Here is a 57671-nt window from a genome sequence, read left to right as displayed (position 1 = left end):
TTTTTATGCTCAACCGACAACTTATTCCCTTCACTGCTCTGTTGGCATTTATGGGTGAGGTAGTAGTCATAGACCACGTCTTCCACTTTATGGTGATACTTGTCAGCGTACTCCTGCATGTAATCCACCACATCCCGGATCAGGCTGTAATTGACTTCTCCCTTCTCTACCAATGCGGCATGACGCTCTCTCAGCAACTGGATTAGTATTGCCAAGTTCTTATGGTCATTGTGTATTAGTTCGAGCATAGGACCTCTCCCGATGGTCTAAATGGTTGATTTATATAAGCCATGAGTTAAAAGCTGAACAACCAGTATAAGCAGCTCATCCCCACGAGGTGAGTACCTGTTATAAAATTGTGACCGACATCTGAGTCATATGTTCCCATCATAGCCCGAGGAAAGTGACACATTTTTGACCAAAACTAATAGAACTCATTGAATAGGCAGACGTTCTAGCGATCTGCTTCACAAAATATTCATTTCGGCCATGAATCCCCTATCTCTACCCCACTACACCTGCCACTGAATGGGGTCTTTACCGAGAGCGACAAGGCGGTCATTGGCCTGAGAAAAATGGCCACAACCAAAAAATCCCCGGTGAGCAGACAGTGGTGATGGATGCGGCGCCTCAAGTACGGTATGACGTTGGCGATCAATCATCCGGCCTTTCTTCTGGGCATGCGCCCCCCACAACATGAAAACGATGTCTTGCTGATGCTGATTAATTTTAGCGATCACTGCATCGGTAAATGTCTCCCAGCCGAACTTGGCATGGGAGTGAGCCTTTCCAGCTTCCACCGTCAGCACAGTATTAAGCAACAACACCCCTTGCTCAGCCCACGGGCGAAGATTGCCATGTGTTGGGATCTGAAAACCCGAAACATCATTGGCCAACTCTTTATAGATATTCTTTAACGAAGGGGGCGGAGTAACCCCTTGTTGCACAGAAAAACAGAGGCCATGAGCTTGATCTGGGCCGTGGTATGGATCCTGCCCCAAGATCACCACCTTTAATTGTTCTAGTCCAGTCGCTTGAAAGGCTTCGAAAACTTGCTCATGAGGTGGATAGACAGTAACACCAGATCGCCGAGCTTGCTCTACCGCCTCCAAGGTCTGCTGAAAATAGGCCTGCTGTTTCTCTTGTTCGATTAACTCCTGCCAGCTCGCGAAACCCACGTTAGTCATCCTAATATTTGAATTTGTGTGCCAGAGTAACCAAGCCAAAGCGATGCAACAACACCAATCAGCACCTAACAATCCCGCTGACAGCCGCTTGTTTGTCTAAGCAAGGAGGTTACACTGTCGCTCAATCATTATCAGAACCTAGAGAAGCTCGCCATGAAGTTTATTGGTGCCCATGTTAGTGCCTCTGGCGGCGTACAAAACGCCCCCCTCAACGCCGAAAAAATTGGTGCGAACGCATTCGCCCTATTTACCAAAAATCAGCGCCGCTGGGACGCCAAACCGCTAGAGCAGAAAAACATTGAGCAGTTCCAACTCAACTGCGACAAAGCCAACATCAAAAGTGATCAGATCCTGCCCCATGACAGCTATTTAATAAATCTGGGCCATCCTGAAACTGACGGGCTGGAACGAAGCCGAAATGCGTTTATTGACGAAATGCAGCGCTGTGAACAGCTTGGGCTGTCACTACTGAACTTTCATCCCGGCAGCCACTTGAAGAAGATCACCGTCTCTGAATGTCTGAGCCGCATTGCTGAATCGATCAATATCGCTCTAGATCAGACGCAAGGCGTCTGCGCCGTGATCGAAAATACCGCAGGCCAAGGCAGCAATCTTGGCCATAGCTTTGAACAGTTGGCCGAAATTATCGCGCAGGTAGAAGATAAATCTCGCGTCGGTATCTGTCTCGATACCTGCCACAGCTTTGCTGCGGGCTATGACTTAACCAGTCATGAAGCTTGTGAAAAAACATTTCAACAGTTTGAACAGGTCGTTGGCTTCCAGTACTTGCGCGCTATGCACCTCAATGACTCCAAGAACCCGCTAGGCAGCCGTGTTGACCGCCACCATAGTCTGGGCATGGGCACCATAGGTAACGCTGTATGGGAGTACATCATGCCAGATACTCGCTTTGATAATATTCCGTTAGTCTTGGAAACCATTGATGAAACGCTGTGGCCGGCAGAGATCCAGTATCTACGCAGCCTGATAAAAAAAGCTGCATAACACCCTGATCCAGCGCTTTCATTGCGCTGGATCAATTTTCAGATACCTCTTTCGTGATACAAATCAATTCAGAATTTGAAATCCTTTTTTTAACTCTTTTGAGGGTAATATTATGACTATCGGTATCCAAATCACTAAAGCCGACAACGACGCCTTGATCAACTCTTTCTGGTTGTTGGATGAAGCAGCAAGCGAAGCACGCTGCCTGTGCGTAAAAGATGACCTGTACGCCGAAGACGAAGTGGTAGCCCTATCTAAGCTAGGCAACATCGAGTACAAAGAAGTGGCGATGGAAATGGCAGCACCTAAAGTTGAAGGTGGCCAGCACTTGAACGTAAACGTACTAAGCCGTGAAACACTGGAAGATGCGATTGCAAACCCAGAGAACTACCCACAGCTGACTATCCGTGTATCTGGTTACGCAGTGCGCTTCAACTCACTGACACCTGAACAGCAGCGTGACGTGATCACTCGTACTTTTACCGAAAGCCTGTAACACCTAGGTCAACGTCCACCGACCTAAGTTACCTGTTTGAAAAAAACCGCCAGCAGGCGGTTTTTTTGTAGCTTGAAACTGCCTTAGTGCCAGTGAGGTCACTGATCAGAATGATTGTAGGCGTCAGCTATCCCCATTAAAAAAGGCAGCCTTGATTGGCTGCCTTTTGCTGAACTATCACTAAAGCGAAGTTAGCACTACAAACTCATCAGCTTTGCGCGAACCAAGCTGAAATCAGCAGCAATAGTCTCTGATAACAATGGTTTCTCTGCGGCGTCAGCCAGTGGCTTAGGTAGTGGCAAATCCATAGACAGTGCTTCATCGACACTCTCTTTGAACTTAGCTGGATGGGCAGTACACAGGAACAGGCCATATTCTCCTTCCTGCAGTTGCTCATTCAGCACATGATAAGCAATCGCGCCATGGGGCTCGCACAAATATCCTTCGGCGTTCATCGCCTGCAGGGTGCTTACCGTCGTGGCGTCATCAATAGCACCATAACCTAATTGGTCCAAGCCCCAACCTTTCACCTTGCACAGCTCTTCAATGCGTGGCCAGTTATTTGGCGCACTCACGTCCATGGCGTTGGCCAGAGTCGGGATAGTTTCTTTTGGCGCCCACTCACCCGTTTGCAGATAGCGAGGTACCGTATCGTTAACGTTGGTCGCGGCAATAAAGCGCTTCACCGGTAATCCCATCGCTTTGCCTAACAGGCCAGCAGTCAAATTACCGAAATTGCCGCTAGGCACCGAGATCACCAGATTATCTCTTGCCTCTTTTGGCATCTGCGCCACGGCTTCAAAGTAGTAACAGATCTGCGCCATCAAACGGCTGATATTGATAGAGTTGGCAGAGTTCAGGCCAACAGCTTCACGCAATTCAACATCATCAAAGGCTTGCTTCACCATCGTTTGGCAATCATCGAAAGTCCCTTCAACGGCCAAGGTATGGATGTTGTCACCTAGGGTACAGAACAGCGCTTCTTGCAGCTTACTGATCTTACCTTTCGGATACATCACCAACACATCGATATTATCGATGCCATGGAAAGCATGCGCCACAGCAGCACCAGTATCGCCTGAGGTAGCAGTTAAGATGGTGATCTTCTGGCCGCCACCGAACTCACGCAGGCACTGAGCCATAAAGCGGCCACCAAAATCTTTAAATGCTAACGTTGGGCCATGGAACAACTCCAACGCTGAGATTTTATCAGTCACTTTTTTAACTGGCGCGGGAAAATGGAACGCCCGGCCAAGCATGCCTTCTAATGCTTCATCTGACAGTTCTTCGCCAATCAATGCGCTAAGGATCACCTTACTACGGCTCACTAGGTCCATCGCCAACAGCTCATCGATATTGTCGAAGAAAGGTAAGTCAGCTGGAAAGAACAGACCTTGGTTACGGCCTAAGCCTTGTCTTACTGCTTGTTGAAAACTAACCTGCTCAGAATGGTCTTTGATGTTGTACAAGTTCATGCTGTTTCCTCCAGAACCCGGGTACCCAGGGTGTCGATCTGGCAGACATGACTGAAGCCACGATCGTTTTGAATAAAGTTAGCTTGCATCCACTGATGCATCTGTTCGGCTTTTTCTTTTGAATCGGTAATCACAAACACGCTAGGGCCTGATCCTGAGATACCCACCGCCAAAGCGCCATCTGCCATCATCTGTTCCCGCATAGCATCAAAGCCAGGGATAAGCTGTTTGCGATAAGGCTCTGCCACCACATCACGAATCGATTCGGCAGCCAGCTGGCCATCACCACGATATAACGCGTGGATAAAAGTACCCAAGTAACGGCCATGATCGATGATATCGGCACGGCTATAATGATTTGGCAAAATAGAACGAGCTTCAGCAGTCGAAATAGAAATACCAGGATAAGCAGAGACAAAATACCAATCTTCAATCACAGGTAAGCTTTCACTGATCCTGCCATCTCGTTCCAGCATCAGCTGGATGCCACCTAAGTAGCATGGCGCGACATTATCATAGTGGATAGATCCGCTAATCTGGCCTTCCAGCTCACCCATCATCGCCAGCAGCTGCGCTTCAGAAAATGGCTTACCGTAATGCTCATTCAACGCATAAAACGCTGCGACAATAGAGCTGGCACTGGAGCCTAAACCGCTGCCGATGGGCAGGTGCTTTTCCAGCACCATACTCACAGCAACTTCATCGGTACGCCCCATATCGGCCATCGCTTTACGAAAGGCCAAGTAGCAATCGTAGATAATGTTTTGCTTGGGATCCGCCGGTAGTTTGTCAACGAAGCGCCCCACGCATTGCAGAGAAAAATCTCCCGTGGTGCTGCTCTCAATGCTGACGCTGTCCCCTAGCAGGGAGCCATCTATTGGCGATAAGGCCGCCCCTAAAATGTCAAAACCAACGCTTAGATTACCGATAGAGGCCGGTGCATATACATTCAAGCCCATGGCTTAATGCTCCTGTTTCCATGGCAGCGTTCGCAGCACGTCAGAGAACACTCCGGCTGCGGTTACTGCGGCGCCTGCGCCATAGCCGCGAAGGACAAATGGCAGAGGCTGATAATACTCACTGTAAAACGCCAGGGCGTTTTCACCGTCCTTAATGCTGAATAGTGGATGTTCAGGCCCAACCGCTTCAATACCACAACGGCAATTGCCCTCTTCATCAATGGTACCGGCATAACGCAACACTTTGCCTTCATCTTTCAGCTTGGCTAACCAATCGCTAAAGAACGCATCGGCATCTTTAGTACGTGCCATAAAGCTTTCGACATCACCGCTTTGGTCAAAACCAGGCGGTAACGCAGGCTGCACATCAATATCTTCCAGATCGAGTTCCAGACCAACTTCACGCGCCAAAATAAGCAGCTTACGCGCAACATCAGTGCCGGAAAGGTCATCGCGGGCATCCGGCTCGGTAAAGCCATTCTCACGGGCGATAGCGGTGGCTTCTGAGAACGCCATGCCATCGTCCAGTTTGCCGAAGATGTAAGACAGTGAACCCGATAAGATACCGCCAAAGCTTAACAACTGGTCACCTGCATTAAGCAAGCCTTTGAGGTTATCAATCACAGGTAAACCTGCACCAACGTTAGTGTCATAGAGGAACTGACGTTTGCTTTGCAATGCAGCCTGACGCAATGCGCGGTAGTAGTTCATTCCACCCGTATTGGCTTTCTTATTCGCTGTCACCACGTGGAATCCAGCTTGCAAGTAAGCCAGATAGTCGTCGGACAAAGACTGACTGCTAGTGCAATCGATCAATACTGGATTAATCAGGTTATTTTCTTTGATGAAACGCTGCAATTCATCCAGTGTAAATGGCGTTTTCTCCTGTTCGGCAACCGCCTGCTTCCAGCTATCTAACGCCAATCCTTCAGGGGATAAGGTCAAGCCTTTGCTATTGGCGATACCACAGATACGTAAACCGATGTTTTGCTGACGTAAACGCTCCTGCTGACGCTGCACCTGGTTGAGCAGTTCACCGCCCACCGTGCCACACCCCACCAAGAAGGCGTCAATATAATGCAGCGTGTCGAAAAAGTTCTCGTGACAGGCGCGGATCGCATGATTACAGCGTTCATCATTGATGACTGCTGACACAGAACGCTCTGACGAGCCCTGAGCAATGGCTGCAACATTCACATTGGCTTGTGCTAACGCGCGGAAGAATTTAGCGGCAACACCACTGTACTTCTTCATCTCGTCACCAACCAGAGAGACGATGGCCAAGCCATCAAGCATCTCAATAGGATCCAGCAGTTTGTTTTCAAGTTCCAGATAGAACTCATCTTGCAAGACCTGCCGTGCCAGCTCCGCTTCACTGCTATGGATACAGAAGCTGATGCTGTACTCAGAGGAAGACTGGGTGATTAAGGTAATAGACACACCGGCCTGACTAATGGTTGCAAATACACGGGCGGCCATACCCACCATGCCTTTCATACCAGGACCAGAGACACTCACCATGGTCATGCCACTCAGATTCGAAATCGCCTTAACTTGCAAGCCTTCGCTGTCACTTTGCGCACTGATCAAGGTGCCTTCAGCAGCAGGGTTATGGGTGTTTTTGATTAAACAAGGGATATGGAACTGGGCAATGGGTGCGATCGTTTTAGGGTGTAGTACCTTGGCACCAAAATAGGACAGTTCCATCGCCTCTTGGTAGCTAAGGCTTTTTAACAGCTTGGCATCGGGCACCAGGCGCGGATCACAGCTGTATACGCCATCCACATCAGTCCAAATTTCACAGCATGATGCTTTCAGACAAGCAGCCAGTACAGCAGCAGAATAATCCGAACCATTACGCCCCAGCGTAACAATTTCGCCGGCATCATTACCCGCGGTAAAGCCCGGCATCACCAATACGGCATCAGTCGGTAAAGACACTTTGTCAAAACGTGCGGAAGACTGTTCAATATCAACCATCGAAGAGAGGTAGTCGCCCACGCCAACAAACTTCTGCACAGGGTCAATGCCTTCAGCGTTCAAACCCTTCGCTTTAATCAGCTCAATCATGGTGGCGACACTCATACGTTCGCCTTTCACCAAGATCTGCGCTTGAATGTTATCCGGGCACTGCTTCAATAAACTGACGCCACGCAACAGCTCCTTCATCTGCCCCATCTCCTGATGCAGCTTTTGCAGTAGCTGATCGGCAGCGAACCCAGGGAACTCCTCATTCAGGGTGTTAATCAGGTTGGTAAAGGTCGACTCAATACATTCGATGTGCTGTTGGGCATCAACGCCCTGAGATGTCGTTTGTACTGCAGCCACCAGTGCGTTAGTAACTCCTGATGGCGCCGACAACACCAATGCGACCTGCTCTGACTTGAACTTGTCGGCGACTATCGCAGCCACTTGCTGGAAGCGACTGGCTGTTGCCAGTGACGTGCCACCAAACTTAAGTACTCGCATTTCCTACCTCGCCCTTACATTCCTGAAAAATAAAAAGCCCGCGACCTTTTGGGTCCCGGGCTGTGATTCTGTTCTTAGTGCGCAAAAACTCAGCCCGTCTCCCCATGGGTGCGGGTAATGGTGATAATAATGGTGTTGCGCACTGTGCTGCTCATGTTCTGCTTTTATAGCCTTACAAAAGGTGAGTGAGTGTTTTACCAGAAAACGACCTCACATAAAAGTCAAGCATGTGATAAAAATCACCTGAACTGACCAGTGTCTAGAAAAAATGACACTCAAGCACTGTTTTTATGCTGTCACCACATCAGACGTACGCTCTGCAGGAAGTATCAATCGTTGTCGCGGTCGCAACACATTAAATCCTTCGGCCTCCATTAATGCAGCATCTTTCTCAGCGTAATAATGATAGAGATAAAGCCGTGACCAGAGCCGCGCATCATAGTCGCGCTTTATATCTTCTATTCCTGTGTGGGAGGGATTCGCAACTAAACCGACATCGTGCAGGATCGGCTCTCCGCCAGCAGCAAGGTGATGCAACACTTCAGGAATAGGTCGCGTATCGGCAGTGAAGAAAAAGCGCCCAGGCAACGACAAGCTAAAACTAAAATCCAATTGATGATGACGCGCAGGAGTCACCCTGAAGTTATGCTGCGCCAGCCAAAATCCGCTATCCACCGCGACTAACTGTAACACTTGCCAGAAGTTCGCCCCCCCTTCAGCCAGTTGCCCTGGGTGATTATCAAACATGCGGGTCAAACGCGGCACAATCGCCGCCGGCACATAGATCCGCGGGGCGGGCTTATCGTTAAAGCAAGCGGCGATAAACAACTTTTCCAGATCCGCCACATGATCCATATGCGGGTGACTGATATACACCGCTTCCGGTAGTTGCTGATACTGGCGCCGATACGCATCAAGCACACCCGCACCACAATCAATCAACAGAATTGGACGTCCCTCCTGCTCCAGCACAAAGCTGGACGGCAGCAGCTCAGTGGCCCCTGCACTGCCGGCGCCCAATACAACCATCGCCAAATCACTCAATGCATAACTCCTCTGTACCTTGCGGTACATATTGTTTATCCAATGGATAATGTTTTAACGAAAAATGTTGATAACTACCTGCAAAGCCGTTTTTAAGTGCTGCATCATAAGCCAGATTAACCCGCTTTTTGTCTCGTAACATCGTTTCGACTATGCGTTTAAACGGCTCACTGCCAAAGCCCATCGCGTCGGAAAGTAGGCGATCCAAACAGTGCTGATAAGCCATATCTGCGCGCTCAGCCGCATTATCGCTGTGGCAAATCGACTCACTGTTGACACGGTATTGATGCAGCGGCTCGCCCCACATAACACAGCCCTTGGCGCGCTCCATGGCACGAAGGTTAAACAGTGTATCCTCGCCTAACTGAACATCACGATGCCATCCCAAACCAACACAGTCACGACGGAATAAAAATATTAGTGGTGTCTTGGTCTGACTATAGCCAGCGGCCGACCATAAACGATATCCCTGATATTGCGGCAACAGAGTGGCCATCAGTTGACCATTCTGTTCATCGACAATATCAACGTTATCGCCAGCTACACCATACTTCATTGCCAGAGGCACCAACGTCGATAACCGAGTAGGATAGTAGAGGTCATCAGCATCCAACGGCGCGATCAACGCCCCTCGCGCTTTCGCTAATGCCAAATTGCGTGTGTGATTAGGGCCTGAGCCAATCTCTCCAGAGCTAATAAAGTGGATCCTGGGATCGCAGATACCATGGCTGGCAAGCAATTGTTGATAATCCACACCGTCATCAACCACAATCCACTGCTCCCAATGGCTGTAGTCTTGAGCCAACAAACTCTCAACTGCGCGTAACAGTGTGTTCTCGCCGCGAAAAACCGGCGTTATAACTGAAACCAAGGGAGGCTCTGATCGAGATGGCGTAGCGTCGTTCTGAGGATCAACCATCTATAGCAGCGCTTTTTCAATGTCGTTTAATAACGTATGCAGCATACGAATATCTCTTCCCTCTACCAATCCCAAACGGTCATGTAGCCACTCTGACAGTTTTTGATCTTCGCTGTTGAGTAGGCTTTCCTGTAACGTCGCGACACGTTGCTTAAGCGCTTGCCATTCGCCCGAGTCAGTCAGATCGTCCCGCCCTTGCCCTGCACCCGACAATAGCGTTTTTAGAGGTGATAACGCGTACGCATAAACCATCGCAGCCTGTCCCAAATTCAGCGATGGATAAGGTTGCGCAAGGGGAATGCAGCTGAGCAGGTCGGCACGATCAATCAGGGTATTGGGTAATCCCGACTCTTCACAGCCAAACAACAGCGCTACACGTTGGATCGCAGTCGCTTTGGACTCGAGCTGCTGTAGCGTTTGCTGCGGCGACCAATAGTCTCTGGCACATCCCCGTCGTCGAGCGGTGGTTGCGATGACAAAGTCACAATCACTCAACGCCAGATCGGCCGATGCAAAGCAACTTGCCTCGGCTAACAGCTCTTCAGCACCATGGGCCACCCATCCAGCTTCGGGATCTTGATGTGCCACACTGTCCACAATACGCAGCTGGGCAAATCCTTGGGTTTTCATCGCTCTAGCCACAGCCCCTACATTGGCGGGCCTCGCTGGTGAAACCAGCACAAAAATCAATTCCATGGTTCAATAACAGTGACCAAATTCATGCCCTATTCTGCCTAGATAGACCAGCTTGCGCCAGCTCGCCTGCACCGACTACACTGAAAACTACAAAACTGGTCTTACCACAAGGTGTTATCGATGGCACTGCCCGACGAATTAGCAGCTCAGATCCTGGAAAGCTTTAACCTTTGCTACGACCGTTTTTTGAGTATCACCAGGGAATCTGGCCAACGTTTTGTCAACGCCGATTGGCTAGGTGTGCAGGTCGCGTCACGAGAGCGGCTGCAGATCTATGATGGCCGTGTTGCACAGATTTCCAACAAACTGCGTAAGCAAAAAGACTGCTTAGAGGTAGAACTATGGCGTGCCATTAAACAAAGCTACCAACAGCAAACCGTCAACAGTCCTTGTCGCGAGTTAGCCGAAAGCTTCTACAACTCAACCTACGGCAAGATGTTCCATCATCAATTCTTAACTCCCCCCCATGCCTTTGTCTGGGCCGGCGGCCCACCACCAGAAAAAGATGCGCCACTACACCACTACCGACTCGTCGGGGTGCCTCTCGGCACCATCGCCGAGCAGATCCTAAGCTCCAGTGGTTTTATTGATAACTGGCACGATAAAGCCGCAGACATCGAGCAACTCGCCGTCCTCTTACGAAAACAGCTGGAACGATTCCCTGGAATTCCAACACTTGAGATACTCAAACCGATTTTTTACCGCAATAAAGGCGCATACATGGTGGGGCGTTTGTTTAGCGAACATATCAGCCACCCCTTTATTATCTGCTTAATCAATCGCGAAGGCGAGGGGGTCATGGTAGATGCCGTGTTAACTGAGCGTGACCAGGTGAGCATTCTGTTTGGCTTCGCCCGCAGCTATTTTATGGTCGATATACCAGCCCCCTCATCAGTAGTGGCCTTTCTTCGCCATCTGCTGCCACATAAAAGTGACGCAGAGCTGTACAGCGCCATCGGCTGCTTAAAACACAGCAAAACCCAATTCTATCGCCACTACCTGCACCACCTGGAACACAGTAGCGATCAGTTTGATATTGCCCCCGGGATCCCAGGGCTGGTAATGAGCGTATTTACCCTGCCCTCGTTCGATGTGGTATTCAAGGTAATACGAGACAAGTTTGGCCCCAGCAAAGGGATGAGTAGACAACAGGTAAAAGCAAAATACCGGCTGGTAAAGCAGCATGATAGGGTCGGCAGGATGGCCGACACACAGGACTTCGCTAATTTCCGCTTTCCTAAACGCCGCTTAAGTGATGCTTTATTGGCGGAACTAAGGCAAACAGCCCCCAGTAGCATCACTGAAACCCATGATCTGGTGATCATTAAACATCTGTATATCGAACGTCGAATGGTGCCACTCAACCTCTATCTGGATCAAGCCAGTGAATCACAAGCGAATGCCGCGCTAATTGATTATGGTTGGGCGATAAAAGAGATGGCTGCCGCCAATATCTTTCCTGGCGATCTGCTGCTGAAAAACTTTGGTGTCACTCGCCATGGCAGAGTGATTTTTTACGATTACGACGAAGTTTGCTATCTCATTGATTGTAACTTCCGACGCATTCCAGAACCGCTGTATCCAGAACAAGAGATGCAGGCTGAGCCCTGGTACTCGGTTGCCGAGAATGACATATTTCCTGAAGAGTTTGCGACCTTTGTAACAACCCACCTTAAGCATCGGCAGGTACTACAACAATATCATCCCAACTTGTTCGAGGCCGACTGGTGGAAACAGGTGCAATCCAAATCACTACGCGGCCACTTTGAAGAGTTTTATCCTTACCCTGAAAGTTGCTGCTTTAAAAACCATAAAAAGAGCGAACTGAGCAGCGAATAAGGCCCCCTCTATTGCAATCCCCAGTGAGCAGGTAGATTATGTGCAAACGGTTTTTTCGCGTTATTTATTGCCGTTCTAATTGACCATTAGCTTAACTAAGGGACTAGAGTGATGAGCCCCATCGCGCCGAATATTATTCTCTTTTACGATCATGATGCGCTCGCAGTGATTGTCGATGACATAGAGCGCCACTTCAGCGACAGTCCGCTATTCGATAGCGGATACAGGATCTCTCGTCTGGACAACCGTGGCCAAGGCAAAGCCAGCTTAGCCGACATCAAGGATGCTGGCATGTTTATGTTGCTAAGCATTGATCGTCAACCGGAGCAGGAAGCTGCCCCACGTAAGCGTTCGCTGACTGAATCTGCGCTCTACCAACATCTAAGTGTCTGTGCACAACGTTTAGTCGTACCGGTACTCGACGTTAAATTGCGAGCCAAAAACGCTGAGCACGACACCCTCGCGGATCCCAGCATCTCTACCAGCGCTCATTATCACCTCCGTCCACTGGTTCGCTCGGCTCATTCTGCGGATGAAATCATCCAGGATATAGAACGGATCCTCGGCAAGCACCTCGACAGCCATGAACAGGTATTGCAAAACCGCAATAGCCTACTGAACGTTGCGGGCTTAACCCCCGACACCGACGCCACAGGTAATCCATTACTTGCACGGCAGCTGGCAGTTATTTTCGGCAACGCCCCGGATCCGGCTGATGATGAACAGCTGCTGGCTTCCAGTGACGGTGCCAACCTTAAATTAAACCTTCGCTGGGCAATGCGTAACCTAGGCTTTGGTCATCGCAAAGGCGCTATCGCCAATTTGCGCCGGATCGTCAGTCTAGATGATGGCCACCTAACGGCTAACTTTTGGTTATCACGCTTACTTAGTGAAAGTAATCGCGATCAGGGGATATTAGACGAAGCCAATACACGTTCAACACTGCTGCTATCGCAACTTGAGCAATACCACAACGACTATCACCTGCTTCGCAGCCTAGGCCTTCTGCACCAGTCTCGCGCCAGTTTCCACCTGCATCAACACGATGAGTGTCAACGCCAGCTGCGCATGGCGATGAAACTGGATCCCAATCGTGATGTATTAGCCGAGACGGTTCGTCGTACGCTACAAAAAATCATTCGCGACGGCGACATCCGCCTTAGCCACAATGATGATCATGTCGAACTGGCTGTTGATGCCCTAAAGATCCTCTATGTTCAGGATCACAGCTACTACTATCGTACTGTGAGGGCACTCAGTGAAAGTTTTAGTCCTGAGCTTGTAAGTCAACTCACCCGTCAACTCGATATTCGCATTCAGAAAGAGGTATCACCGCTATTTCGCAGTGAAAACCAAGTCACCCTATTTTGCACCGATGAACTATCAAAGCCACTATTGGCAGCGAGAGAAGCCAAACCGTTGCCCAGCTGGCAACAATATGAGTTGAGTAGAGACAGTGCGTTAAATCAGTTAACGCTGCTGCAGCAGATAGCCAGACACCAGCAATCAAAATGGCAACAGCTCAAAAGCGACGAACAGCGTTTAAAGCTGGAATCACAACAAGCCACATTACTCCCTGATAAGATTGATCAAGGGTTGGCTGAGATGAAGGATTGTAAGCAATCACTGAGCTCGACACGCTTGGCGACGATTAGCTCCGTCGTTCTCGCCGTCATCTCTGTCACTCTGTTTTGGTTTCCCGCGCTCAGTACGCAACTAGCCAGTGTACCCTTCGTTATTTGTTTCATCCTGAGTGCTTTGTTTGCTATCCAGTGGCGGCGCCATAGTGAACGTAAGGCAACATACGAAGCCAAGTTACGAGATGCCGTTGCTGCCTTATCCAACCAGCTCGAAGCGGAAACCCACCCAAACCTTACTACAGATGGGCTATTTCAGCGTTTAGATTTTCTTGCCAGCCAACTGCGTGAACATGTTGCCGAAGAAAGTCGAGAATGTAATGAACGGCGACAACACCTGCATCAGCAAACCGGGCAATTTATGCTGCTGGCGGATACCTTTGAAAGCTCGCTAACTGCCTGCGACAACAAGTTTAATCCGTTTGTGCATAATCAAGAGATCCGCTGGCAACCCTTAGCGTTGATGGCTGATGCCTGCCTGATGCCACCGGAGCTGCAAGCAGTCAGAGAGAGTCATGGCACTAATGACCAGGGGCTTTGTACCCAAGGCAGTGGCGAGGGGCTTAATCGTTGGTCTGTTTACTTTGAAGCTCAAATTGATGAACAGCGGTGGCAGCGTCTGCAGAGCCAGGAAAAACTGGCTATCAGCCAGCCTAACTTACGTTCGATTATCATGCCGAGCGTGGATAATATTATTAATTTCAAAGCCAAAACCGAAGAGATCCATTAACGTTATTAACCACTAAGCCATCTGAAAAACAAAAAAGGCAGCTATCAACTAGCTGCCTTTTTAATGACAAACGTACTACACCGAGAATCGACTAAGTAGAGAGTCCTGCTCTGCCGCCATGGTATTCAACTCTTCCGTGGTGGCTGCGATCTTCTCAATCTCCTCAAAGTTCTCATGAGAAACCTCTGAAACCACATTCACATTGCGAGTGATCTCTTCAGCCGCCAACTGCTGTTGACTCGCCGCTTCGCTGATTAAATTAGCCATATCACGTACAGAAGACATGCTGCCCTGGATCTGCTCCATGGATTGGTTGGCATGTTCAATATGGTCGCGGGTGTTATTCATCTCACCGACGCTGGATGCCATGGTAGAAACAGCTTCCTTACTTTGACGTTGTAACTGACCGATGATGTTTTGGATCTCTTCGGTTGAACTGGCCGTTTGACTAGCCAACTGTCGTACTTCATCCGCAACAACGGCAAAGCCTCGTCCCTGCTCACCGGCTCGGGCCGCCTCGATCGCCGCATTGAGTGCCAATAGATTGGTTTTATCAGCCACTCCAGTGATCACTTCGACGATCTTGTTGATTTCACCACTTAAGTTATCCACTTGTTGAATAACCGAATTAGACTCATCTAAACGTTGCGACAGTGTACCTAATATAGTGATGCTCTCTGCCATCACAGTACGACCACCATCCGCTTCAGTTTCTACTTCCAGCGTCCGCTCACGGCTTGCATCGGTATTTCTGGCGATCTCAGCCACCGCGCTTTCCATCTCGGTGATCGCAGCAGCAACCCCTTGAACTTCGGCATTCTGACGCTCCAATGCCGCACGGGTACGCAAAGTGGTATCACTATTGTCAGCCGCAACTTGCGTTAAACGCGCCGAGGACTCACGCAAGCGAGCGATAACTTCGTTCATATTATCAGCCAGCTTGTTCACCCAATCTGCCACCTGAGAAAACTCATCGCCGCCACTATGTTGAATACGTTGACGGAAATCTCCCGAAGCCATCAGATCCAACACACGCATCACTTTGTTGAGTGGCACGCGGATCGCTTGTCCCATTAACCAAGCTACCACCAAGGCAACCGCCACGGCACCGATTAATGTCACCAAGGTTAATGTGATGGTAGTGGACACCGCGCTGGTCGCTTTTGCCTCTGCTCTAGCGGTGATCTCTAGACTGTAATCAACCATGTCATCATAGAGAAAAAGATCGCCAACTAACTCATCCGCCATGGTATCGAGTGCGGCAGCTACCTGCTTCGAACGATTAACATTCGCAATATGTCGAGCAATAATTCCGTTGGGATCATTAACCGCGAAAAACAGTTGTTCCATCCCATCTTTCACATCGGCATTACCATCCAAACCCTCAACTTCATCCAAAATCGAAAGATAGTAATCATCCAGCGTTACCGCATTAACCTTAATCCGATCCAACATCTCATTCATCTTGTCGATGTCGTCAGACACCAACAGATTTGTCGTAATAAACTCCATCAACTCTAACGTCGAATTGAAGGTATCCAGCAATCCTTGAATATAGCCATCATACGCGGCCATACTTGCACTGCCTGAATTAACAGCCTTCTTCGCGATAGAGGTCTTATACAGGAAGGTGCTGCGCTCTTCTGCAATCTGATCGCTCTCAATCAGCACCTTGCTGCGGTTTTCACGGATCATTTCTACACTCTGAGAATACTCATCTAGGCGACCTTTCAAGATACCCAGTTGATCTGAAACTTGAGAATGAGCGTAAACATCGGCGTGAGACGCCAAGCGATCGAGGCTAGCAAGATAACGTGACGATTCAGCTTCAATAGCTTGTATAGTAGCGCTCAAACTATCAGTGCTGTCGCTCAAAGCCACATTGTTCGCTAGCCGATTCAAGTCAAGCACATGGATCTTAGCGAGGTTGGCATCTGCAGTAAGTAGATTGGCATCATTGGTCACAGACGAAAAACTCGACTTCACACTATTCAGTTGAAGAAACGAGATGCCGCCGGCAATGGCAAACAGCAGAACCAACACAGCAAAAGCTAGATAGATGCGGTGGACTATTGATAGTTTATTCATGTTTTCACTCAGCAATAAAACAGGGCCAAAAGGGCTAGATGACTGTATTGCGACTTACTACTTCCTTATATCATTCGCTATTTTCTTAACTATTATCGACAGTTATGGATAAGAGTTTAGACGTTTCGAAAGAAGATCGCGCACTGAAATAAAATAAATGAGACAGATATGCAAACCCAATCCCAAAATATCCAGAAAAGAGCACTGCTCCTCGTAGCTCATGGCAGCCGCCGCCAAGAATCTAACCAAGAAGTGATCGCGCTAGGTCATGTCATCGCCGCGCATCAAAGTTACGCATTGTGCGAAGCGGCCTTTTTGGAGTTAGCCTCCCCATCAATAAAAGAGGGCTTTGAGCGCTTAATTGCTCTGGGAGCAACAGAGATCGATGTGATGCCCTATTTTCTGGCCGCAGGACGACACGTTGTTGAAGATATCCCTGAAGAGCTAGAAGCCTGCCAGCGAGCCCATCCTTCAGTGCCAATCAAGCTTGCTCCACACTTGGCAGCCGTTCAAGGGCAAATGGCGGAGCTAGTCATACAACTGATGGCAACAGCGAAACCCCTTGACCGACAGTGATAAAACAACGCTAAATACAGAGGTATGACCAGAAAAGGCTATCAGCGACATGACCCAAGTACTTGATCAACTCACCTCCTTACTGACATTAGAAGAGATAGAAGCCGGGCTTTATCGAGGACAAAGCCAAGACCTTGGCTTTCCTCAAGTTTTTGGTGGGCAAGTGATAGGCCAAGCTCTCGCGGCCGCTAAGCAAACAGTCGATATCAGTCGTAAAGTTCACTCTTTTCATAGTTACTTCTTATTACCAGGCGATGCGAGTCGCCCCATTGTTTACGACGTAGAGGTGATCCGTGATGGACGCAGCTACAGCACCCGTCGTATTAAAGCTATTCAATATGGCAAACCCATTTTTTATATGACGGCCAGTTTTCACCAAGAAGAAGCAGGCTTTGACCATCAAACAACAATGCCTAACGTAGCTTCGCCCGAGCAACTGGAATCCCAACAAGCCTTTGCAAAGCGACATCTGCATCTGTTGCCGGAAAAGATCCGCGATCAATATGCCTGTGAAATGCCTATAGAGATGCGCAGTGCTACGCCATTCAACCCACTGCAACCAGAAAAAATGCCAGCAGTGAGGGATGTATGGTTCCGAGCCAACGGCACGCTTCCAGATGATCCTCGCATGCACATGTACTTGCTGGCCTATGCATCTGATTTCAATTTTTTGCCAACAGCGGCACAACCTCATGGCGTGAGCTTTATGCAGCCCTCGATTCAGATGGCAACCATAGATCACTCAATGTGGTTTCATCGCGACTTCAGAATGGATGACTGGCTGCTTTATCACGTTGACAGCCCATCCAGCGGCGGTGGGCGCGCAGTCGTACGAGGCCAGTTTTTTGATACACAAGGACGACTGGTCGCCTCTACGATGCAAGAAGGGGTATTTCGCCAACGCAAGTCGACCTAAATCAACGATTGCTAACGCGATCTCGGCAATATATGCCTAAAGTTTAATTGAGATCATGCTCACCAAATAAACAATTATTTGACAAGCGTCACAATTTTTAACATGATGTCGCTCGTTTTAAGCCCTTAACCGTTTTTTGGAGTAGTTAATGAAGCGCGCAGTCATGACATTGGTTTTCGCAGCATCTATCACCACCGCAGCTCACGCGGATACCCTTGCCACCGCAAAGCAAGCGATTAGCGCAGGTAACTGTGACGCGGCGGTTAGCACATTAAATCAATTGGCTGGAAGCAAAGATGCTGCAGCAATGAATCAACTGGGCGGCATGTACCTGGTTGGTCAGTGTGTTGAAAAGAGCAACGACGAAGCAAAAGCTTGGTTCGAAAAAGCTGCAGCGGCAGGCTCACTGCGCGCACAAAAAATGCTGGATCGTTTGAACAAGTAATACATTGTTGAAAATGATTCGAAAAAAACGCCCGCTGATAAGCGGGCGTTTTTGTTTTAAGAGCGAAATAGCATCACGGTTTATATAAGACCTTTACTGTTCCGTCGACATCCGCTTCATCGATGTAACCAACGGCGCCCGTATTCGCAGCCACCTTTTGTTTCACCTGATCAATTGAGGTCATCTGCGCAGGAGCACTGGCTTTGCCGGTAAAAATCAAACGCGACCAGTAGGACTGCAACTGCGATTCGCTTTTACCCGTCACCTTGTCATGAAATTCGATACGCAATGGGTTACCATCTTGCAGCTCAACCAACACCGCCTTGCCGCCCCCAGGAACACTTTTCATCTTGCCTAAAAACAACTTTTTGGCGTCAGATTTCGACAGTTCATCAGCTGCAGGATTACCGATAAGCACGACCGCAGATTGCGCGGAAAAGCTAGCCAAACAAAGGAGAGAAACTACCCATAATTTTTTCATTACTCACTCTCCCTAAAAGACCACATCGATCAGCACGGAGTAGATGAAGCTTTCATCATACTCGCCAGTGTTTACTGGCACTGGGCCAACCCCTGGAATATCAATTGTCCCGATGTTCCCCGATAATGCACCACTGGTGTCATCAAAATCATCGGTATAAGTCAGGTCAAACTTTACCGCTAAGTTCGGCATAAAGTCCCATCTCACACCAGCACTGGTTGTTCCACGCTCTACGTTTAACGCAGAAACCACACCAGGAATAGGGATGGTACGCTCACCATCATCTTTGCTCTCAACCCATGAAATCATTACATAGGGTGAAAACTGATTGTAACGATAAGTGGCACCGATATATGCAGAGTCGGTATCTGGATACTGGCCATCGACTTCAATACGGGTAAACTCTCCCATCACCATCCAGTCGCCATTATCCCATCTAGCACCAAGGCCATAAAACTCACCGGTCTTATCATCTAACCAAGGTACCGGATCAATATCCGTTTCTGAGTGAAAATAGCTGGCACGTAACGTCAACTCATCCCAATCATAAGTGGATGCCAAGCCATAAACCTTTTTAAAGTTAGTTTCCAACCCTAAGCGACTATCATCGGCATCAACAGTAGACTCACCAAAAATAGGCTGAAATGTGAGTGCTGATTCATCGAAATCAATGACGTGAATAACATCAAAACCGGTGAAAGTAGAAACCGGGATCACGCCATACACCTCCTCCGACGGTCTTGCCCATGGATAGGCATAACCTACTTCCAAATAATCGGAAAGCATATACAAAGGCAGTCTTAATTTGCCCCCACGTATAGTGGTAGCGTCATCAAATTGGTAGGAGAGAAAAGCCCACTCAGCTTTTAGATCCCAGTCTTGGCGACCTCTTGTCACAAGTTGCAAAGTGGCAGAGATATCATCATTAACATCATAACTGGTTTGTACTGCCAATATGCTGTCATTTTCAAAGTCAAAACCGTCGTTGTCATAGTCGGCATAGCCAGCATCATTACTTGCACGCCCCATACCAACGGTAGCAAAACCATTGACATTAAAGCGATTGAGCCAGCTATGAACTTGCCCCTGAGATTCCAACTCGGCCACTTTTTGTTCAAGCTTATCAATACGCGCTTGATCATCTTCTGCAAATGCTGATGGCGCGGCCAACACCGCTGCTATCAACACGGTAAGTGCTTTTAGTTTCATTTCATTCTCCAAACGGAAATAGGATGGGCGCTCTAACGGCACCTATGGTTTATCTACACCTTGAACTGATTAACCACTTGCGACAGCTGTTCATTCACATCCACAAGTGATTGGCTAACGCCCTCCAGCTCAGAGGTGCTACTCATCGCGTCCTGCGCCATCAGTTGGATCTCCTCAACATAAGTACGTATCAGTTCTGACGTCTGATTTTGCTCTTCTGTTGCTGCCGCGATCTGGTCATTAAGACCCGAGATCGCTTCTACTTGGTTAGTAATACTGTTAAGTGATGTTCCGGTGTGCTCTGCCTGCTCAACGCTGTGGCTTGCCATATCTGTACCCCGGCTCATTGATTCAACCGCAGACTTTGACGCGTTTTGCAGCTCTTCCAGTACCTGCTGGATCTCCTGCGTTGAATCCTGAGTGCGACTCGCCAACGAACGCACCTCATCAGCAACAACGGCAAAACCTCGGCCCTGTTCACCGGCACGCGCCGCCTCAATCGCAGCATTCAATGCCAGCAGGTTGGTTTGCTCTGCGATACCGCGGATGGTATCGAGAATGCTGCCAACGTTACTGGTGTAGCTTTCCAGCCGAGATATTTCGCCAGCTGTCTTTTCAACTTCAACAGCCAACTCGTTAATAGAGCCAACACTTGCCTCCATCAATGTCAGTCCTTGACTGGAGTCACCGCTGGCTTGCGATGCGGAATTAGAGGCCTCTGCCGCATGCTCAGCAATATGACCAACACTGACAAACATTTCGTTTAATGCACCGGTTGTCTGATCTATCGCATTGGTCTGAGAAGCGATATTGGCATTCGCCTGCGCACTGACCCGAGATAACTGCTCAGCCATATCACCTAATGATGACGCGCTATCAACGGTTTGTCGGATCAACCCCTGCAATTTGTCGACAAACTGATTGAAGTAGCTCACCAGATCAGCCAACTCATCTTTGCCGTCATAGTTAACCCGGACAGTTAAGTCACCATCACCGCTGGCAATCTCCTCTAGTGAACGACTAACCTGACGGATCCCTTTAGTAATGTTGGCAGACACAGACCAGCCAATCAGTAGAATCAAAATGACCGTCGCCACCCCCAGGCTGATAGAAAAGCCCAAGGTCCATTGGCTGGCTTGATTCGCTTGTTCAACACGCTCGTCTACAGCCATTTGCGCCTGGCTGCGAAACTCGATGAGTTGATTCTGAAGTTTTTCCAGAACAGCGTTGCTGGCTGCGGCTTGGGAAGCCATCTGCTCCATCGACACTGTGCCTTCAATCATGCCAAAGGCTAATGCTCTGGCGCTATTAAAATAGCTATTCAAATTTCTGGATATATCAGCTAATGCCTTACTATCAGCGCCGTAGCCGTTCAACACCTCTAAACTTGCTTTCAGCGCAGCCATCTGTTCATCCGCGCCCTCCAACATATCTTCTTCGCCAATCATCACCGCCGTTCGCAGCCCTTCGGCCACTTGATTAACGGCAACAACGCTCGACTGAGCCTCCTGCAGGATCGGATACAAACGCTCTTTCAATTCAGACAATCTTTCTGAGTTATCACTCACATTGGTACTGATAACCGATAGCAACACCACAAAGCTTGCTACCGAGACGCCGGTGATGATGGCAATTTTTTTACCAATAGAAAGTGTTTTAAGCAGATTCATAAAGACAACCCAACCTCGTTGCGTTAACAGCAGTAACAGATTTGTTATTCAGAACTTCAAAGCTCTATCGGCAAATCACCCTAAGAATATTAGGCAATATTTCGAAAACATGATGAAAATCGAAGGAAAAGCACTAAGTTACGGGAAATAGTGTGAACCAGGACGAGCAATATCCAGTAGTGTTAAATTTTCTGACACATTTATTAACAATGCAAGACTATATAAGCTTTTTTGCAACGAGCCAGTCGTTAGTTTCGCTCAAAATCTGTGTGAGTGGCACCTGATCGTTATAACCAAATAGCTCCCTTGCTTTATGGCTATCCGCCATCACTTTTTTTGACACCATGGCAGCTTTTTCTGGCGTAATATCTGGCTCCCTGTTGGTCAGTGCTGCCAATGCCTGCTTGCAGTAACCAATCAGCAGTAAGAATGATGCAGGGATGACTTTGGCTGACAGTGGCACCCGCTGAAGCTTTGCGATCTGCTCACAGACCTCTTTCATCTGATGGTATTGCCCACCAAGAATATAGTTTTCACCTCGTCGCCCCTGCTCATAAGCCGCAATATGGGCACGAGCCACTTCTGCCACGTGGCAGAAAGGGCCGCCGCCGGGAGGGATCCCTGGCAGCCTGTTGGTTTTGATCAAGCGAAACAGTTGCATCCAATTGTGTCGATCACCCGGCCCCATAATATGGCAAGGATTGAGCACCACCGTGTCCAAACGCCCAGCGGCTTCAATCACCATTTGATCTGCACAGCATTTGGTATGTAAATAGTTAACACCGCTGTTTTTACCTAGCTTCTGGCTTTGCTCATTAATGACGCCTTGATGAAAACCATAAGCTGAAATACTCGAGGTATAGATAAAGCGGCCAATACGTTGCCGTTCAGCCAGTTTCAGTAACGCCCGCGTGCCATCAATGTTAATGCGAGTTTGCCTGTCATCATGGCGCCGCCACACACTGGTATCTGAGGCGACATGGAATAGGGCATCACAATGAGCAGGCAATGCTTCCTCAATGCTGTCGATATCCAGCAAGTCGGCTTCAATCCAAAAAACAGCAAGATCAGCAAGCGCACTGGTATCACTGCTGGCACGTTTTAATGCGTAGACAGTCCAACCCGCATCGGTCAACTGACGCACCAAGTGACCGCCGAGAAATCCGGTTGCACCAGTCACAAAGGCGATCTTGCTCTCTGTCATCTCAATTCCTCTCGCAGCCTTAAACATCAGCACAGTCAATAAAACATTCAGAAAAAAGGCCAGTCAAAACCGGCCTTCATTTACTGCTACAAACGTGGACTACTCCTCCAACGTGCTGAGATCGCCCTCATCCTGCCCCAAGGCTCGGGCGCGCAATACTCGCCGCATGATCTTGCCTGAACGTGTCTTCGGTAATGCATCAACAAAAGTGACATCTTCCGGCTGAGCAATACGACCAAGCTCTGCCGCCACATGCGCTTTTAACTCCTGCGCCAGTTCATTGGTACCGGCAACGCCCTCTTTCAGAATGGCGTAAGTATGGATAGCATTACCTTTCAGTTCGTGGGGTAAACCGATAGCAGCCGCTTCTGATACCAATGGGTGACTCACTAACGCACTCTCAATTTCTGCGGTACCTAAGCGATAACCGGAAACTTTGAGTACCTCATCCATGCGACCGATGACCCAAATGTAGCCATCATCGTCGACTTTCGCCGAATCACCGGCTTTGTAATACTCCTTGTCGCCATAATCACCCCAGTAAAGATCGGCATAGCGTTGGTCATCCCCCATGATCGTCCGTGCCATACCAGGCCAAGGGTTCTTAATCACCAGCTTACCCTCTTCCCCTGCCGGCACTTCATCACCATTGTCATCCACCACACCAATCTCATTACCAAAAAAAGGCTTGGTTGCCGAGCCCGGTTTTAACGGGGTAATAGGTAACGGACAGATCATGAAACCACCGGTTTCAGTTTGCCACCAGGTATCAATAATCGGACAACGACTGCCACCAATCACGTCGTAAAACCAACGCCATGCTTCTGGATTAATCGGCTCGCCAACACTCCCCAACAGACGCAGGCTAGAAAGGTCATGACGCTTCGGCCACTGATCGCCAAAGCGCATCAGGCCACGGATCGCGGTCGGTGAGGTATACATCACGTTGATGCCATACTTCTCCACCATCTGCCACCAGCGATTGGGGTACGGGTAGTTTGGCGCACCTTCATACATCATGATGGTCGAGCCGTTGATCAACGGTGCATAGACGATATAGCTGTGGCCAGTGATCCAGCCGGGATCAGCTGCACACCACCAACGATCGTCAGGTTTAATGTCGAATGCCATACGGTGAGTGGTCGCGGTATAAACACTGTAGCCGCCGTGGGTATGTACCATGCCTTTCGGCTTACCCGTGGTGCCCGAGGTGTAGAGCACAAACAGCATATCTTCGGAATCAAGCACTTCCGTTTCACACTTAGGTGATGCGATCGGTAAGGCTTTCAAATCGTGATACCAGAAGTCACGCTCTGACTCCATTTCCACGTCCAGTTGGTTGTATTTAACCGTGATGCACACTTCAATTGTCGGCGAGCGCTTCATCGCTTCATTGGCGATCGCTTTCAAATTGGTCGGTTTACCCCGGCGCCAGCCACCATCCGCGGTGATCAATACATGACTGTTGGCATCGGCAATCCGCGCAGCAAGGGCCTCATAACTAAAACCACCATAAACGACCGAGTGAGCGGCACCGATCTTGGCACAGGCCAACATAGCAAACACCAGCTCAGGGATCTGCGGCATATAGATAGTAACGATGTCGCCTTTCTTCACCCCCATGCTTTTCAGCGTGTTGGCCATCTGGCTCACTTCACGGTTCAATGCATAGTAGGAATAACTGCACATCTCACCGGCTTCACTTTCCCATATGATGGCTAGTTTATTGCGGGTGGCATTATGCAGGTGGCGATCAATGGCGTTGTGAACAATGTTGGTTTTAGCACCACTAAACCATTTAAAAAATGGCTTATTGCTGTCATCCAACACCTTATCCCAGGGCTCATACCATTCAAGCTCATTGGCTTGTTCCGCCCAAAAACCTTCTCGATCTTCAATCGAACGTTGATACAGGCTGTCGTAATCTTTGATTGTGGCATTCGCTATCACTTCAGCAGACGGATGAAATAGCTCCTTTTTGTCACTCATTGCGCTTCTCCCAGTGTTTGTTCGCTAGTGCGATTCTTTTCGTTATAAATTTTTGTCTGACTACCTTATGAGAAAAAAGTGAGGCCATGGCACTACCAGTATGATTATTGGTTCAAGGTGTGATCTATTTCGCTCTTTTTTTAGCCACAGCCAATAAATAGCGAAAGACAACCTAAGAGAAGCCTAATTCATTGTTCTTAAATGAGATCCGCCCTAAAGTAATGTCATCACTTCGTAACCCACTGGCATCATGGCACCCGTTTTCACCATATTACTGCCCGTCTTTCTGATGATATTGATTGGCGGCTGTCTCGGACGTTTTGCAGGTTTTGCCGAGCACCATTACAAAGGGATCGCTGCGCTCACCTTTAATCTGCTGGTGCCCGCCTTACTATTTAACGGAAGCTTGCATACCCAGTGGCCTTCGTCCATTCCATGGGGACTGTTTGCCAGCTATTACCTGCCCCAATTCATCATCTTCACCATCGCCTGGTTTGCCTGTGGCTATCGCCTAAGTCATCCACAACGCGCCTGTGTGGCGCTGGGGTCAACCTACTCCAACAACGTACTGATAGGGATCCCTGCGGTATTAGCTGTATTTGGTGAACCCGGTATGGCGCCGGCATTTATGATCATCGCCTTTCACAGTGCGTTGCTATTTACCATCAGCGGTATCGCTCTGGAGCTAGGACGAAGCAACACGGCTCATTGGCGACTGTTTTTTCGTGCTCTGAGGAAGACCCTCACCACCCCCTTAGTCGCTTCTTTGCTGTTGGGGTTTGTTGCCAACGGCATGGGGCTGATGCTACCAACACCAATTCAGCAACTTCTTAGCTGGCTTGGGGACGCCGCGATCCCCTGCTCCTTGCTGGTATTAGGGATCGCTATCAGCAAATACTCCCTAACAGGACTCGGACCACGGGTGCTAATTATGAGCTTGCTCAAAGTCGGCTTAATGCCGGTACTGGTATGGTGGTCGGTAACTTTCCTATGGCAGCTCGATTTTTTAGACGGTGCTGTTGCCGTGCTACTGGCAGCAACGCCGGTCGGAGTCAATGCTTACGCCTTCGCCCACCAGCATCAGCAAAGCGAAGCTGAAGTGGCAGCCGCTGTGCTTTTGTCTACGATAGTAGCAAGCATCAGTATGAGTGCTTGGCTGGCGTGGATGCTGTTACCAAATACCTGACAGGGGGTCAGTGCTTACTCATGGCAACGACAGATATCTACTTGGTGCGGCACGGTGAGACAACATGGAACCAAACACATCGACTGCAAGGTCACTTAGACAGCCCCTTGACTCAGCGCGGCAAACAGCAAGCAAAACAAGCTGCTGAGCTGCTGCAAACCACCTGTTTAGCTGCAGTGTATAGCAGTGACTTAGCCCGCTGCAGTCATACCGCTCAATGCATAGCTGCGCAACATAAACTGCCCTTGACCACGCTCAGCGGACTCAGAGAGCGCCATTTTGGCCCACTGCAAGGGATGCAGCTGACCGATATGGATCATCATCAGTTAGCACTATGTAATCTGCATGTGGATGGCTCTCCCGATGCTGCTCCGCTCGGCGGCGAAAGTGTCAGAGAGGTCTGGCAACGTAGCCAAAATACTCTCGCTGAAATCGTCAAGCCTCATGTGGATCAAGCCATTGTTGTCGTCACCCATGGTTCGGTTTTGGCTATTTTGTTACAAGGCCTGGCCGCTAAACCATTGCATCCGGTGCGTACCGGATATTATGAGAATGGCGCTGTCGTTGGCTTACAGTGGCAACACTGAGTCAGCACACGGTTCATACCTGTTAATAACTTGTTGTCTCCAGCAATATGCCGGATAATCTCGCCACCAATTCGTTGTGGTTAAGTAAGCGATCGATAACCACAGCGGTAACGATGGTGCCATACAGGCTTAAAAGGGAACGCGGTGCAAAACCGCGGCTGTACCCGCAACTGTAAACAGAACGCTGCACACTCGCCACTGACCTACAAGGGTTGGGAAGGCGTGCAGTCAGAAGCTGTGAGCCAGGAGACCTGCCATCCGTTAAAACTGAACCTTGTATCACGCAATAGCGTGATAACACCTGAGCGGGTTACTCAGGGCAGTGTTTACCGGAACCAGATCTATAGCTTTCAATTCCGGTCAACCCGCCTAAAAATCCGCGCTCAATAATGGAAGCAATGTGGCGCATATCCAAGCTAAACATCTGTATCGACCTCAGCATGACAGGCGATACCACTGATGGCCAATCAAGAGCAACCGCTGGTGCAGGTGGACGCCCTTGGCTGGCAAGCTGATGGTCGCGATATTCTGCAACAGATAGATTTCCAGATTAGCCGCGGCACATTTGTTGGCTTGATCGGGCCAAATGGCGCAGGCAAATCCAGCTTGCTACGATGTCTATATAGAGTAAATAAGCCTTCCAGCGGTCAAGTACGCCTTAACGGTCAGAATTTATGGCAGCACTCGGCGCGCACCGTTGCGCAGCAAGTGGCTGTCGTACTGCAAGAAACCACCGGTAACTTCGGCTTACGATTGCGTGATGTGGTACGGATGGGGTTAACTCCCCATAAAGCCGCATTTGCATTGGATAGTCACCATGATCTGCAACTGGTCGATGATGCCATTGAGCAGGTGGGTTTAACGGCATTAGCACAGCAGCCCTTTGAACATCTGTCTGGGGGCGAGAAACAGCGCGCGCTGATCGCCCGCGCTATCGTGCAGCGTCCTAAGCTGCTGCTGATGGACGAACCAACCAATCATCTCGATGTGCGTTATCAAATTCAGGTATTGGAGCTAGCCAAACACTTGGGCATCACCGTGATCGCATCTATCCACGATCTGAATTTGGCCAGCGCCTTTTGTGATCAGCTGTTGTTGATCGATCAGGGCAAACTGATTGGCCAAGGAACCCCTGACGAAATATTAACCGAACGTATGCTCGGTGAGGTATTTGGAGTCTGCAGCAGTATCGATCAACACCCGGACCATGGTCACCCGCGCATCACCTACCACTATGGCTACTTAACCGCAAACAATAAGCCACCGGGAGGTGACCATGCCTGAGCAGTTATGGCAACGGCCCGCCTTTCGCTGGTTGGTAATAATGGCGCTACTGCTATTTGCATTAGCAACACCGCTGTTCGCAGCCAGCTTCGGCGCTGCCCAGATCGATGCAGCAGATGTGTGGCATGCTCTGTGCCATCATTTGGGGGGCAGTTGTGATGTCAGCGCGATCAAACAGCGTATCGTTATCGATATTCGCTTACCTCGGGTCATTTTGGCCTTTGTTGCCGGCGCGGGGCTAGCACTGTCTGGAGCGGTATTACAAACCGTCACTCGTAACCCGTTAGCTGACCCCTACCTATTCGGCATCTCTTCTGGGGCTTCGCTAGGGGCAGTGATCGTCATTGCTGTTCTAGGTATAGGCCATGGCATCGGTCTCCCCTTGGGGGCCTTTTGTGGCAGTGCTCTGGCCGTTATCTTAGTGATGGCGATGAGCAGTCGCTCCGGTCCGGGACAAGTGGAGCGCATGCTACTGGCGGGCGTGGCCACCTCATTTATGCTCAGTGCCATGACCAGCTTGGCACTCTACACCAGCGATCCTCAGGCCACCGCATCGGTGCTGTTTTGGACCTTAGGCAGTTTTACCCGCGCCAGCTGGGATAATATATGGCTGCCGGTCGTTGTCACCAGCAGCTGCTTACTGCTTTTTATCGGCTTCAGCCGGCAGTTGAACGCCATTTTAGCGGGCGAAGAGAGCGCACGAACCTTAGGTGTCAATGTCGCCCGCCTGCGCGTGGTGATGTTGCTGCTCAGCTCCTTAATCACTGCCACACTGGTGGCCTATTGCGGTGGCATCGCCTTTGTCGGCCTGATGATCCCTCACCTGGTACGCATGTTACTAGGCGTTAATGTACTGCGCAGCCTGCTAGCCACTTGCTTGGCCGGGGGACTATTTATGGTTTGGATCGATGTGCTGGCGCGTAAACTGCTACCGGGGCAAGAACTGCCTGTCGGCGTTATCACCTCGGCACTCGGTAGCCTGTTTTTCCTGATTATTTTACGTCGCCGCAGCGCAGGCATGGGGAGTTAGGCTTTGACCACCAGACAATCCTTCTCTGCCCCAGCCCCAACACTGATGGTGCAAGGGACGACATCGGACGCAGGCAAAAGCATCACTGTCGCAGGGCTCTGTCGCCTGTTTCAGCGAGCAGGCGTCAAGGTCGCGCCATTTAAACCACAAAATATGGCACTCAACAGTGCTGTCACCGCCGATGGTGGTGAAATAGGTCGCGCGCAAGCGTTGCAAGCAGAAGCCTGTAAGCTTACTCCTCATACCGACTTTAACCCGGTGTTGCTAAAGCCCAATACGGATATCGGCGCCCAGGTGATCATTCACGGCCATCCGGTTGCAGATATGGATGCCACTGATTACCACCAATATAAAACCGTGGCTATGTCTGCGGTGCTGAGTTCATATCAGCGATTGGCCAAGCAGTATGAGTTGATCCTGGTTGAAGGGGCTGGCAGCCCTGCCGAAATCAATCTACGGGATAGAGACATCGCCAATATGGGGTTTGCCGAAGCAGTGGATTGCCCGGTGATTATTGTTGCCGATATTGACCGTGGTGGCGTATTCGCCCACCTCCACGGAACGCTGGCCCTGCTATCCCCTAGTGAACAGGCACGCGTTGTTGGTTTTGTTATCAATCGCTTTCGCGGCGATATCAGTTTGCTGCAATCGGGTCTGGATTGGCTGGAACAGGAAACAGGCAAGCCGGTACTCGGTGTCATCCCCTATCTGCATGATCTGCAACTGGATGCAGAAGACGCCATTAACGCCGCGCAGCTGAAAGAGCAAGCTCAGCTGCGAATTGTCGTTCCCGTGTTGCCCAGAATAAGTAACCATACCGATCTGGACCCCCTGCGCTTAAACCCCGCCGTCGACCTTATCTGGATAAAAATGGGGGATGTCATGCCTGCGGCAGATCTGGTGATCCTACCCGGCAGCAAATGCGTGCGTGACGATCTGGCTTTTTTACGTCAGCAAGGGTGGGATAAGGCGATCGATAAACACCTGCGTTATGGCGGTAAAGTGCTAGGGATCTGTGGTGGCTTCCAGATGTTGGGGCAACAAATTGCAGATCACAACGGCATAGAAAGTTCCCCAGGAACGAGTGCTGGCTTGGGTTACCTGAAAATGGAGACAATCCTGACGACAGCTAAAACCCTGAAAAACCGCTCAGGGCAGCTGCAACTCGACGAACATCAGGCAGCAGTAAAGGGGTATGAAATACACGCAGGCGATAGCCAAGGGGAAGCGCTTTCAAGACCACTGATGACACTCAATGGTCAACCGGAAGGGGCGATCGATGAGGATAATCAGATCATCGGCAGCTACCTGCACGGATTACTCGATCACCCAGCCGCCTGTGCCGCCGTACTCTCCTGGGTTTGTGGTCACACGCTGGCCACGGTAGATGTTGATACACTGCGCGACCAGGAACTTAATAAACTTGCCGACGCTTTCGAAACACATTTAGATTTAACCCGGTTCAACAGCTTCCTTTCCATTGACACGCCAAGCCTTCAGGGAACGAACAGATGATAAAAACAACACTGGCTCTATTGGCCATCTCCACATTTTCACTCACCGCCTATGCCGCGACACCACAGCGCATTATCGCCCTGTCTCCCCACGCAGTTGAGATGCTCTATGCCATCGGTGCCGGCGATAAGATCATCGCCACAACAGAGTATGCAGATTACCCGGAAGATGCATTATCGATCCCCCGTATTGGCGGCTATCACGGCATACAGCTCGATCGGGTGATAGAACTAAAGCCCGATCTCATCGTGGTATGGCAAGGTGGAAATCAGCCCGGTGATATCGAACAGCTCAAGCGTATGGGTTATCCCATTTACCACAGCGAACCGAGCAAGCTGGAAGAGGTTGCCAACGAAATGGAACAGCTTGGCGAGATGCTTGGCTATCAAGAGCAGGCGCATGCAGCGGCAACCGCCTACCGCCAGCGCATGCTGGGACTAAGACGAGCCTACAAAAACCAACCGCCAATCAAGGTGTTCTATCAGCTATGGGGCACCCCGTTAATGAGCGTGTCGAAACAGAGCTGGATCCATCAAATGATCGACCATTGTGGCGGTGTCAATGTAATGGCCGAGGCGAAAACAGCCTACCCGCAAGTCAGCTTAGAGCAAGTTCTACTAAGCGAAGCCCAGGTGATCGTGCACCCAGATGATCATGGCAGTAACAGCGCGACCGATTTCGATTGGCAAGCTTGGCAGGAACTGCCAGCCGTAAAACATCAACAGATCTATGGTATTGATGGCGATCTACTGCACCGTTTTTCACCCCGTGCACTCGATGGCATGCACCGACTATGTGAATCACTGATGACCGCACGTAGCCTTTACGCGGAACAGGACAACAACAGATAGACAGAACCATTCGATCGGTTAAGTAACCGGTTAAACAACAGGTTTGGGCGGCACAGTGCAAGCCACTGATGCCATTCGGGAAGCCGGTGAAAATCCGGCACTGCCCCCGCAACGGTAACTGAGATCGATGATCACAGAGTCCGGAACCGACCCAAGCTATTTTGCGGCAGGTAAGCCGTTACACATTGAACCTGACGCGGAGGGCGTCATTTATGAGGAAAACAATGCACAACACGTTTCGAACCACAACAAGCAAAACCCCTTGGTACCAGATTTGTCTGCTAACACTGGGCGGTGTTATCAGCAATCACGCGGTGGCAGATGAAGTTCTCCCCACCGATGATCCGGCGGTTGAACACATCATAGTCACAGCTAGCCGAACACCACAAAATATAGACCAGGTCATGGCCTCGGTCGAAGTGATCACCCGTGGTGAGATAGACAAGCTGCAACCAAAATCATTGGCCGATCTATTAGCCACTGTCGCCGGTTTGGACGTTGCCCGGCAAGGGGGCGCAGGTCAACAAACCTCGCTGTTTACCCGCGGTACCGGCTCTGACCAAACTCTGATCCTGATCGATGGCGTTCGCAGTGGTTCCGCGACCCTTGGCAACAAAGCGATCGAGAACTTGCCCATGGCACAGATCGAACGTGTCGAAGTGGTGAAAGGGCCAAGAGCCTCGATGTGGGGATCCGATGCGATTGGCGGCGTGATCAATATTTTTACCCGTCGCATGAGTGCAGGTGAATATCAGTTAGGTGCCGAAACCGGCAGCGACTCATACGTCAGCGGTGATGGTCAGATAGGTGTTGGCTACGATGCTGGTACCACCACCATCAGCCTGAGCGCCGAAGATAGCCGTGGCTTTGATGCCCGTGAAGATACCGAGTTTGACGACGACGGTTACGATCGCTTATCTGCCGCGATCCGCGGTGATTATCGCGTCAACGAGCAGATCGTCGTTGACTGGATAGGCCAGGTTGATGATGGCAGCAACGACTATGACAACAGCTACGGTGCCAACAAGAATGATTACGATAATTACCTTTGGCAACTGCGAGGTAATTACCAAACAGAACAATGGCTAAGTACCTTCGCCTTCTCCCAAAGTCGGGATTACAACAAGAACTATGGCAACGGTATTGCCAAAGGCGACGGCGACTTCTTTGAAACGCGTCGTAAGCAAGTGAGCTGGGTTAACCACTATCAGCTATACAACCCGTTCACGGTTTCTGCCGGTGTTGATTTTTATCGCGAAGATATCAACGCCAACACCGACTATGAGGAAGATTCCCGCGACGTATCGGCGATCTTTGGCAACGCCCTGTTTCAAGATCAAAAGTGGATCGCAGAAGCAGCCATTCGCTACGATGATGTCGAAAATATCGACTCAGAAACCACTTACAATGCCAGCATCGGCTATAACGTGACAGACAAACTGCTGGTGGCGCTCAATGCGGGGCACAGCTTCAAAGCACCGACTTTTAATGATCTTTATTATCCGGAGTCATTTGGTTCGAAAGGCAATCCAGACCTGACCTCTGAAACTGCCGACAGTTATGAACTCTTGCTGCGTTCAAGCTATGCCGGCATCAAAGTGACCGCCAGTCTCTACTACACAGAGATAGACGACCTCATCGAATGGGTCTGTGACGAGTTCTGGAACTGCAGTCCAGAGAACATCAACGAAGTGAAGATCACCGGCGGTGAGTCCACTGTTAACTTCAGTACAGTAGGACTCGATCATCGAGCTACCCTGAGTTACGTTGATGCAGAAGATCAGGCCACAGGCTCACAATTAATTCGTCGCGCTCGGAAAACAGCCAGTTATCAGGTGAGTTATGATTGGCAAGATTTTGAACTGTTAGGCCAGTATGAGTATCACGGTGAGCGTACCGATGCCGGGCAGCGTTTAGATGACTATCAGCTAGTCAATATCGCTCTAGCATATTATGTCACGCCAAGCTGGACTATACGGGCAAAAGCCAACAACCTGTTCGATGAAACCTACCAAAATGTGCTGGGCTACAACACCCCTGGCAGTGAATATTTTGTCGGCGTCTCGTATCGCGGCTTTTCACTGTAATTAGCAGTGTTCGCTATATAGCTACAGAATGAACGGGCCAGATAGTGGCCCGTTTTTTTCGCCAATATACCTGACCATAAGTTCCGCTAACCCGGTGACTCCCCCTCGTATCACCTCACCAAATACTGCTGGCTCTCACCTCCCCCTCTCCTCACTAGGGATAATCAACTTAGTTCCCCTTATGACAGCCGATTAACTATGCTTACAGCTGAATTACGACAGTCAATCTGTGGGTGGTATTCAATGTTAAAACAAATGATTAGTGTCTCAATCATCTTCTGCGCCTTGATGATAGCTGGATGTAATGAAGCGCCAACGTCTCCTTCACCCACAACCGAGAAAGCCAAACCCTTTCGGGTGCTACTGGTAATGAAGTCGTTGGTGAATCCGTTTTATATTGAGCTACAACGTGGCGCAGAGTTAGCCGCGGCAGAGAGCGGTATTGAACTGATCGTCAAATCAGGCACCAATGAGACATTGGTGCCACAACAAATTGATATTATCGAACAGCAACTGAAATTAGGTGTCGATGCCATTGTTATTGCGCCTGCTGACTCTGTTCGCATTATTCCGGTACTCAAGCAGGCGATCCAAAGCGGCATTAGCGTGGTTAACATTGATAACCGTATCGACCAGGATGCGCTGGCGCGTAGCGGTCTTGAACCGATCCCATTCGTCTCCGTGGATAACCATCAAGGGGGGTACTTGGCGGCCGAGTACCTTAGTCGTGGCGTCGAGCAAGCAACCTCGGCACTGATTATTGAAGGCCCCCGCGCCGCCGAAAACGCCCGTCAGCGGCGAGATGGCGCCCGCCAAGCATTCGACGAAGCAGAGCAGATCACCGTCGTCGCCTCGGAACAGGCAAACTGGCACCTTGATCAGGCCTACGCAGTGATAAAAAGGGTGCATGCGCTGCATCCGGATCTGTCTCTGGTGTTCTGTGCCAATGACATGATGGCTCTGGGCGCGGCTCTTTACCTGCAGGAAAACAATCTGCAACAGATAAAGATTGCTGGGTATGACAATGTGCCCGACGCCCGCTCGGCCATAGAACAAGGGTTAATGGTTGCCACCATTGATCAACAGGCTTTCCAGCAGGGGTATGTGGGCGTGCAAACCGTTGTAAGCTTATTGAATAAGCAAAAGGTAAAAGATAGCGTGTTAGTTGACGTCAAACTGATCACCACAACGGAACTGTAACACGATGATCTCAGGGCCAGCCTGGTTCAACCGACTGCAAAACAGGTTACTTACCTATATGGCGGTCGCAACCTTGCTGCCTTTAATTGTACTAGGCGTTGTCACTTACCAGCTCTCCGTCAATGGGCTAACCCAACAAGCAGAAACACTGACTCAAGAACTGATTGAAGAACGTGCCGCTTCTGTTGCATTAATGGCAACCAATACCGAAAGGCTCGCTAACCGCATCGCCCAAAATGACGCGGTCGCAGAGCTATTGCTGCGAACACAACAGCAAACAGAGTTAAGCCGTATCGAAAAACTCAAACTGCAGTCAAGAATCGAAGCGGAGCTCAGCTCAATGATCCGCGCCAATGATCTGCTTGCGGTTGAAATCATCACCGATGATTCGATATTCGGCGTAGGTGACGTTTCCGCTGACGGCACCTACGACACCGCGCTGTTTACGAATTGGCTGCAGCAATGTCAGCAGCGCGAGCAGGTACTGTGCTGGCCGGGAATTGAGCACAACACACATATCCAGTCTCCCTACGGCTTAGTCTTACCCGCACTCTATTCGCTAAAAGAGTTTGATGAACAGTTGGTGGCCTACCAAACCGTTGGTTTTCTGATACTGAAGTTTTCGATCAGCGCACTTTATGATTACACCCACTCACAAAACCAAGACTGGATGTACCACATCATTGTCGATCATAAAAACCGGATCATCTATCACCCATCACAATCCAAAATTGGCCAAACATTAGCTCTGAACACAGCAGCAAGCGATGACACAGCCCGCTTTCAAGCCACGCTCTTCAACGCATCCGAGCCACTAGAGCGCCACTTAGAAACAGAGATCACCAATATGGGCTGGCGTACGATAGGTGTCATACCGCAGTCTCGCCTGCAGGCCAACGCGCGCCTGATCAGCCAGCTCACCATAGGTTGTATCGCTTTTTCTCTACTGCTGATGATACTGGCGATGCTCTATATTGCGCGCCGGATCATTTTACCAATACGCACCGTCACCGAAGCCAAACCCAATAGCGAATCAATGCATCCCATTACCACCCAATACTCCATTCAGGAGATCAACCAACTGGTGCAATGGTTCAATGACTACACCAGTATCGTCAGTAATGAGCGCACTCAACAGCGAGAATTAAAACGAGCCTACGACACCCTGCAGCAAACACAAAAACAGCTGATTGAAAGTGAAAAGATGGCAGCGCTAGGTAACTTAGTGGCAGGTGTTGCCCATGAGATTAATACGCCACTTGGCGTTGCGATCACAGCATCCTCCATGGTGCTGGAAAAAACTGAGTTGCAGCAGCGTAAACTGACCAATGACGAGTTAAAACGCAGCGACCTCGAGCACTACCTGAATGATGGCCACCATGCGCTTAACCTCACCCTAAATAACCTGCATAGGGCAGCACAATTGGTACAGACCTTTAAACAGGTGGCCGCAGATCAACATCAGGAACATAAACAGGAACTTCTACTACAGAAAGCGATCTCAGACGTCTTTGTCAGTTTAGGACCACAGTTTAAGCGCTTTGATGTCACCACCCACCTTAACTGCAATAAGAGTCTGAAGATCACCAGCTATCCGGGGATCGTATGGCAAGTGATCTCGAACCTAATGACCAACTCCTATAAACACGGGTTTCACCCTAAGGACAAGGGCGAGATCAGGGTCGATGTCGAAGCGGCGGAAAGCTGGGTGATTGTCACCTATCAAGACAGCGGCCAAGGTATTTCACCACAGGATCTACCGCATATTTTTGATCCCTTTTTTACCACCCAACGCAACCAAGGCGGCACCGGCTTAGGCCTGAATATCGTGTATAACCTGGTAACGCAAAACCTTGGCGGCACGATTCGTTGCGACAGCAAACTCGGTAGCGGCGTGACCTTTACCATCAACCTGCCCTATATCGCGCCTTAGCTTCAATGGGTGATCACAACAAAAAACGGGCTAACCAGCCCGCTCTTTTACTCTGTATTCGCCCATTAGAAGCGATAACCGACACTGGCCATATAAACCCAAGGGTCAATGTCGACACTCACACTGCTTTTAGCGCCGCCCACTTTAAAGTCGGCATCCGTGCTGATGTCGATATAGCGTACCTGCGCATTGACGAACCAATCTTTATTGATCGAATAATCAGCGCCCAGCTGTGCCGACCAACCGAAAGAGCTATCCAGATCCAAGTCGCTGAACCCCTGCTCTTTACGACTGCCACTAAACTCTTCATCGAAGAATACGGTGTAGTTGAGGCCGAGCCCCACATAAGGGCGGAACACCGACTCGCTAGTACCAAAGAAATACTGCACAGAAAGCGTCGGTGGTAGATGACTGACTTCAGCCAGCTTGCCATCGCCCAACCCTAACTGCGAATTTTCCAGATCAACATCATGGGTAAATGGCGTTGCCGCCAGCAGTTCAACGGCAATATTGTCGGTAAACATATAGGCGAAGTTAAGACCGATCTGGGTATCATCATCTACCCCGACCCCCATATCGGTTGACCCCAAGCCATCGACATAGACATTACCGGAACTATCATCAGGTGAGACATTGATGATACCGCCGCGTACTAACCAGTCTCCCGCCTGGTGAGCTTGTGCCGCAAGAGGGGACATGAGAACTAAACCGCAGAGAACAGAAGACGCTATTTTTGTTTTCATCGTGTTAACCACTTGTTGTTATTTCGATGAAATTATCTAGCGGCTAACAGGTGGAACTCTTGATCTAAATCAATTGATACAGATCAATTAACGAGCGCAATCACAAAACATAACTCTGACATCTATATTCAACGACTTAACCTCAACCGATTAAGCGAGGCTAAGTCGTCGCATAAAACAGGACAAATAGTGCCCCTAATTTAACTCATCACTTTTCCAGTATTTTGCGCCTTTTGCCGTAGCCTGAATTGCTAATCCCGCCTCTGTCAGCTGGTACACGGTAACATCACCAAATTTTGCACCACCGCTGGCTTCGCCCCCCTTATCTTTAGTCTTTGCTGCGGCATCAGCTTCACCACCAAAAACCCAGCCATCATCAATAAATGAGTTCAAGGCTTTCTGAGTATGGAAAACAAACAACACTCGGTAATCCTTAGCGCCTAGGCCAAGGCCAATACCGCCCTCGCCCATCTCCATATAGGTGACTTTCCCAGTCGAATTGTTTTTAGCCATGCCGTAGCCACCACCACCAGCGACAAAAATCACGTTGACTTGAGCATTTGAAAAAGTAGCGTAACCCGCAGCAGAACCCATAAGTTTCTTCGCCGCAGGTTCCTGTTTGTATACGGCGCTGATAACTTCCTGATTCATTTTTTGAATCTCTGCTCGCTGCTCTGACGGATTTGAACCTTTTGCAGAACACCCCACCAAAACCAGAGCTATCAATATAGAAAGTACTTTATTCATTGCTTCACCTTTTATCGGGATTTAAGTTAAGAGACAGACTCTTGCAAAAAGCATAGTCAAAAATTGAGTATCTCCTTAACTCTACTCAAAAAAAATTCAGTAGCAACGACTTGCTAGTTTTTTATCGAACACAATCTCACAAGGTCACTGACTCAGCAGCCGTGCGCTATTGCTTAGCTGTATCTGCAACTCAGTCATAGGCATGACAACAAAGCGGTCAAAAGTGATTTCACTCGGCTGCGCAGTGCTTTGCAGCTGTTTATCTAATAGTGCTAGGTCTTGAACACTTAATGGTAGCGGTAGTTCATTGGGCTGATACAAGGTGCCGATTGGGTAGTACAGCCCAGGCGTGGTGGTCATTTCTATATGTGCGCCCAATACAGCGCTGACTGGATGGGTTTGAGTGAACTGATACAGCCGATGCACACTGTCGCGATAATCCTGCCAGTGCTTTACATAGATAAGTCCCGGATAAAGGGTGTCTCCGGTGATTAACCACTGGGTTTCAGGATCATAGAGTGCAATGGACTCTTCCTGATGTCCCGGTATTGGCAACACGCTTAACGAGCGATTGCCCAGTTCAATATTGGCTTGCCCCTGCGCCCCGCGGTCAAAGCCAAAGTACTCATTCATTAGGTCGGCCTTCGGCGATACCAAGGTGATGTTGGCTTGGCCTTGAAGCAGAGCGTCTCCGTTGTAGTGATCGCTATGGCTATGGGAGTGCACAACTAACCATTGCCGAGATTCGCCCCCCGTCTGTGCTAACACCAGTTCATTCACGATTTGATACAGGGGCAGAACGGCTGCATCATCGGTTGGCCCGGTATCCACCAACAGCACTTTGTCATCACCAATCAACAAATAGATAAACGGCGCTTCAAAGCTGATGCACTTGCTAACCCGAAGGATATAGCTGGTGGCACTGTGCTGATAAACATCTACAGCGTTATCAGGCGTCACACTGCAGCTCTGTACACCATGGGCCCAATCTTTTTCCAGCAACGGCACTATCGAGTCAGGCAAGAGAGCTTGTGCGCTGTTACCTTGGTCTGCCGTGAGCTCTATGCGCGCATCCAGCTTCGGCGGCGAACTGCAGCCCGCAACGATCAAGCCCAAAGCTATAGCGAAAAACGTGAGGTGAGTTGATCTCATTGCAATCCTTATATGGGGTAACTCATTCCGATATCAGCATAAGCCAACGAGAGTCTGTAAAGCGATTCAGAAAGGTAACAAGAAACTACGGCCGTGCCGCTTGCCACTTAATCCAGGCAGACGACGGGGCACCAGCAAGATAATAAGCACAGCAGGCACAAAAAAGGCGGACATCCGTCCGCCTACGACAAGTCTTCTATTTATTAGTCTCTTAACCACATTCTAGCGCTGCGCGGCGGCAGGTAGAACTTGTGCCAATTACTGCTGATGCGCTCAACACTAGATCCATCCAAGGTATCGCGGTAGTTAGTATTCCACCATAGACCCGCGCTGCCAGCATCGGCCCAGGCATCTTGTCCACCACTGCACTTGTTGATGCCAACAACACCCTTGCTACCACGCGAGAACAAGATATGACATTCATTGTGGCTAAGGATCTGCATGCCTGTGCCTTGCACGCCATTGTGGAAGCGCAACATACCCTGAATATCACCACGCTTATAGAAATTCACCCAACGATTGTCGCCGCTCTCGTTATTGTCTGAGTAGATCAGCGGCGTACCACCGTCACGTCCCAATACAAACGCATGCGCAAGGTGTTCATTGGTGCCATCCATTAGCTGATAACGAAACCCTTCATTCAACGGGATATCATGAGTAATTGCGAAGGTAATGGCACGGCCGCCGTCCAACGCCTGACCATAAGCACCGGGATCAACCAACGCACTCATGCTGCCACCGAAATTCAACGCGCCGCGAAGTGTCGCGAACAGTGGGAAATCGTACGCGGCATGGTCAGTGTCGTATAAGTACGGCCCAAGGAAGTTGTCATAATCGCCGTTACCCGCGCCACCCGTGGTGATGATCTCACCAAAGACATGCATACCTGACTTGATTTCTGGTGTGAATACCGCATTCAGATGGTAATTGGTCATGTGCTTTGCCGCATCAATACGGAAGCCTTTAACACCCAATGACTTCAGCGCATTCAAATACGCTTTTTGCTGAGCAACTACCCAGTTGTTGGGATCCAGATCTGGCAGGCCACGGTCATCCTCTCCTCCGCACAAACGCCAGTATTGAACATTGCCCGGATCGTTATAGTTGGAGATACACCCTTCAGGATGGAAGTCGTTCGCACCAAAGAAATTATCTTCCAGATCACCATACAGGATCTGCGAATTGTAATAGCTACTGTTAGCTGCATAGCTATTCAACACTTCAGTGCCTGGGTAGTTAAGGTCTTCACGTTTCCAGGTTTCGTTAGCCATGTGATTGAAAATAATATCCGCATACACAGCAACGCCCTTGGCACTGAGGGCATTAACCATCGCCTTAAAAGCCTGGGTATCGCCCAGCGGGTTATCAATCACTCGATAATCCTGTGGCTGATAGCGAGACCACCACTCGCCACCGGAGGACTTATAAGCGGGTGAAACCAACACTTTTTTATAACCTAGGTTGGCAATCTCTTGTGCTCTAGCGGCAACATCGGAGTACTTCCAGTTAAACGCATGTAGGATAACTTCGGCAGAGGCTGAGGCACTGAAAAAGCCCAGACCAACCAAGGCTGACAAGGCCATTTTTTTTATAGTTTTCAAAACACTTTCCTTTGATTAAGTCAGTATGAATTGTTATTAGTTTGTCATTCGCACATGGCACTCAGCTCACTAACGTAGCGAAGCAGGTGAAATATGCAGCGGCGATAATGCGCAATTTTTAACCAACTTTTTTTGAACTCAATCACAGTTAAAAATTGAAGTATTTACTAATCAAGATAGGTTTTTAACAGTGTTTAATTAGCCACCTAGGCCAAGGCCAGAACCGTCGGGCTGTGGCATAAAAAAACAACGCTCAACGACCAGGAAGAATGTCTAACAACAACAGATAGATAAATCAGGGATGATCGACAGGACGATTAGATCAGAATGCATTTAGTCACCGAAATCACGGATGAATCTTTAGTGGGTATCCCCATCAACAACAGGTCAAAGTAATAAAAATAATCCATCCCCCTGACCAGAGCACGGTATGTGTGAGGAAGTCCCTCGCCCATTGAATAACGAATAAACTAACGCCATCGGCAGCCAACGGTCAGATGAACCTTCTGCCGTTAGCTAAGATTTCGTTCAATTTCCCCCTCAACCCAAGCAATCCTTGATATGCTTGGGTCTGGTCGCAGTTCAATGACTTTTGCAGGCACCGAATTCGCATTCACGGTGATGCAAGTTTAGAGAGTTAAAAATGGTAGAAGTAAGAAAAGCGGTGCCACTAAAAGTTGGTGCCGCGCAGGTAGAAGCAGAGATAATCTCTTTCAATGGGCTAGAATCAGGATGCGAACATATCGCTATGCGGTTCAAGGGCACCCAACCCAATAGCAATATTCCCTTAGTGAGAATGCACTCTGAGTGCCTGACTGGTGATGTCTTTCATTCATCCCGCTGTGACTGCGGCGAACAGCTGAACGAAGCTATTTCACTCATCCATGTCGAAGGCGGCATACTGCTCTACCTGAGACAGGAAGGTCGCGGTATCGGTTTGTATAACAAGCTCGATGCCTACGAGCTGCAGGACACCGGCCTGAACACCTACGAAGCCAACGTTAAACTAGGTTTCGGCGAAGATCAGCGCGAATTCAACGAAGCGGCTGAAATGCTCAAAGCGCTCGGCATCGACCATATTCGCCTGCTCTCAAATAATCCGCGTAAAACTGAGCAGTTGAAAGCGGCCGGGATCTCGATCGAAACGATGGTCAACACCTCGGTGCATCTCAAACCCGGTAACTCAGATTACCTGAAAGCAAAAAAGAACCACGGCAATCACCAACTCAGATTTTCGTAACGGCTAAAGCGTATTCTTTCGGTTACTGAATAGATCTATGTCATGTAACCCAGCCACCAGGCTGGGTTTTTCTTTTGTATCTGCACACTGCTGTCCATAGAGAATCAATTGTAATAACTCGTGCAATCTACCGGTCTAGATTAAAGCGCCCACTGATCTAACATTGGGATAGCGCCATACAATCAAGGATAAACAGGTGAGAGAGCCAGATGTTAACACGCAAAAAGAGATTGCTAGCGACCAGTGGATTGATGTTGATATTTAGTACGCCAGCTAGCGCTGAGTCCCTCGAAGTAGAGTGTGTGACAAGCCGTCCATGCCAAACAGAAAGCACGCAGCAGCCACTTTGGGAGATAGGTCTGGCAGGCGCAATCATTTATGGACCAGACTATCCCGCGGCGGGTCAAAGCCATACTAACCAGATAGTATTGCCCTACCTGATCTATCGTGGCGATGTGATCCGCGCTGGTGAAGATGGGTTAATCAAGGCACAGGCATTTGAAGATGAGCGCTGGGAACTAGATCTGTCACTTGATGGGGCATTTAATGCGGACTCCGATGACAACGATGCTCGCGAGGGCATGCAGGATCTGGATTACCTGTTCGGGATCGGACCAGAGCTAAAGTACAAGATTTACCGAGCCGATGATGAACAAAGCAAGCTCGACCTTAAGCTGCAAGCACGCGCAGTGTTCTCCACCGATTTCTCCAATCTGAATCAGCGTGGCTATGCCTTTGAGCCGCAACTACGTTACGAGCATGACAACCTGTTTGGCAGAGAGATACGATTTGTTGGCACCGTCGGCCCGGTATGGGGCACAGAGAAGCTAACCGACTACTTCTACCAGGTCGATGACAAATATGTACGCCCAGGCCGTGAAGCCTATGATGCAAATGGCGGTTACATGGGCACAGATGTTGGCTTCGGACTGGTATTCACCCTGATGGAAAAACGTGCGCGTCTGTTCCTGGGGGGGCGAGTCAGCTTTCATCAAGGCGCAGAAAACGAAGACAGCCCGCTGTTTATTGACGAGACAACCTATGCCGTCGGCATGGGCTTCGCTTATCGCTTATTTGCGAGTGACAAAAAAGCATCTGGGGGCTGATATAAGCTGCTGCTAAGTCGTTTAGGGCTGTTTAACGAAAAAAGTTTTTTTCAATGCTCTATCAATAACTAGACCAGCCAATGTAAAACGTCACGCTACCCAATGAGAGCAGCGCCATTGGTGGCGTTGCAACACTTAGCCAACTTGCCAGCATCACTCTATTACCTGCAACAACCAGCATCACTCCGTCACCCTTTCGGTATAGCCCGGTAAGCAGCGAGTTATCGCATACATAAAGTTTCTTCCCCTGCTTCGGATCCACGTATTCAATCTTCAGGTGCCGTGATTTTCCGCCACGGGTTTCAGGACTAAAATTTCGCAGTACTTTATCAATCACAAGCCCTTGCAGCCGCTGCCCTCTCACATAAAACAGAACGCGCCAAGTAAACAAAGCAACAGCCCAGGCAATCAATAAACCACCGACAATGATGCAGTAATAAGCCACACAGAATCCTCAACGCGATGTAGTCATTTCAATTTGGCGATAAAACCGACGTAGGTAGCAACCGCAAAAACCAGACCGTACCACAGCAAGGAAAAGTAATATTTAATGGGGGCACTAGCTGCGGTCACAGTATGTTCGTGCCCAATGGCGTGATAGTGGAAACCACCATCGTACAAGGTCTTTGCTAACGCAATACCAAAAGCGACACTGAATATCCGTCCTATCAATCGGCTTTTTTTATCGACTTTCATCATCTGCTTTCGGCCATATTGTTTGAACTCAATACCCTATCATCAAGGCGTTGAGTGGAAAAATGCTCAGGCACAATGTGGTGCCCTTACTGCAACTGACCACGACAAAACCTTCACAAATATATCGTTAGCCTATGGGCATATTTAGCTAATACGGCCACGATGATGAACAAACCTCTATTTTTCACCCTCCTCTCAGCACTATGGCTGTTTGGCTGCCATCCAGATCATTTAGACCTGTTGCCGCCATTGGAAGATCCATCACTGATGGAGAAAAAGCTGACCGTCGAGCAGATGCATCAGGACATAGATGCGTTTGTTACAGGCGTTTTGGAACGCCACCCCGAACTCGATGCTTATGCGGATATGGGTTCACTTAAGGCTGCAGTCAAAGAGGCCAAAGCTGAGATCACGCAGCCCCTGCTTAGGACCGATTTTTATCGCATCGCTGGCAGGCTTAACCACCATTTAAACGACGGCCACTCTTTCTTAATCTGGCCATATCAGGAGTACAAACAACTCAAAGAGGACGGCCACAACCCGTTTCCTTTTGATGTGGTGATCTCACAACAAGGGGTGATCTACCTAAAGTATGATTATCAAAACGGGAAGCATAAGCTGGCGGCTGGCAGCCAGATACTCACTATCAACGGCGTGCCTGCCTCCTCTATTGTCAGCACGCTGCAGCAATACAGCGGTGGCGAATCTCGCCGGTTACGAGAGCAGGTCGTTGCCAAGCGGTTCGCGCTGTCACTCTGGGCAGTTTTCGGCTTTATCGACAGCTTTGAACTTGAGCTCGATGGCAGATCAGCCTCGCTTGCCATCACTCAAGTTGCCATCACCAAAGATCAGTCCTGGCAGCGAGTTTCTGCAGACAGCAACGAGCAACAGGGCGAACACTACTATAAGCAGCTGCAAGCGGGAGTAGGTTTACTCTATCTCGCCCACTTCGATATCGAACCAAATGAATTTGAAGACTTTATTGACGGTGCCTTTGCTGAAATAAAGCGGGATGAAATTCACTCATTGATCATCGACATTCGTGATAACCCGGGCGGCAATACCGACACCGTCACCTACCTGAGCCGCTATCTGGCGGATAAACCGTTCAGGCTGGTTTCTTCAGTACGAGAGAAGTTAAACCGGGATAACCGAGGCTGGTTTAACTATAAAGGTGAAGTGGGTGAACTCATTACCACCCAATGGCAAGAGTGGGAAACGCCTATCGAAACAGAGCAGCGATTTAAAGGCGAGGTCTATCTGCTGGTGGGGCCGATAACCTACTCCGCCGCTATCGTGTTGGCAACCACACTGAAAGACCATCAGTTTGCTACTCTGGTTGGTGAGAAAACCGGGGGATTTGCCAATCAAACCGCACAGGGTAATTTGTTTAACCTGCCCCATTCTAAGTTGCGAGCCTATGTCACCACCCGAACGCTGATACGGCCAAATGGCGACATCGAACGACGCAGTGTCGAACCCCATCATGTGGTTAACCGCTCAGTAGATGATATAAAGAAGCAAAGAGATGCAGGCATTGCACGCGCGCTAACTCTGATAGAGGAAAAACAAGCCAATGACGCCTAAGTATGCCGTTCTGGTAGTCGAAGATAATCAGGATATCGCAATACAGCTGGTCGACTACCTCGCCGACAAGGGGTTAGTGGTCGACTATGCGGCTGATGGCAAAACCGCGCTGCAACTGCTGGCGGCACAGCGTTACGATATTGTGGTACTCGATCTGATGCTGCCTGATATGGATGGCCTCAGCATTTGTAACCATATCAAACAAAACCTGAGTACCAATATTCCGGTGCTGATGCTGACCGCCAGGGACAGTTTGGATGAAAAAGTGCAAGGGTTTGGTGTCGGAGCTGACGATTACCTGACCAAACCGTTTGCGCTGCAAGAGGTGTATGTTCGTTGTCTTGCGTTGGGAAAACGTCATCAACTGCATCAGCAAAATACGCTGACCATCGGTGAGCTTGAGGTCAATTTGCATAAGCACTCAGCGACGCGAGCGGGTCAGCCGCTCTCGCTCTCAAGCACTGACTTTACCATTCTGAAGCTGTTAGCAGACGCTTACCCAAACGCGGTCAGCAAACGACAACTGACCGAGCAGATCTGGGGAGATGAAGCGCCACAAACGGATGTTCTACGCAGCCATATTTACACCCTGCGGAATGTGCTGGATAAACCTTTTACTTACCCAATGCTGAAAACGCTCCATGGCATTGGCTTCAGATTGGCACTACCAAGCGAGTAGTAAGAGATGGCTCGAATGAATAAAAGCTTACCCTCCGCCATCACCGGCCTTGTGTTAGGTGTCGCCATTAGTATTACGCTGATTTATAGCCTGCTGATCCTGCTCTATTCCTGGATGGTTGAAGACAATATTTTTAACCGACTGGTCGCCGCCGAAGCGGATTTTATTGAGCAGTCCTATCAACAGAGCGGCACCCTGCCCCAGCCCCGGTCAGGCTTTGTTACCCTGCATCACAATTGGCAGGATATGCCGCAAGAGCTAATAGACGCCCGCAAACGCAAGCAGGATCGCATTGAATTTGACTTAAATGATGGCTCCACGGTGCATATTCATGTGTTACAACTGGAGGGGATCGATTATGTGTTAATGGCCAAGGTTGACGACTTTGAGGTCAGCAAAGATTATCTTCCAAACCTACTTGGCTGGCTTGCCCTGCTGGCGCTAGCTGGCGCGGCATTGGTCTCCATCATCGCTTTTATGATTGGTCGACGACTAACCCGACCGATAAAAAAACTGGCCGACCAAGTAAGCTATTTACCCACCGAAAGCAATGGCGCAACGTTCGCCAACAACTATCCAGACAATGAAATACGGGTGCTTGCCAACGCTGTCGAAACCAGTTTTTTCAACCTGCAGGACGCGCTGCAGCGGGAGATAAACTTCACCCGCGATGTCAGCCATGAAATACGAACGCCGATCAGCATCCTCAAGAATCTTCTCGACAGCCGAAGTCACTCACAGCAGCTAACACAAAGCGACTATCAGCAAGCGCAACGCGCGATCTTTGAACTGGAAAAGGTAACTCACACACTATTAGCGCTGGCTCGAAACGAATCGAAGCAGAAATCTGAATTAGATATGACGCAGTTAGTGGAAAACACACTGCTTGAACACTTTGAGTTAAACAACTCTGAGAAAGGACAAAAGCTCTCGCTGCAATTGTCGCTGCAAGAAGGAATTTACCTGCACGCGAACTGGAACCTGACACAGATCCTGCTCAACAATATCATCTCCAATATCGTGCAATACGCCACTGGAAGCGACGTCGAGATCAGGCTTACGTCAACCTCGCTTTCCTTTATCAACCACACGACAACACCGGTCCCGGTGCAACCTGAAGCAGCAGGAGTTAAAGCTCAACTAAGCACAGGCATCGGTCAGGGTCTTAACCTGATTGAGCGTATCTGTGCCGTCAACCATTGGCAGATGGAAACACATTCCTCCCCCACAGTCCCCTTAAACTCTGAACACTCTTCATCAAAAGAAACAACATCAGCGTTCAAACTGACCGTTCATTTCAACCCGACCTAATTTATGGCTGATTTCTTCACAAAATCACGACAAAGGCATAGCTAAAGTGCTCCTAATATCGGAGGAGCACATCATGAAAAAAAGTTTCTATTCCCTGTTAGCACTGATTTTATTCACGGTTTCATTTGCGGCATATTCTGACACCCGCGTTGCATTGCTGATATCTGGATACGGCAACGAAAGCGATGGCAACATCAGTTACGATCTTGAGGAACTGGCCCAAACCTATCTGGTACTGGCAAACAATGGGATCACGCTGGATATCGTCAGCCCTAAAGGCGGCGCGGTTCCTGTTCACAACAAGAAAGACGACCTCGAGTACATTCAGCGGTTTAAACAACACACGCCGGCACTGAGCCAGCTGGCTAATACCTTATCGGCTAAACAGGCGCTGACCCAAGAGTATCAGGGGCTGATGGTTATCGGTGGAGATGGTGCCATGTTCGACCTGCCTTTTGACAAAGATACCCAGACATTGGTGACGCAATTTGCCCATCAGAACAAGCCGATTGCCGCGGTATGCCATGGCCCGGCGGCGTTGGTAAACATCAAACAAGAGAATGGTGACTACTTTGTTAAGGGCAAACGGGTAAACAGTTTCACCCTGAAAGAGGAACACGCCTTCAGCGCCGAGTTGTTGGATAAGTTTCCATTTATGCTGCAAACCGAACTGGAAACACGCGGCGCGATCTTCCAGTCCAATGCGCCGATGCTGCCTTTTGTGGCCGAAGATGGTCAGCTGATCACAGCACAAAATCCCATGTCTGTGGCCAAAGCGGCAGATGCCTTGGTGGTAAAACTGGGTCTAACACCAAAAACCAGAACCCTATATCGAGATGAAGCCACGTTTCAATTGATCTCGCGGGCAAGAACCGAAGGCGCCTTTATCATCGACATTGCTTTGGCCAGCGCAAAGGAAAGCTACAACCTGAACTATATGGCGTTGTATGGCTTTTATGCTTACCAGCTTGCAGACACGCCAGAGCAAAAGCTTGTCGAGCTTGAGATCATGGCTCGGATCGGCAAACAGTTTTCCCACCCCAAGTACTCTCTCGCGCTAATCAGCGCTTATCTCGAGCAGGGCTATGTTGAGCAGGCCAAATCAGAAAAGAAACTGCTGATGAGTGCATTCCCCAAGACCGAGTTGCCCGAAACCGTGAAACAGCTGAATTAGCTCACGCCTCGCAACACGTTTGAACTCCATGATAAGACGGACGGAGAAAGCATGATGAGGATATGAACGACACGCCTTAGTCGACCAGTGATGAATAGGAAGGGCGACGCCTTTCCTATTCATTTTACCTTATCGGCTTACGCCTTTGCCGCATAACAAAATCAATGAGGACAGCCATTTCCCAATACGGACATAAGATAACCCGAAAGCGCCACGAACAGTCGTCACCTATCCTGCTCATACAACACCAACTTGTCGTAGTCGACGCTAGCCGGGGTTCCCTCTTGATGGCTATACAGGTGCTTCAATGGCATGGTATTCCAAGAGGATTTTTGGAACTGATACAGCGCTTGGTTAAAAGTTAAGTGAGCATTCGTCCTGATGGTAGCCGCCTCAGACTCGACATATTCGCGAATTTTCTTCGGCCAATCCGCGATCTTCTGCCCTTTTTTAAGCGCCTTTGGATTCGCTTTTTGGTAAAAACTGTAGAAATAGGCTTTCAACGGCTTAGGGTTGGCATCGCAAGTGAACTGCACTTCATAGCCCATATTGTTTGACGGCAGAGATAAACTCACGAACCCGCCCGAAACGCTGCCGGAAACATCAAAACGGGGGGTATAAATTTGATCCTTTTTAACGCTGCAATTAAACCCGCCCTTAGGATGAGCGATGGATTGATGGGACACGAAAAAGGATCTACCACTACCATTTTTAAACTTCCCATCTTCAATTTCAAAATCAATCTCCGTGTTTACTTTTGTCGCAATGCCACCGAACAGGTAACTGTCGCCAAACACCAGATCATTTTTTTGCTCAATCACCAAGCGCCAACGCTGCCGCTCTTTCAATACAACCAGCCTAAAGCCATCGCCAAGGTGAGATAAGGAGTTTTCAAACATCACTTGCGCTTGATGTTTGCCCGCTGGCAACTTGTCCGCCTCAGGCCTGAGAGAAAGCTGAATATCGAGTGTTTCATCGGGTGCTAGTTTGCCTTTGTTTGGCTGAACGCCTACCCACGGTTGGTCTGCAGCGATACTAAAACTAAGCTCCTGCTCGCCTTCATTCTTTATTTGATAGGACTTTTGCCGAGGGGCAAACGACTTCTTAGAGGTATTTCGAAAAGCCTCAAATGAGCCGGTAGGCGAAACAACCAGCATACCGGGTCGAGTGGCCGACAGCGTGTAACTCAATTCCCCCTGAACGTGGCGCTTATGCCCTTCGCCGTAAGCCCAATCTGATGAGAAATCTATTCTAAAATTTTTCTCAATTTTCTTACCCTGCAGCAAGCTAAAGAACTCTTCATAGGTGGGCGCCAAATCAACCATAGAGAGTCCATCTGACAGTTCTTCATTAGCACGTGCGCCATTCACCAGATCAAGCTGGCCAATATTATTGGCGCCAGAAAAGTCGCCATGTTGAAACCACTGGAGCTGCGGGGAATTGATATGACTATCACTATGAACCGTACTGCCTCTTTTTGCCTCCAAGAAGAACCACGCGCTTTGCCAATAGGTTTTCGCCTTGAAATTCGCATGCCGCCACGAGTCAAAATAGGGATAAAACTCATCTCCATCATCCTGTCTGCGCCAGAATTGAGCGTAGTTTCTGACGATTTTAGTCTGGCGACTTTCAGGCCTGATCGCTGAAAACCCAGGTACGACAGCACGAAAAATTTCAACGCAACTTTTTGATGTGATTTTGCAATCTGGCTTGGCCTGAAAAATATGTAATTCACCTATACCGCGCTCTTTTATGTGCCAAAACATCTTATCGGTGAAATCTGGGCCTTCGTGTTTTTCAGCCACTTCCCACTCAATATCCACCTTGATTGGCTGACACTCGACCATGACATAAGGCCCGTTATAGGGCCCTTTTGAACGCCACTGACATGGAAAATCTTTGCCTTGTATCGCTTGAAACTGCGTCACCAAATTGCTCAAAGGATCTCCTGCGAGCTCAGTACAAATACCAAGACCGGACGGAAGGCTCAGAACAACCACAAACAAGAGAAAGGGTAGACGTTGATAGAAAGAGGCCACGGCAACATCCTTTGTCGACACAAGCTTGCCTTTTAAGCCTAGCCGCCAACGGCGCCACCGATGGTGTGTACCTTGCCCAATCGAACATTTATTGCTTGGTATCAATTTTCAAGCAACAGCCATTGCCTTGTTGGGGATTGCCGACGAGATAAAAGTGATTGGCTAGCAATTTCTGCCCTCAAGAGAAATGCAGCACAAGCACAAAATTCGATGGTGAAGACTTCACCTAATAGGGCTAAGCGCTCTAACACTCGCTGTTTGCGATGACTGTAGTCGGTGTTGGTAAATATATCTTCGCCGCACAAGAAAGCACGACGAACGCAGCGGTAAACACAATGATAGTAAGGCGTATCGGCTGGCGAAGTCGCTCCAGCCGCAACCGTAGGTTAACTCCCGACTTTATATTGGTGGAAATTCTGTTGGGGCTTGAATGGAGTCCTGAACAAATCATGGGTTATCTAAAGCGGCACAACAGACCATGTGTGAGCCTCGAAAGCGTCTATCAATACATCTGGGCGGATAAGGAGAATGGCACTGAATTTCATCAATATCCCACGATTGAAGAAGCCACCAAAACGACATTCCACTTCGCTAATCCTCACCACTCTTGGGAGCGAGGCACGAATGAAAACACCAACGGCCTGATACGGCAATACCTGCCTAAAGGCACATCGATGGCATCAATAACGCAAGCAGACTGTGAATCTATCGCCAAGCGATTGGAACAACCGCCCGAGAAAACGATTAGGCTACAAAACACCTGAAGAGGTATTCAATGAACACTAACCGCTACTGTTGCACTTCAAACTTGATACTAGGCTTCGTTTACTCTCGTTCACTTAGCCGATGCCTTCCAGCCAAACATAATAAGGAGCCAACAAACAAAATAACTGATGAAGGTGTTGGAACTACGGTTGCATTTGCATTAATCCTGAATGCCTGTTGTCCATACTTAGAGCGATCCTTCCATATACCGTCGCCGCTTCTATAGCTTAAACGAGGACCGGTATCTGTATTCCATGGCGCAATGCCATTCCATAGCCAACCTAATTCAGACATTGGATCAAGAGCTGATGCCACGAGCCAATAGTTACTTCCAGCAAATAATGTTGGATTAGTAGCTGACTCAATGAAATACATTTGATGGGAGTATTTTGGTGCCAACTCAACACTTAAACTTTCAATAGCAGCGCCGGGAACCCCTCCTAAGTCATTGTGAAGAGTCAATGTCACTCTATTCGAACCATCATTGTTACGAGGGTTGGACAACGCTACTTCAATGGACTCTAATGTGATGTCAACAAAGCCTGAAGAAATCGAAAAACCATTTGCAACTTTTTGTTGTTCTAGGGTGTAAGGATTCAGCCCTATATCAGCAGAAAAACCTGAATTAGAGTTTTTTGTTGAAAAATCATCATCTGGCCCGAAGGTATTATACAAAATAACAGGTGAAGCATTTGTCGCTGTGGTTATGAGGATAAGCATTGAACTAAAAATAAATTTTATAAAAATTTCCATATAGCGATTTCCTTGATATTGATTACGCATTCTAATTTACATAACAACTAAAGAATGACAAGTCTTTGTTAGGCCAGCAGCCTTTACCTCTATTACCGCACAAATAGTCACCTTTGAACACAAGAGAACGGGACAAGAGAACCGGACCAAGACCCGTCAATGTCGTGTGAATGACTCCTTACCCCCTGCCAATTTATCTCGGCGCACAGGGTGTCCCTTTACTCTTTGTTTCGGACCAACTGTTCAAGTAGTGTCTCGGCATATTTATATCCCAAATTCGCAGCTTGAGTTGCACACTCAATACACTTACTTACATCTCTTTCAATACCTTCGCCGTAAAGATAACAGCAAGCAAGTTGATACATTGCTTCCGGACACCCCAGAGACGACGATTTTTTTAATAGCCTGATTCTCCTCTCGTCAAATTCCTCATCTGTTTCATTCCAGATTGGGAGGCTAAAACTTGAGTAAATGTAAAGTGCGTAAGGCTCTTCTTTTTCAATATGGCTTTTGAGAAAAATATATAATTCATCAATCTCCTCCCTGTCGTAGAATTCTTCTATTTTTTCCCTGTCTTTATCATTCATTTTTTAGACCTTGGCATGTGAATCTTTCCTTTTCGGTCAATACATCGCCTTTGCGCATGATGCGTATCTACTACACGAACCGTAGAGTTAGCCATTCGAACAACTTGCTTTTTGGCAGTTATCAAGTCTTTACCCCCCAGCCCTAGCCGTAAATCGCTGACAGTCCGGTGGATCGTCGAAGGTCTAAAAATCATGAGGACAGCCACTTCCAAATACGGAAATAAGAGAATCCACAAGCGCCGCTCGCGGCAGTCATCGGTCAAGAGGATAATCTTGCCCTTGTTATGCTTCGAACTTGATACTAGCCACTAATTTTGTACTCTTCTATATGGTTAAACCATTCACAAAGCTCTATTACACCATCTGCACTTTCATCGTCAAACATAACCGCTCTACTTATATTCTCGTAGTAAGCGAGATTCATTCCATCCTCAGATCTATACACATCCCCACAAGGAGGGTAATGAACTAGACTTAAGCTGCTAAAATACTCTTTCACTCCTGAATTAAGAGTATATTTGTTACCTATATGAAAAAACATTCCGCTATGAGAGTAATCAATTAGATCATATATTCCATCTTTAAAACCACTGATCACCCAGCCACTATCCAATTTATACCTAACACCATCAAGTAAAATTTCGTCCCCTTTGGTTAAACTATAAAAGTGAAAGTAGAAAAACCAAACAAACCAATTCACATTAAAGAAAAAGACAATAAGAAACGTTAAACTGGCTATCCATCTAATTTTTAAAGCCATTATTTTCCTCACATAATTCATTTAACTTTTTATCGTCATCATCATAGTCAATAGCAACACTAACTGCGGTTGCGGTTGCAGCTGCAGATGCAAATGCAGAGACATATATACCCCTTTACTCCCCTCAGGTAATTCGCAGTCTTCTCTAGCACATCAAAACTCACCAGCCCAAATACATATATCTTTATAAAAATAATCGTCATTACCTGGTCGAATAAAGACAAAATCAACGTCGAATGGCTGTCCACTTACTCGTGCTATTCCTACACTTGGATTCATATACTAACCGCAACAAGCCCTCGTATTAGAACGATGAACTGTGGTATTTCCTGTGTCTCGCTCCCGCCAAGAAGTGAAACAACATGAACTACCAACAGCTCACCGAGAATGAAAGATATATGCTTTCAGCCCTTAGAAAGCAAGGACTTAATAATTCGCAGATAGCAAACGCGTTAGGTCGCCACCGAAGCACCATCTCTCGTGAAATAGCGAGAAACTCATGTTGGGTAACCGACTGTGCCTATCGTCCAAGTAAGGCACAGCGCCGCACTCAAGCTAGGCGAAGCCGCTCCAGGCGCAACCGTCGGTTAACTCCCGATGATTTTATATTGGTGGAAATGCTGTTGGGGCTTGAATGGAGTCCTGAACAAATCGTGGGTTATCTAAAGCGGCACAACAGGCCATGTGTGAGCCACGAAAGCATCTGCCAATACATCTGGGCGGATAAGGCGAATGGCGGCGAGCTATGGAAGAAACTTCGTCAATCAACTAAGCAACGGCGAAAGCGGTATCGCAGCTACGATAGCCGAGGCAGGCTAGCAGCTAAACGTAATATCGCTGAGCGCCCTCAAGACGTCGAGGATAGAAAAACGTTCGGTCACTGGGAGATTGATACGGTGATGGGGAAAGGCTCTAAGCACTGCATTGTCACCTTGGTTGAACGCAAGTCAGGTTACACCGTTATTGGCCAGCTAAACGACCGGACGACCTATTCTTTAAACAACAGAGCCATCGATATCATGCAACGTTCAAGACGAGAGTTCGCCACTATCACGGCCGACAATGGCACTGAATTTCATCAATATCCCACGATTGAAGAAGCCACCAAAACGACATTCTACTTCGCGAATCCTCACCACTCTTGGGAGCGAGGCACTAATGAAAATACCAACGGCCTGATACGGCAATACCTGCCTAAAGGCACATCGATGGCATCAATAACGCAAGCAGACTGTGAATCTATCGCCAAGCGATTGAACAACCGTCCGAGAAAACGATTAGGCTACAAAACACCTGAAGAGGTATTCAATGAACACTAACCGCTACTGTTGCACTTCAAACTTGATACTAGGTGAGGATGAGTCCCCACGCGAAGTACCTTCACATTTCTCACATCACTAAATCATTAGATATTGAAAATAAAATTCAGAAGTTATTTGATTTATAAATGAAAGATCTTAAATTAAAATGAATAACTCAAGATCTTACTAATTCACTAATTTGATATTAAAAAGTCCAAATAGTGTACTTCTTTAGCAACATAAGACGCTGATAAGTGGCTTGAATCTCTATGAGTCAACCTATAACCATTATAGAATGGACTACAATTAGGCTTACATAAAAATTGTTGTGGATCTATAATTTCCACATCAAATTCATTAAGAATAGGAATTATAAATTCTTTATATTCAACGTTATTGTTCTTAGGGAAAGCAATATCTTTTGACCCATTACCCAAAAGTTCCAACCGACCAAGGTAATCATAATCATACATATCCCCTTTAGGTGTTGGAAATATATAATATGCTTTATCTGTTTTTTCACTTAAGATATTGAATAGCTCTATAATTCTCCGCCTTAACTCTTCTTTTCCATCAATGGTATCTAAGCTAACTAAAAAACCATCATGACGTTCTATAAAATTATCGTTACGTAAAAGATATTGATCAAGATTTCCTGTTACTACTACCTTTGAAAAATTAACTTCATTAATTATTTTTTCAAGCCACATAAAATTATGGCAATCATGACCGCCACGATACTTAAACCCTGAAACAGGAAAGCAACCACTTTCAGTTAGAAAAAACAAATTGTTTTTAACACTTCTCTCTTTCGTGAGGATGTAATACTGCTGGATCAGGCTATCACCTAAAAATAACACATTTTCCTTACCAACCCCCTCTACGAAATTTATATCTACACCTTTAATTGTTTCACTTTCTTTCGGATAAAACCAATCATTACGAATATCAACATTCTTATCAAAAAAACCATCATTTTCAAACTTGTTAAGATAAACATCATTAAATGGAAGTGTAGAAAAAAAAATAACAAAAAGACATATAATTAAAGGCTTTCCTATTGAGATCCAATTTACACTATTATTATTTACAAAATTAGATTCAACAAACCTATAACTTAGAAACCCAATGAACACTGAAAATATTATTAAAAATATAGCGCTTTCAATAGAGTAGTAATTTGATAAAACGACAAGAGGCCAGTGCCAAAGATAAATAGAGTAAGACCACTTACCTAATAATTGAAATAGAACATTACCAGTTACAGCACTATCATTCCTTTGAGCTTGGACTAGCAAGAACGCACCCAAAACAGGAATTAAAGCCAAGTATCCTGGCCACAAGTTTTCTTTTGAAATAAAAATATAAGATAAAATTATTAGTGTTAACCCAAACCATTCAAAGGCTTTCTTTCTATTCTCTGCGAATTTTAACGGATAAAGGTACGCAACACCACCAATCATCATTTCCCACGCTCTGGTAGGTAATAGATAGTAAGCAGAATTAGGCCATTTATAGGTTACTATCACACAGAAGATAAAACCCAACACCGTTCCAACTAAAATAGTCGCTTTCATAGCCTTTAACGACATAAACTTTCTCATAGCAACAAGAACTAATGGGTAGATTATGTAGAACTGCCATTCGGCAGATAAAGACCAAGTATGTAAAAGCCACTTTTCGTGTGAAGTAGCATCAAAATAGCCAGACTCTCTCCAATATATGATATTGGACAAAAAGCTCATACTGCTGCCTACATGCTTTCCTAATGCTTTGTAATCAAGTGGAGTAAGGTAGAACCAACCGAACACTAATAAGACCAGGCAAAGAACTGCTAACGCTGGTATGATCCTGTTAGCTCTTGCGACATAAAACTTCAAAATAGAAAAGTTTTCTTGCTCGAACCCTCTAAATATTATCCCTGTCATTAAGAAACCAGAAATAACAAAAAACACGTCTACCCCTGCAAAACCGCCGGGCATCCAACTCGCATTGAAATGAAATAACACAACAGCTATTACGGCTATGGCTCTTAAACCATTTATATCTTTTCTAAACCGCACAAGCCTAAACCAACTGATTAAAATATTTGGGGGTATTTTATACTAATACTAAAGCAAGACAAGACAAGACTATTTAGTGCAAATAGCAAAGAACCGTTCATATAGAACGGTTCTTTTAAAGATGGTACCAGTGGGCGGACTTGAACCGCCACGCCCGCAAAGGCAACGGATTTTGAATCCGTCATGTCTACCAATTCCATCACACTGGCAATGAATTTTAAGGCTTCCGCCTGTGTTACTGAGCAGATTTTGCAATCATCTCGGTAACGAAGTGCGGCTATTATACGTATTCGTCGCCGCTAGACAAGCCCCGTTTTTCTAACCGCTCAAGATTCGTACAGAGTTGCGAAAAATCATCTGATACACTGAACCGAGAATCTTGGCTAGTTCACTCAATATACAGGTAAATCATGGCTGAAAATCCGTTTAAAGAGTTTCCCCGTGCAGGCTTTTTTCGACGCTTAGGCGCTATGATCTATGACTTTTTAATCGTCATGGCGATCTATATGGTTGCAGGTGCGCTGGCCATGCTATTCGTGGTTGTGTTGGAAAAATTTGGTGCTATCTCTTTAGAAGGTTATCAGGACACAGCAGACTATTTGGGCGCTCAGCCTTGGTTCACCTTCTTTTTGGTGGTCTGTATTTGTAGTTTTTACGTCT

The 57671-nt window shown here is 48.3% G+C and carries 49 protein-coding genes, 1 tRNA gene, 1 pseudogene and 2 riboswitches (2 of these 53 only partly in view); of the genes and pseudogenes, 25 read left to right on the top strand and 26 right to left on the bottom strand.

The window, feature by feature from the left end; translation table 11 throughout:
• Together EXY25_RS08715 and ung are read right to left on the bottom strand one after the other, a co-directional pair.
• Positions 1-248 carry the beginning of a hemerythrin domain-containing protein gene (locus EXY25_RS08715; RefSeq protein ID WP_130566454.1) on the bottom strand. The gene continues 346 nt to the left of window position 1, outside the view, so 248 of the gene's 594 nt are visible here — the first part of the coding sequence; its start codon is at positions 246-248; its stop codon lies off the left edge, out of view.
• Positions 249-512: 264 nt separating this feature from the next.
• Positions 513-1187, bottom strand: a complete 675-nt coding sequence (gene ung, locus EXY25_RS08710; protein ID WP_130566453.1) for a uracil-DNA glycosylase — start codon at positions 1185-1187, stop codon at positions 513-515.
• Positions 1188-1340: 153 nt separating this feature from the next.
• Between ung and nfo the strand changes: the two genes are divergently transcribed.
• Positions 1341-2192: a deoxyribonuclease IV gene (gene nfo, locus EXY25_RS08705; protein ID WP_130566452.1), complete on the top strand. Its 852-nt coding sequence runs from the start codon at positions 1341-1343 to the stop codon at positions 2190-2192.
• A 112-nt stretch (positions 2193-2304) separates the two neighbouring features.
• Positions 2305-2688: an autonomous glycyl radical cofactor GrcA gene (grcA, locus tag EXY25_RS08700; RefSeq protein WP_130566451.1), complete on the top strand. Its 384-nt coding sequence runs from the start codon at positions 2305-2307 to the stop codon at positions 2686-2688.
• A gap of 197 nt (positions 2689-2885) precedes the next feature.
• Here grcA and thrC read toward each other — a convergent pair whose 3' ends face one another.
• The 6 genes from thrC to EXY25_RS08670 all read right to left on the bottom strand — a co-directional run bounded on the left by thrC (position 2886) and on the right by EXY25_RS08670 (position 10250).
• Positions 2886-4163, bottom strand: a complete 1278-nt coding sequence (thrC, locus tag EXY25_RS08695; RefSeq protein ID WP_130566450.1) for a threonine synthase — start codon at positions 4161-4163, stop codon at positions 2886-2888.
• Entirely contained in the window at positions 4160-5122 is a 963-nt protein-coding gene (thrB, locus tag EXY25_RS08690; RefSeq protein ID WP_130566449.1) for a homoserine kinase, read from the bottom strand. The genes thrC and thrB overlap by 4 nt, the downstream gene beginning before the upstream one ends.
• Before the next feature lie 3 nt (positions 5123-5125).
• Positions 5126-7591: a bifunctional aspartate kinase/homoserine dehydrogenase I gene (thrA, locus tag EXY25_RS08685; RefSeq protein WP_130566448.1), complete on the bottom strand. Its 2466-nt coding sequence runs from the start codon at positions 7589-7591 to the stop codon at positions 5126-5128.
• Between the two features lie 288 nt (positions 7592-7879).
• Positions 7880-8635 (bottom strand): MBL fold metallo-hydrolase, encoded by a 756-nt coding sequence (locus EXY25_RS08680; RefSeq protein WP_207232131.1) that lies wholly within the window; start codon positions 8633-8635, stop codon positions 7880-7882.
• Complete coding sequence (locus tag EXY25_RS08675; RefSeq protein WP_130566447.1) at positions 8628-9554, bottom strand: glycosyltransferase family 2 protein; 927 nt, start codon at positions 9552-9554, stop codon at positions 8628-8630. The genes EXY25_RS08680 and EXY25_RS08675 overlap by 8 nt, the downstream gene beginning before the upstream one ends.
• Complete coding sequence (locus tag EXY25_RS08670) at positions 9555-10250, bottom strand: tRNA/rRNA methyltransferase (protein ID WP_130566446.1); 696 nt, start codon at positions 10248-10250, stop codon at positions 9555-9557.
• Positions 10251-10370: 120 nt separating this feature from the next.
• Here EXY25_RS08670 and aceK point away from each other — a divergent pair, with 120 nt between their 5' ends.
• Positions 10371-12089, top strand: a complete 1719-nt coding sequence (gene aceK, locus EXY25_RS08665; RefSeq protein ID WP_130566445.1) for a bifunctional isocitrate dehydrogenase kinase/phosphatase — start codon at positions 10371-10373, stop codon at positions 12087-12089.
• A gap of 111 nt (positions 12090-12200) precedes the next feature.
• Entirely contained in the window at positions 12201-14456 is a 2256-nt protein-coding gene (locus tag EXY25_RS08660; protein WP_130566444.1) for a hypothetical protein, read from the top strand.
• A 75-nt stretch (positions 14457-14531) separates the two neighbouring features.
• On the opposite strand, the gene EXY25_RS08655 is transcribed toward EXY25_RS08660, so the two are convergent.
• Positions 14532-16544 carry a HAMP domain-containing methyl-accepting chemotaxis protein gene (locus EXY25_RS08655; protein WP_130566443.1) on the bottom strand — a complete coding sequence of 671 codons (2013 nt, stop codon included), beginning with the start codon at positions 16542-16544 and terminating at the stop codon, positions 14532-14534.
• 168 nt (positions 16545-16712) lie between these two features.
• On the opposite strand from EXY25_RS08655, the gene EXY25_RS08650 reads away from it, so the two are divergent.
• From EXY25_RS08650 to EXY25_RS08640, 3 genes are all read left to right on the top strand, one after another.
• Positions 16713-17120: a sirohydrochlorin chelatase gene (locus EXY25_RS08650; RefSeq protein WP_130566442.1), complete on the top strand. Its 408-nt coding sequence runs from the start codon at positions 16713-16715 to the stop codon at positions 17118-17120.
• 49 nt (positions 17121-17169) lie between these two features.
• Positions 17170-18036, top strand: coding sequence for an acyl-CoA thioesterase II (tesB, locus tag EXY25_RS08645; RefSeq protein ID WP_130566441.1), 867 nt, complete (start codon positions 17170-17172; stop codon positions 18034-18036).
• Between the two features lie 148 nt (positions 18037-18184).
• Positions 18185-18481: an SEL1-like repeat protein gene (locus EXY25_RS08640; RefSeq protein WP_114337228.1), complete on the top strand. Its 297-nt coding sequence runs from the start codon at positions 18185-18187 to the stop codon at positions 18479-18481.
• A gap of 73 nt (positions 18482-18554) precedes the next feature.
• Here the strand turns inward: EXY25_RS08640 and EXY25_RS08635 are convergent, their stop codons facing one another.
• The 5 genes from EXY25_RS08635 to acs all read right to left on the bottom strand — a co-directional run bounded on the left by EXY25_RS08635 (position 18555) and on the right by acs (position 25034).
• The gene (locus tag EXY25_RS08635; RefSeq protein ID WP_114337227.1) at positions 18555-18962 is read right to left on the bottom strand and encodes a type 2 periplasmic-binding domain-containing protein; all 408 of its coding nucleotides are present in this window, start codon (positions 18960-18962) and stop codon (positions 18555-18557) included.
• Between the two features lie 12 nt (positions 18963-18974).
• Entirely contained in the window at positions 18975-20171 is a 1197-nt protein-coding gene (locus EXY25_RS08630; protein ID WP_114337226.1) for a porin, read from the bottom strand.
• A gap of 53 nt (positions 20172-20224) precedes the next feature.
• Positions 20225-21841 (bottom strand): methyl-accepting chemotaxis protein, encoded by a 1617-nt coding sequence (locus EXY25_RS08625; RefSeq protein WP_114337225.1) that lies wholly within the window; start codon positions 21839-21841, stop codon positions 20225-20227.
• 217 nt (positions 21842-22058) lie between these two features.
• Entirely contained in the window at positions 22059-23045 is a 987-nt protein-coding gene (locus tag EXY25_RS08620) for an NAD-dependent epimerase/dehydratase family protein (RefSeq protein WP_165419310.1), read from the bottom strand.
• 99 nt (positions 23046-23144) lie between these two features.
• Positions 23145-25034, bottom strand: a complete 1890-nt coding sequence (gene acs / locus EXY25_RS08615) for an acetate--CoA ligase (protein WP_114337223.1) — start codon at positions 25032-25034, stop codon at positions 23145-23147.
• A 250-nt stretch (positions 25035-25284) separates the two neighbouring features.
• Here acs and EXY25_RS08610 point away from each other — a divergent pair, with 250 nt between their 5' ends.
• From EXY25_RS08610 to EXY25_RS08570, 9 genes are all read left to right on the top strand, one after another.
• Entirely contained in the window at positions 25285-26220 is a 936-nt protein-coding gene (locus EXY25_RS08610; RefSeq protein WP_130566439.1) for an AEC family transporter, read from the top strand.
• A 20-nt stretch (positions 26221-26240) separates the two neighbouring features.
• Positions 26241-26807 (top strand): histidine phosphatase family protein, encoded by a 567-nt coding sequence (locus EXY25_RS08605; RefSeq protein WP_130566438.1) that lies wholly within the window; start codon positions 26241-26243, stop codon positions 26805-26807.
• Positions 26808-26904: 97 nt separating this feature from the next.
• Positions 26905-27080, top strand: a riboswitch (cobalamin riboswitch).
• A gap of 186 nt (positions 27081-27266) precedes the next feature.
• A complete protein-coding gene (locus EXY25_RS08600; RefSeq protein WP_130566437.1) occupies positions 27267-28091 on the top strand; it encodes an ABC transporter ATP-binding protein in 825 nt (274 codons plus the stop codon).
• Positions 28084-29121, top strand: a complete 1038-nt coding sequence (locus EXY25_RS08595; RefSeq protein WP_114337219.1) for a FecCD family ABC transporter permease — start codon at positions 28084-28086, stop codon at positions 29119-29121. The genes EXY25_RS08600 and EXY25_RS08595 overlap by 8 nt, the downstream gene beginning before the upstream one ends.
• 45 nt (positions 29122-29166) lie before the next feature.
• Positions 29167-30636 carry a cobyric acid synthase gene (locus EXY25_RS08590; RefSeq protein WP_130566700.1) on the top strand — a complete coding sequence of 490 codons (1470 nt, stop codon included), beginning with the start codon at positions 29167-29169 and terminating at the stop codon, positions 30634-30636.
• Positions 30633-31487: a cobalamin-binding protein gene (locus tag EXY25_RS08585; RefSeq protein WP_130566436.1), complete on the top strand. Its 855-nt coding sequence runs from the start codon at positions 30633-30635 to the stop codon at positions 31485-31487. The genes EXY25_RS08590 and EXY25_RS08585 overlap by 4 nt, the downstream gene beginning before the upstream one ends.
• 28 nt (positions 31488-31515) lie before the next feature.
• Positions 31516-31656: riboswitch (cobalamin riboswitch) on the top strand.
• 55 nt (positions 31657-31711) lie between these two features.
• Positions 31712-33574 carry a TonB-dependent receptor domain-containing protein gene (locus tag EXY25_RS08580; RefSeq protein WP_165419309.1) on the top strand — a complete coding sequence of 621 codons (1863 nt, stop codon included), beginning with the start codon at positions 31712-31714 and terminating at the stop codon, positions 33572-33574.
• A 243-nt stretch (positions 33575-33817) separates the two neighbouring features.
• Positions 33818-34774: a substrate-binding domain-containing protein gene (locus EXY25_RS08575; protein WP_165419308.1), complete on the top strand. Its 957-nt coding sequence runs from the start codon at positions 33818-33820 to the stop codon at positions 34772-34774.
• A gap of 4 nt (positions 34775-34778) precedes the next feature.
• Complete coding sequence (locus EXY25_RS08570; protein ID WP_130566433.1) at positions 34779-36707, top strand: sensor histidine kinase; 1929 nt, start codon at positions 34779-34781, stop codon at positions 36705-36707.
• Between the two features lie 65 nt (positions 36708-36772).
• Here the strand turns inward: EXY25_RS08570 and EXY25_RS08565 are convergent, their stop codons facing one another.
• The 4 genes from EXY25_RS08565 to EXY25_RS08550 form a co-directional block, all read right to left on the bottom strand.
• Positions 36773-37450 carry an OmpW family outer membrane protein gene (locus tag EXY25_RS08565; RefSeq protein WP_130566432.1) on the bottom strand — a complete coding sequence of 226 codons (678 nt, stop codon included), beginning with the start codon at positions 37448-37450 and terminating at the stop codon, positions 36773-36775.
• A gap of 195 nt (positions 37451-37645) precedes the next feature.
• Positions 37646-38197, bottom strand: a complete 552-nt coding sequence (locus tag EXY25_RS08560; protein ID WP_130566431.1) for a lipid-binding SYLF domain-containing protein — start codon at positions 38195-38197, stop codon at positions 37646-37648.
• A gap of 144 nt (positions 38198-38341) precedes the next feature.
• Positions 38342-39349 carry an MBL fold metallo-hydrolase gene (locus EXY25_RS08555; RefSeq protein ID WP_130566430.1) on the bottom strand — a complete coding sequence of 336 codons (1008 nt, stop codon included), beginning with the start codon at positions 39347-39349 and terminating at the stop codon, positions 38342-38344.
• A 203-nt stretch (positions 39350-39552) separates the two neighbouring features.
• Positions 39553-40950, bottom strand: a complete 1398-nt coding sequence (locus EXY25_RS08550) for an alpha-amylase family protein (RefSeq protein WP_246019528.1) — start codon at positions 40948-40950, stop codon at positions 39553-39555.
• A gap of 643 nt (positions 40951-41593) precedes the next feature.
• Between EXY25_RS08550 and EXY25_RS08545 the strand changes: the two genes are divergently transcribed.
• Positions 41594-42190: a GTP cyclohydrolase II gene (locus tag EXY25_RS08545; protein WP_130566429.1), complete on the top strand. Its 597-nt coding sequence runs from the start codon at positions 41594-41596 to the stop codon at positions 42188-42190.
• Positions 42191-42399: 209 nt separating this feature from the next.
• Complete coding sequence (locus EXY25_RS08540) at positions 42400-43296, top strand: MipA/OmpV family protein (protein WP_130566428.1); 897 nt, start codon at positions 42400-42402, stop codon at positions 43294-43296.
• Positions 43297-43357: 61 nt separating this feature from the next.
• Here EXY25_RS08540 and EXY25_RS08535 read toward each other — a convergent pair whose 3' ends face one another.
• Both EXY25_RS08535 and EXY25_RS08530 read right to left on the bottom strand, forming a co-directional pair.
• On the bottom strand, positions 43358-43741 hold the full coding sequence (locus tag EXY25_RS08535; RefSeq protein ID WP_130566427.1) for a hypothetical protein: 384 nt from the start codon (positions 43739-43741) through the stop codon (positions 43358-43360).
• 23 nt (positions 43742-43764) lie between these two features.
• Entirely contained in the window at positions 43765-43995 is a 231-nt protein-coding gene (locus EXY25_RS08530) for a hypothetical protein (RefSeq protein ID WP_130566426.1), read from the bottom strand.
• A 162-nt stretch (positions 43996-44157) separates the two neighbouring features.
• Here EXY25_RS08530 and EXY25_RS08525 point away from each other — a divergent pair, with 162 nt between their 5' ends.
• The 4 genes from EXY25_RS08525 to EXY25_RS08510 all read left to right on the top strand — a co-directional run bounded on the left by EXY25_RS08525 (position 44158) and on the right by EXY25_RS08510 (position 48743).
• Positions 44158-45579 carry a S41 family peptidase gene (locus tag EXY25_RS08525; protein WP_165419307.1) on the top strand — a complete coding sequence of 474 codons (1422 nt, stop codon included), beginning with the start codon at positions 44158-44160 and terminating at the stop codon, positions 45577-45579.
• The gene (locus tag EXY25_RS08520; RefSeq protein WP_130566424.1) at positions 45569-46258 is read left to right on the top strand and encodes a response regulator transcription factor; all 690 of its coding nucleotides are present in this window, start codon (positions 45569-45571) and stop codon (positions 46256-46258) included. Before EXY25_RS08525 ends, EXY25_RS08520 begins: the two co-directional genes overlap by 11 nt.
• A 15-nt stretch (positions 46259-46273) precedes the next feature.
• On the top strand, positions 46274-47569 hold the full coding sequence (locus tag EXY25_RS08515; RefSeq protein WP_165419306.1) for a sensor histidine kinase: 1296 nt from the start codon (positions 46274-46276) through the stop codon (positions 47567-47569).
• A 73-nt stretch (positions 47570-47642) separates the two neighbouring features.
• Complete coding sequence (locus tag EXY25_RS08510; RefSeq protein WP_130566422.1) at positions 47643-48743, top strand: type 1 glutamine amidotransferase domain-containing protein; 1101 nt, start codon at positions 47643-47645, stop codon at positions 48741-48743.
• A 224-nt stretch (positions 48744-48967) separates the two neighbouring features.
• Here the strand turns inward: EXY25_RS08510 and EXY25_RS08505 are convergent, their stop codons facing one another.
• A complete protein-coding gene (locus EXY25_RS08505) occupies positions 48968-50803 on the bottom strand; it encodes a hypothetical protein (protein ID WP_130566421.1) in 1836 nt (611 codons plus the stop codon).
• Positions 50804-51144: 341 nt separating this feature from the next.
• Between EXY25_RS08505 and EXY25_RS18740 the strand changes: the two are divergent.
• Positions 51145-51568 (top strand): annotated as a pseudogene (locus EXY25_RS18740) (IS30 family transposase); the annotation flags it as partial.
• Positions 51569-51607: 39 nt separating this feature from the next.
• Here EXY25_RS18740 and EXY25_RS08495 read toward each other — a convergent pair.
• The 3 genes from EXY25_RS08495 to EXY25_RS08485 form a co-directional block, all read right to left on the bottom strand.
• Positions 51608-52300, bottom strand: a complete 693-nt coding sequence (locus tag EXY25_RS08495) for a choice-of-anchor R domain-containing protein (RefSeq protein ID WP_130566419.1) — start codon at positions 52298-52300, stop codon at positions 51608-51610.
• Positions 52301-52518: 218 nt separating this feature from the next.
• Positions 52519-52887 (bottom strand): SEL1-like repeat protein, encoded by a 369-nt coding sequence (locus EXY25_RS08490; protein ID WP_130566418.1) that lies wholly within the window; start codon positions 52885-52887, stop codon positions 52519-52521.
• Between the two features lie 301 nt (positions 52888-53188).
• Positions 53189-53647: a hypothetical protein gene (locus EXY25_RS08485; RefSeq protein ID WP_130566417.1), complete on the bottom strand. Its 459-nt coding sequence runs from the start codon at positions 53645-53647 to the stop codon at positions 53189-53191.
• 362 nt (positions 53648-54009) lie between these two features.
• Between EXY25_RS08485 and EXY25_RS08480 the strand changes: the two genes are divergently transcribed.
• The gene (locus EXY25_RS08480) at positions 54010-54966 is read left to right on the top strand and encodes an IS30 family transposase (RefSeq protein WP_130566416.1); all 957 of its coding nucleotides are present in this window, start codon (positions 54010-54012) and stop codon (positions 54964-54966) included.
• 176 nt (positions 54967-55142) lie between these two features.
• Here EXY25_RS08480 and EXY25_RS08475 read toward each other — a convergent pair whose 3' ends face one another.
• Positions 55143-57011: an acyltransferase family protein gene (locus EXY25_RS08475; RefSeq protein WP_130566415.1), complete on the bottom strand. Its 1869-nt coding sequence runs from the start codon at positions 57009-57011 to the stop codon at positions 55143-55145.
• Between the two features lie 122 nt (positions 57012-57133).
• Positions 57134-57220, bottom strand: a tRNA-Leu gene (locus tag EXY25_RS08470).
• A gap of 201 nt (positions 57221-57421) precedes the next feature.
• Here EXY25_RS08470 and EXY25_RS08465 point away from each other — a divergent pair.
• Positions 57422-57671, top strand: partial view of an RDD family protein gene (locus EXY25_RS08465; protein WP_114337198.1) — the 5' end (the start) only. The gene runs 251 nt beyond the window's last position; only the first 250 of its 501 coding nucleotides appear in the window; the start codon lies at positions 57422-57424; its stop codon lies off the right edge, out of view.

Source organism: Corallincola spongiicola (assembly GCF_004284785.1).
In the GTDB taxonomy this organism is placed as follows: domain Bacteria; phylum Pseudomonadota; class Gammaproteobacteria; order Enterobacterales; family Neiellaceae; genus Corallincola; species Corallincola holothuriorum.
The sequence above is the reverse complement of the archived record's forward strand: the minus strand, read 5'-3'. Positions and strand labels throughout refer to the sequence as shown.

Excerpts from the sequence above, each read along its gene's own strand:
- EXY25_RS08565 (WP_130566432.1), bottom strand. The coding sequence starts at position 37,450 with ATGAAAACAAAAATAGCGTCTTCTGTTCTCTGCGGTTTAGTTCTCATG.
- EXY25_RS08485 (WP_130566417.1), bottom strand. The coding sequence starts at position 53,647 with ATGGCTTTAAAAATTAGATGGATAGCCAGTTTAACGTTTCTTATTGTC.
- EXY25_RS08660 (WP_130566444.1), top strand. The coding sequence starts at position 12,201 with ATGAGCCCCATCGCGCCGAATATTATTCTCTTTTACGATCATGATGCG.
- EXY25_RS08640 (WP_114337228.1), top strand. The coding sequence starts at position 18,185 with ATGAAGCGCGCAGTCATGACATTGGTTTTCGCAGCATCTATCACCACC.
- EXY25_RS08530 (WP_130566426.1), bottom strand. The coding sequence starts at position 43,995 with ATGATGAAAGTCGATAAAAAAAGCCGATTGATAGGACGGATATTCAGT.
- EXY25_RS08480 (WP_130566416.1), top strand. The coding sequence starts at position 54,010 with ATGAACTACCAACAGCTCACCGAGAATGAAAGATATATGCTTTCAGCC.
- EXY25_RS08650 (WP_130566442.1), top strand. The coding sequence starts at position 16,713 with ATGCAAACCCAATCCCAAAATATCCAGAAAAGAGCACTGCTCCTCGTA.
- tesB (WP_130566441.1), top strand. The coding sequence starts at position 17,170 with ATGACCCAAGTACTTGATCAACTCACCTCCTTACTGACATTAGAAGAG.
- EXY25_RS08520 (WP_130566424.1), top strand. The coding sequence starts at position 45,569 with ATGACGCCTAAGTATGCCGTTCTGGTAGTCGAAGATAATCAGGATATC.
- grcA (WP_130566451.1), top strand. The coding sequence starts at position 2,305 with ATGACTATCGGTATCCAAATCACTAAAGCCGACAACGACGCCTTGATC.
- EXY25_RS08610 (WP_130566439.1), top strand. The coding sequence starts at position 25,285 with ATGGCACCCGTTTTCACCATATTACTGCCCGTCTTTCTGATGATATTG.
- thrB (WP_130566449.1), bottom strand. The coding sequence starts at position 5,122 with ATGGGCTTGAATGTATATGCACCGGCCTCTATCGGTAATCTAAGCGTT.
- thrA (WP_130566448.1), bottom strand. The coding sequence starts at position 7,591 with ATGCGAGTACTTAAGTTTGGTGGCACGTCACTGGCAACAGCCAGTCGC.
- EXY25_RS08525 (WP_165419307.1), top strand. The coding sequence starts at position 44,158 with ATGAACAAACCTCTATTTTTCACCCTCCTCTCAGCACTATGGCTGTTT.
- EXY25_RS08620 (WP_165419310.1), bottom strand. The coding sequence starts at position 23,045 with ATGACAGAGAGCAAGATCGCCTTTGTGACTGGTGCAACCGGATTTCTC.
- EXY25_RS08595 (WP_114337219.1), top strand. The coding sequence starts at position 28,084 with ATGCCTGAGCAGTTATGGCAACGGCCCGCCTTTCGCTGGTTGGTAATA.
- EXY25_RS08675 (WP_130566447.1), bottom strand. The coding sequence starts at position 9,554 with ATGGTTGATCCTCAGAACGACGCTACGCCATCTCGATCAGAGCCTCCC.
- EXY25_RS08560 (WP_130566431.1), bottom strand. The coding sequence starts at position 38,197 with ATGAATAAAGTACTTTCTATATTGATAGCTCTGGTTTTGGTGGGGTGT.
- EXY25_RS08495 (WP_130566419.1), bottom strand. The coding sequence starts at position 52,300 with ATGGAAATTTTTATAAAATTTATTTTTAGTTCAATGCTTATCCTCATA.
- EXY25_RS08515 (WP_165419306.1), top strand. The coding sequence starts at position 46,274 with ATGAATAAAAGCTTACCCTCCGCCATCACCGGCCTTGTGTTAGGTGTC.
- EXY25_RS08545 (WP_130566429.1), top strand. The coding sequence starts at position 41,594 with ATGGTAGAAGTAAGAAAAGCGGTGCCACTAAAAGTTGGTGCCGCGCAG.
- EXY25_RS08625 (WP_114337225.1), bottom strand. The coding sequence starts at position 21,841 with ATGAATCTGCTTAAAACACTTTCTATTGGTAAAAAAATTGCCATCATC.
- EXY25_RS08655 (WP_130566443.1), bottom strand. The coding sequence starts at position 16,544 with ATGAATAAACTATCAATAGTCCACCGCATCTATCTAGCTTTTGCTGTG.
- aceK (WP_130566445.1), top strand. The coding sequence starts at position 10,371 with ATGGCACTGCCCGACGAATTAGCAGCTCAGATCCTGGAAAGCTTTAAC.
- EXY25_RS08630 (WP_114337226.1), bottom strand. The coding sequence starts at position 20,171 with ATGAAACTAAAAGCACTTACCGTGTTGATAGCAGCGGTGTTGGCCGCG.
- EXY25_RS08590 (WP_130566700.1), top strand. The coding sequence starts at position 29,167 with ATGGTGCAAGGGACGACATCGGACGCAGGCAAAAGCATCACTGTCGCA.
- ung (WP_130566453.1), bottom strand. The coding sequence starts at position 1,187 with ATGACTAACGTGGGTTTCGCGAGCTGGCAGGAGTTAATCGAACAAGAG.
- EXY25_RS08555 (WP_130566430.1), bottom strand. The coding sequence starts at position 39,349 with ATGAGATCAACTCACCTCACGTTTTTCGCTATAGCTTTGGGCTTGATC.
- EXY25_RS08600 (WP_130566437.1), top strand. The coding sequence starts at position 27,267 with ATGGCCAATCAAGAGCAACCGCTGGTGCAGGTGGACGCCCTTGGCTGG.
- EXY25_RS08580 (WP_165419309.1), top strand. The coding sequence starts at position 31,712 with ATGCACAACACGTTTCGAACCACAACAAGCAAAACCCCTTGGTACCAG.
- EXY25_RS08635 (WP_114337227.1), bottom strand. The coding sequence starts at position 18,962 with ATGAAAAAATTATGGGTAGTTTCTCTCCTTTGTTTGGCTAGCTTTTCC.
- nfo (WP_130566452.1), top strand. The coding sequence starts at position 1,341 with ATGAAGTTTATTGGTGCCCATGTTAGTGCCTCTGGCGGCGTACAAAAC.
- acs (WP_114337223.1), bottom strand. The coding sequence starts at position 25,034 with ATGAGTGACAAAAAGGAGCTATTTCATCCGTCTGCTGAAGTGATAGCG.
- EXY25_RS08490 (WP_130566418.1), bottom strand. The coding sequence starts at position 52,887 with ATGAATGATAAAGACAGGGAAAAAATAGAAGAATTCTACGACAGGGAG.
- EXY25_RS08605 (WP_130566438.1), top strand. The coding sequence starts at position 26,241 with ATGGCAACGACAGATATCTACTTGGTGCGGCACGGTGAGACAACATGG.
- EXY25_RS08570 (WP_130566433.1), top strand. The coding sequence starts at position 34,779 with ATGATCTCAGGGCCAGCCTGGTTCAACCGACTGCAAAACAGGTTACTT.
- EXY25_RS08510 (WP_130566422.1), top strand. The coding sequence starts at position 47,643 with ATGAAAAAAAGTTTCTATTCCCTGTTAGCACTGATTTTATTCACGGTT.
- thrC (WP_130566450.1), bottom strand. The coding sequence starts at position 4,163 with ATGAACTTGTACAACATCAAAGACCATTCTGAGCAGGTTAGTTTTCAA.
- EXY25_RS08670 (WP_130566446.1), bottom strand. The coding sequence starts at position 10,250 with ATGGAATTGATTTTTGTGCTGGTTTCACCAGCGAGGCCCGCCAATGTA.
- EXY25_RS08585 (WP_130566436.1), top strand. The coding sequence starts at position 30,633 with ATGATAAAAACAACACTGGCTCTATTGGCCATCTCCACATTTTCACTC.
- EXY25_RS08540 (WP_130566428.1), top strand. The coding sequence starts at position 42,400 with ATGTTAACACGCAAAAAGAGATTGCTAGCGACCAGTGGATTGATGTTG.
- EXY25_RS08575 (WP_165419308.1), top strand. The coding sequence starts at position 33,818 with ATGTTAAAACAAATGATTAGTGTCTCAATCATCTTCTGCGCCTTGATG.